Here is a 57,671-nt window from a genome sequence, read left to right as displayed (position 1 = left end):
CAGCTCAACGCCAACTACCCTGCCATCGAAGCGCTGTACCTGGACCTGCACCGCCATCCGGAACTGGCGTTCCAGGAAGTGGAAACGGCGAAAAAGCTGGCCGAGAAAGTCAAAGCCCTGGGTTTTGAAGTGACCACCGGCGTCGGTGGCACCGGAGTGGTGGCGATTTTGCGCAACGGCCCCGGCCCGGTCGTCATGCTGCGCACCGAGATCGACGCCCTGCCGGTGCTGGAAAAAACCGGCCTGCCGTTTGCCAGCAGCGTCGTCACCAAAAACACCGCCGGCGACACCGTGCCGGTGATGCACGCCTGCGGCCACGACGTGCATATGTCGGCCTGGTATGGCTCGGCCAAGCTGATGGCGGACAACCGCCAGAACTGGAGCGGCACCCTGATGCTGGTCGGCCAGCCGGCCGAAGAGCCGCTGCTGGGCGCGGCCGCCATGCTGAAGGACGGCTTGTTTACGCGCTTCCCGAAACCCGACTACGCCCTGTCCTTCCATGATGAAGCGACACTGCCATCGGGCACCGTGGGTTACCACGCCGGTTACTTCCGCGCCGCCGCCGACACCATTTCCATCACGGTGTACGGCCAGGGTGGTCACGGCGCCGCGCCGCACGACACGCGCGACCCGGTCGTGATGGCCGCGCGCATCGTGCTGGCGCTGCAAACGCTGGTGTCGCGCGAAAACAATCCGATGGACCCGGTGGTGATCACCGTGGGCAGCATCCATGGCGGCACGCAGGCGAACATCGTGCCCGATCAGGTCACCATGCAGCTGACCGTGCGCACCTTCAAGGACGCCGTGCGCAAGCGCGTGCTGGCCAGCATCGCGCGTGAAGTCAAGGGCGAGGCGTTTGCCGCCGGCGCACCAAAAGAGCCGCTGGTGGAAGTGCGCCCCGGTACCGACGCCGTGTATAACGACCCCGAACTGACCATGCGCATGGTCGCTACCCTGCAAAAGTCCATGGGCGCGGCGCAGGTGGTGGAAATGCCGGCCAAGATGACGTCGGAAGATTTTGCCAACTATGGCCAGGCCGGCGCCAAGGCCGTGCTGCTGCATATCGGCGCGGTGGAGCCAGGCAAGCTGGCCGCAGCCAAGGCCAGCGGCAAGCCATTGGCCGGCCCGCACTCGCCGCAATGGGCGCCCGAGTACCAGCCGACCATCAAGGCGGCGATCACGGCGGAAACATCGATTCTGCTCGACCTGCTCGGTAAAAAATAAGCCGTTCCGGCGCCGGGGCACTGTGCTGTGCCGGCGCGCCATCTTGCTGTAAAGTGGGCGCGCTGCTTGCCGCCCTCTTGAACCCGGATATGGAATGGATAGTATGACGACCTTCAAACGCCCCGCCCTGACCCTGCTGGCCCTCGGTCTCGCCCTCGCCACCGCTTTTTCCTCCGCCCCCGCCCTCGCGCAGGCCGACCAGGTCGCCGACCGCTGGGACCTGAGCGCGCTGTACCGGGACGACGCCGCTTTCGACGCCGACGCCAGGCAGCTCGACGCGCAACTCAAGCAGCTGGCCTCTTGCCGCGGCCAGCTGGGCGCCTCTGCCGCGCGCCTGAAAAGCTGCCTGGACCTGTATGCCGAAGCGCGCAAGCGCGTCAATCGCCTGACCACCTACGCCTCGCAGTACTACGACCAGGATACGGGCGACGGCAAGGGCAATCAGCTGAACCAGCGCGCCGCCCTGCTGGGCAACGGCTTTGCACAGGCCACCACCTTTATCCAGCCCGAGATCCTGGCGCTGGGCGGCAAGCGCATCGACGCGCTGCTGGCAAAAGACAGGGGCTTGCGGCTGTACCGTTTTCAGTTGAGCGGCATGCTGCGCAATGCGCCGCACACGCTCGACGGCGCCGGCGAGCAGTTGCTGGCGCAGTTCGGCCTGGCGACCGGTTCGGCCGCCAGCGTCTACCGCACCCTGGCCAACTCGGAAGTGCCGTGGCCCACCGTCAAGCTGTCAAATGGCAAGGAAGTGCGCCTCGACCAGGCGGCCTATACCAGGTATCGCGGCGACGACAACCGCGCCGACCGCAAGCTGGTGTTCGACGCCTTTTTCGGCAAGTGGAAAGACTACGAACGCACGTTTGGCGAAACCCTGTACGGCCAGTTGAAGACCGACGCCGCCTATGCGGCAGTGCGCCACTATGCCGACTCGCAAAGCGCCGCGCTCGACGCGGACAATCTGCCGCCGGCCGTCTACCAGACCCTGATCGCCCAGACCAACGCCAACCTGCCGACCCTGCACCGCTACTTCAAGCTGCGCGCGCGCATGCTGGGCGTGAAGGACCTGGCCTATTACGATATCTATGCGCCGCTGCTGAAAAGCGAGCGCAGCTTCCCGCTGGCCGAAGGCAAGCGCATGATGCTCGACTCCGTCGCGCCCCTGGGGCCGGACTACGTGAGCGCCCTGACGGCAGCGGCCAATGCACGCTGGATGGATGTGTATCCGCGCCCGCGCAAGGCGGCCGGCGCCTACATGAATGGCGAAGCGTATGACGTGCACCCGTTCGTGCTGCTCAATTACACCGACAACTACGAAGCCGTCAGCACCCTGACCCACGAATGGGGCCACGCCATGCACTCGGTACTGGCCAACAAGGCGCAGCCGTCAGTCTACGCACCGTACAGCATCTTTGTGGCGGAAATCGCCTCGACCACCAACGAGGCGCTGCTGCTCGAGCACCAGTTGAGCGTGGCGAAGGACGACGACGAGCGATTGCTGTACCTGGGCGCGGCACTGGAAGGCTTGCGCGGCACCTTCTTCCGGCAGGCCATGTTCGCCGAATTCGAGGCCGCCATCCACGGCAAGGTCGACCGGGGCGAGTCGCTGACGGGCGAACAGATGACGGCCATCTATGCCGACATCCTCAGGCGCTACCACGGGCAAGCGCAGGGCGTGATGAAGATCGACCCGGCCTACGCGCTGGAATGGGCCTATGTGCCGCACTTCTACCACGGCTTCTATGTGTTCCAGTACGCCACCTCGATCGCGGCGGCGCAGGACTTTGCGCAGCGCATCCTGGCGAAAGAGCCGGGCGCGCTGCAAGCCTACCTGAAGATGCTCGCCTCCGGTGGCTCGGCCTATCCGTATGAGCTGGTGAAAGCGGCCGGGGTCGACCTGGCTACGCCGAAACCGTACCAGGCGCTGGTGGCGCGCATGAACGGCATCATGGACCGCATCGAGGCGATCGAAAGCCGTCGGGGGAAATAAGCCCCGGCAGCGGTCATTGGCGACGACCGTTTTCTCCCTCCGCAGCCGCGAATGCGGCCGCATCGCTCTCGAACATGTCTTCCAGTTCCTCGCGCGCCTTGCGCGTGAGGGACATGACTTTTTGCTGGTCCTGGAAGTGCGGCGCCACGTCGAGCAGGGTTTTCAGGTTATGCGTGCGGAAGATGGCGGCGGCGCGCTCGGCGCGTTGCGCAGTGAAGCCGGCCTGGCGCAAGGTCTGCTCGCCCAGCAGCAGCGCGGCGGCAAAGGTCTCGCGCTCGATCAGGGTCACGCCCCGGTTCATCAGTTCATAGTAATGCGTGACATTGCGCGCGCGCGCCAGGATGGTCAGGTGCGGCAGGCGCAGGCGCACGGCGTCGACCAGCGCCAGGCTGTCGTCGACGTCATCGATGGCGATCACCAGCGCCTTGGCCTTTTCAATGCCGGCCGCCACCAGCAGGTCGACCCGCGTGGCGTCGCCATAAAACACCTTGAAGCCGAACTTGCGCAGCAGGTCGATCTGGTCCGGGTCGTGGTCGAGCACCGTCACGCCGATCTTGTTGGCGGCCAGCAGGCGGCCGATGATCTGCCCGAAGCGGCCGAAGCCGGCGATCATGATGGGGTTGTCCTGCGCTTGCATGGTGTCGTCGGGACGGCGTTTTTTATCGCTGCGCAGGCGCGGCGCCACCAGCTTGTCGTGCAACAGCAGCAGCAAGGGCGTGGCCACCATCGACACGGTGACCACCACCACCAGCACGGCGCTGGTGTCGGGCGTGAAGACATGGGCGGCCAGCGCGGCGGCGAACACCACGAAGGCAAATTCGCCGCCCTGCGACAGCAGCAGCGCAAAGAACAGCTGCTGGCCGCGCGGAATATCGAACAGCCTGGACAGGCCGTACAGCAACGCGATCTTGATACCCAGCAGGCCCGCCACCAGCGCCAGGATCAGCAGCGGCTGGGCGCGCAGCACGCCAAAGTCGACCGACATGCCCACCGCGATAAAGAACAGGCCCAGCAGCAGCCCCTTGAACGGTTCCAGGTCGCTGATCAGTTCATGGCGGTATTCGGAGTCGGCCAGCAGCACGCCGGCGACAAAGGTGCCCAGCGCCATCGACAGGCCCACCGACTCCATCAGCACGCAGATGGCGATCACCAGCAGCAGCGCAAAGGCGGTGAAAATTTCGCGCAATTCGGTCTTGGCGATAAAGCGCAGAATCGGGTTGACGAGGAAACGCCCGGCCACCACCAGCGCGCCCAGCACGGCCACCAGTTTCAATACCCGCAGCCAGCCCGGCGCATCGCTGTGCGTGGCCAGGCCGCCCAGCAGCGGCACCAGCGCGATCATCGGGATGGCGGCGATATCCTGGAACAGCAAAATGGAAAAGCCGGCCGAGCCGGCCGGCGTCGACATCAGCTTGCGCTCGCCCAGGGTGGCCAGCACGATGGCGGTTGACGACAGCGACAAGCCCAGCGCACCCACCAGCGCCGCGCGCCAGTCGACGCCAAAGGCCATGGCGCCGGCGCACAGGCCGGCGCTCACTACCAGCACCTGCGCGCCGCCCCAGCCGAAGATGGGCCGGCGCAGCAGCCACAGCCGCTTAGGTTCCAGTTCCAGGCCGATCAGGAACATCAGCAGCACCACGCCGAACTCGGAAAAGCCGAGGATCACTTCGACGTTGTTGATCAGGCCAAAGCCCCACGGCCCGATGACGACGCCGGCCACCAGGTAGCCCAGCACGGCGCCCATGCCCAGGCGCTTGGCCAGCGGCACCATGACGATGGCGGCGACCAGGTAAAACAGGATGTTGAGTAAAAAGCTGTGGTGTTCCATGGGAGTAAGGAAAGCGTGATGAGAATCGCAATCATGCCTGATTTGGTCCGGGCATGTTCAAGTCCTGTCCGGCACTGCGGCAGCAAGGATCATCGTCGCGATTGATCTGGCGCAGATGGCACGGACCCCGATGGAGAAAAATCAAATTCTGGAGTACAGATGTAGTCATCACAACAGGAGTAACATCATGAGAGAGAATCCGGATGACACTACCACCGTGGTGACAGCCACGACAGATACAGGCAGCGCAAGGCTCGAACCGGACAGGGAGTTGCTGGCGCTGCTGCGATTGGCCGACGCATTGGGAAAACGGAAGACGCCCCCCTCGCGCTCCGTGACGACCAGTCTGATTTTCTTTTCGCTGGCCAGTATCGACAAGTATCCGCAAGCCATCTACCAGCAGATCTCTGCCGAGGCCATGTGTTTTTGCCAGGCCATCAGGGAACTGGCCGGCGACCATTTCGAGACGGCATGGAGCTCGCACTTTTCCTTCACCAGGGCAGAGATCGATACCGCTTCGCAGGATCACGCCGGCAGCGGCACACTTATATATTCACGCAATGCGGAAACATGGCTACATCGCGCCGCGAGCGTGGCACATGGTGCGGGACGCAACAGCACCACCATCGGTGACCTGATCGGTGCATTGTGGTCACTGGAAAAGGGCAAGTTCAGATCGCTATTGAGCAAGATGGGAATCGACATCAGCCATCTTTACAGCAGCTACGAGCAACGCTTGCACGCATGGCAAGAGCTACAGAAAACCAACGATGTGCGCAAGCATCTGATGCATGACCGGGCGTCCTATCTCGATCAGATGGGATTCGGACAATATGCGATCGCCATTGCCGAATTTCTGACCAGCGACGACACGCATGGCCCCATCAGCATCAGCATCCAGGCACCGTGGGGTGCCGGCAAGTCATCATTGATGCGCCAGATACAGCATCAGCTCGATCCCCATGCTGGCGCCGCCCCGGCCCCGAGTACGCTCACCACACGTGACGTTTTGCGATTCCTCGATCGCAAGGCCGCGCCACCGCCGCCGCGCAGCGCGGACAGCAAACGCTGGACGGTCTGGTTCAATGCCTGGAAATACGAAAGTTCCGAGCAAGTGTGGGCAGGCCTGGTGGACGCCATCGTCAGCCAGGTCAGCGACCGGCTGGGGCCGGTCGAACGCGAGATTTTCCTGCTGCGCTTGAATCTGTCCCGCATTGACGATGGCGTGGTACGCAGGAAAATCTACGATCGCGTGGTCACGTTCTGGTGGGTAAAGGTACGCCGCTGGATATTGGCTGCAGCAGCACTGATCATGAGCCTGCTCAGCGCCTCGGCGATTCCGCTACCCCTCACATGGTTGAGCAACGGCAGCGTGGTTACGATACCCGCAGCGATCGGCACCCAGATCGCGATTGCCGCCTATGCCGTATGGGCCTATTTCAGCACCAGGCAAAAAGTGGGCAAGGAACCTGCCACATTCAGCCTGGCCGAATATGTCCGCGTGCCTGACTATGCCAAGACGGTGGGCATCATGCATCACATTCATCAGGATCTGCGGCGCATACTCGAAGCACTGCCGAAGCGTGAAATACACGATGGCACTGGTGCGACAGTAACGGAGCCACTGGTCATTTTTATCGATGACCTCGACCGTTGTTCACCCAATAAAATTGCCAGCGTGGTCGAGGGACTCAATAGCTTCCTCGCCGGCGATCAGTCCGAGTTTCTATTTGTGATCGGCATGGATCCGCAAGTGGTCGCGGCCGCGCTCGAACATGCACACAGGGATGTCAAAAAGCATCTGCCATCGTATGAACAGCTGGTACCACTGGGTTGGCGCTTCATGGACAAGTTCATTCAACTGGCGTTTACCATTCCGCCCAGTCGTTACCTCAAGAACGGCAAATTCATCGATTGCCTGATCGGTCCGGAAACACAGGCAGAACGGGACGCGGCAGCCGGCCAGAGCGCGCCTGCCGGGTCCGATACGCACCAACAGGCGGCAGGGCCGGATCGGCAAGCGCCAGGAACGGAGTCAGCTGCATCAGCAGCGTCTGAAGAGCGGCAACGCAGGGAAAGCCGCCAATTCATGAACGACGGCCAGGATGTGCAAACTGTCATGCGCGGTATCAGCCGGGATTACGCGTGCGGTCCACGGGAAATCAAGCGTACGCTCAATTTTGTCCGCCTGGTGCTGTTGCTGCGCGTTGCGCGCATAGCCCACCGATTGCCGGTACCGGCACTTGAACAATACCAGCGCTGGATCGTGCTATGCATACGCTGGCCGGACATGGCGCTCTGGCTGCAATGGGGCGGATCGATGCCGCCGCACACCAGTACCACTCCCGTCATGGATGATGTCGCCGCCAAACGCCTGTACTGCCTCGAAGAATGCACTACCTTGCCCGAAAACACGAACGAGAAGTGGGGCCGCAGCGCCGCCGTCAGGCTCGGCCTGCCCATGAATGAAGTCGCATGGCTGGCGGATCCCGAGATCTATCTCTTTTTTGCACATGAAATGACGCTGCCGCAAAGTCAGCGCCTTTCCACCGGATCCGCCATCGGATTTTATTGACCGCCTGCGGATACGCGCACAACCCGCGCACGCAGCGCCTCGAACATCTTCGGAATGCTGTCGCGGCTCATGCTGTCGACGATCCAGCCTAAGCCCATCGGCACCGGCCCCGGGTCGGTGTACACCTGGTATTTGATGGCGGTGGCGCCTGCACCCTGATCTTGTCCACATTCGGCATAAACTGCGGGTAAGCGGCGAAATCCTGGATCGCCGCACAGACGGTGGTCATGCTGGCCGGCATGCTGGTGCTGGCGGCAAAGGTCTTGCCGGGCACGCCGGGTTTGCTGATATCGACCAGGTTGACAGTGGGAGCGGCCAGGGTGGCCAGCGGGAAGCTGGCGACCAGCAGGAACAGCAGGGTCTTCATGGTTGGTCCTGTTCGATCTGCGCGCGGATCGCCTCCACGTCGACGCGCTTGAGATACTTTTCGATATTTTTCCATACCGCGTGGTAGCCATAGCCGCCGTTTTTCAGTTCGTCGATGGCCTTTTCGCGCGGCCAGCCCTGGTACAGCATGCGGTACATGGCGGTCATCATGCCGGTGCGGTCGGCGCCGTGCAGGCAATGCAGCAGCACCGGGCCATGTGTTTCGGCGGCGCGGATGCCGCGCATCGCTTCAATCACATGGCGATCGCGGATGGCCCAGGTATTGACGGCAATGCGCACGGTGCGAATGCCGCTGTCTTTCAGCACCTCGCTATCGGAATGAAACGCGCGCAGGCTGATCACGGTTTTCACGCCCAGTGCCTGCAGTTGCGCCACGTCGGCCCGGTCCAGCATGGCGCTGCGGTACAGCACCGGCGTGACCTGATGCAGGTTCGATACCTGCGGCAGCGGCGTGGCCCAGTCGGGATGGCGCTCTGCAGGCATGGACGTTTGCGCCGCCACCGGTTTGATCACCATGGCCAGCGACAGTGCCAACAGCAAGGCAGTTGAGATGGTCATGCTTTTCTCCTGTATGAAAAGAACAGCAGCACGCCAGCGACCAGCAGCGAAACCCAGTAATCGGTCGGCGCAAACCATAGCCAGTGCTTGTGCCAGGCGATATGCGCGGCGCTGAAATGCATCACGCCATAGGCGGGATTCATGACGAACCACAGATAGTCTTCGATCACCCAGAACAGCATGATGCAGCCGATGACGCGCGCTTCCAGGCGCCACGACCACTGCGCCAGGAACAGCAGCGGAAAATGGAAGAACAGCGCAACAAACGGAAACACCCAGGCGTGGTAACCGGTCATGGGCCGGCCGCCCCAGAAGATATCGAGCAGCCAGTGGTGTTCGATGCGCCAGGTGGGCAGATTGGCAGCCCAGCCGGCCGCGCCTTCGATCTGGATTTCCACCTGCGCGAAAAACAGGCCCAGCAAGGCGACCCAGGCCAGGGTCAGCGCAATCTGCCAAGGTTTTACTGAGGCGCTCTTCATGCAGGCGTTCCCAGTACCTGCCCTAACACTTCCAGCGCCGCGCGCGGACGCCCCAGCGCCAGCGCGCGTTCGCGCATGACCTGCAACTGTTCGGGGTGGTCGAGCAGATGGCGCACGCGGTATTCCAGGCTGGCGCCGTCAAGCGCCTTCAGGGCCACGCCCTGTTCCAGCAGGAAGTCGGCGTTGCGCTCTTCCTGGCCGGGAATCGGCGAATTGACGATCATCGGCAAACCGAGCGCCAGGCATTCGGACGTCGTCAGCCCGCCCGGCTTGGTGATCACCAGGTCGGCGCACGCCATCAGCCGTTCGACTTCGCTGGTAAAGCCCTGCGCCAGCAGGCGGCCCGGGTATTGCGCGGTCAGGGCCGTCAGTTTCTCCAGCGCGGCCGCATTTTTACCGGCCAGCACGATCAGCTGGAAGTCGCCCTCGAGCCGCATCAGGCCTGCGGCAATCGTGTCGAGGCTGCCCAGGCCGGCGCCGCCGCCCATCAATAAAATGGTCTTGCGCTGCGGGTCCAGGCCGAACGCCTGCGCGCACTGCGTGCGGTCCAAAGCCTGCGCAAAGGCCGGCATGATGGGGATGCCCGTCACGTGGATGCGGTCAAAGGCGATGCCCTCATGGCGCATGCGGAACGCCACTTCGTCGGTGGCGGCGAAATAGCCTTGCATATGATCGAGCACCCACATGCGATGCAGGTCGAAATCCGTGACCTGCACCCACACGTGGCAGTCCAGCTGATGCTCGCGCAACGCGCGCGACAGCAGTTCGGCCGGCAGGAAATGGGTGCAGATGATGGCGTCGGGCGCAAAGGCGGCGATCTGCGCCATCAGCGCGCGCGTATTGAGGCGCTCGATGGCGCGGCGCACGCGCTGCATCGAACCGTCTTTCGGCGCCTCATGCGTGGCGTGGTACAGATAGCCCCACAGCGCCGGCGCCTTGTTGACCAGCTTGATGTAAAAGTCCGTGTACAGCTTGCGAAACGCGGGCGTGACGAAGTCCATCACATCGATATGGCGCGCCGTGGCCAGCGGGCCGTTGCCGCCGGCTCGCTCTTGCCCCGCATAGGCCTCGATGGCTTGCGCGGCGCGCAGATGGCCGGCGCCGGCCGAAACGCTGAGGATCAGGATTTTTTTGGACAGGTGCTGCGGCATGTGCGGGCGCTCCAGGTAAGCCTTATCGGGAAAGCAAGCACAATAGCATCAACCGCCGCGCGCACATTACATCTTCTCAACGCTTCGTCGCATGTCAGGCCTTCTCCATGGCAGCGAGCGCAGCACATGCTTGCAAATTCAAGCCGACAAACTCGTCCCATGTACAACGATCTGCATAGTGGGTATCGTAATGCAGCTCCACTCTGCAAATGTCCGGGCGCTGCGCATAAATCGTGCACGCCTTCGCCGCCGCGTCGTAATGCCGGCATACGCCGTCGCCACGGTCGAGAAACCTGGTTTCCGCAGCCAGGTCCACATGCTGGCAGCACAAACCGCACTGGCTGCAGGGGAATGGCTGGCGCGCCAGCCCGGCATCGAGCAGGAGCACATGCGTGGTCATTGCGGCGGCCTTGCTCAAGGCGCCAGTGGGGCGATGTCAGCGATCCGTTTCTCGGTCGACAGCACCAGATTGCCATCCTTGTCCAGGATAGGCGTATCGATCATAGCCTTCAGCAATTGCGCAAACTTGACTGATCGCATGACCACTTCACGCGCATCGGCCGGAAAGAGCTGGAAGTTCTCGCCATGGCTGTCGATGACGCGCCCGAGATCGCCCACGGCACGCCGCAGTTGCGAGCTGACTTTCGAAAACGTCGTATTGGCCAGTGCCGATACGCGCGCAATGGCTTCCAGCTTCTTGAACAGGACCTCGGCCTGGTCGCGCACCGTCCTGGCCATTTCCAGATTGCTGCGCGCATTATTCAACGCTTCTTCGCCCTTGTTGCCAACAATGTGACCGAAGATCGCCAGAGCTGGCCCGATCGCCACGGCACCAAGCACCATGGTGCCGAGCGCCATGCCGCCACCGCCGGCAGCGATGGAGCCGCCGCCCAGCCAAGCCAGCGTTGCATTGGTTGCCGCCACGCCTCCCAGGGAAGAGATGGCCGTACCCGTGCTGGCCGTGGCCAGCAGCATGGTGCCGTTGTACGCACCGAATGCCAATGCCGCACCGCCACCGAGCCCGGAACCCAGGCCCAGACCGGAACTCTTCAGCAGTGCGTAATCGTCTTTCAATCCCTGCAGCCCAACGCTGGAGAAATCGCCAAGATTGAGCTTCTCCAGTTCAGGTGTATTGACTACATCAACATTCTTCAGCCGTCCGAAAGTGGCGATAAAATCGGCGATCACGCCGTTAAAGGCGCGCAGCTTGCGCGTGCCGTAGTCTTCCAGCACTGCGTTGGTATCCTTGCGCTGCCGGTCCACGCGCTCGTTTGCGGCATCAGCCATTGACTTCGCGTCAGTATTAAGGTTACTTGCCTTATTCTGATCCATGACGCCATTGACACTTTTGTAGATGCCATACAGGGCAGTAGCGGCGGCGGGCACAAGAAGAAGTGGAACAGCCATAATGAACTCCTTATTCGAGAATGATAGCGAGGGTTTTCTGTGCTTCGCGGTGCGTAAATTCCGCCCGCTCCAACAGATCGTTGAAGATATGGTTTTCCAACTGATGGTGATGCCTGAACTCGTTGAGCAATTGCCATTCGATACTGGAGATGCTGCCCTTGGTCAAGGCAAACAACATCAGCTCGAACAGCATCAGTTTTGGTACGGATGGCACGGGTGCCTTTCTATCTTTTAGCAACTCACGCAGCACATCAAGCGCGACCGTCGCACGGGCGGCCGGCTCTTCGGCAGTCTCAATGGGAAGTCTGCCGATTCGCTTGACCAAGGACCACTCGATACCCTTGCGGTCCATCCGATCTGGCGTGCCATCCATTTTTCCGTCAGTTTCTTTGCAACACGCAGAGATAAGCTCGGCCATTGCCATCGATTCACGCTCATTGCGCTGAATGCCGGAAATTGTGCCTGCAGGAATTGTTTTTGAAGGCGCTTTCTTCATGAACATGGAAAGAACAGGTCCCATTGCTGCTATACGCAGAGCATCTGACGGGATCGCCAGGCCATGTTTTCCTACCCGTGAAACAGGCTTGTCAGCAATACTCAATAGTTCAGCAATACAGAGAAAATCTCGTCTATCGTCTACGGATAACTGCTTCAGTAACATGTATTACTCCGATCTGAGAAAATAAAAGTGGTAGTAGAGTTGTGTTCACAGCCGCAACGGCTGATCGGACAGCATGAAATCGTCGAACTCGGCCTGCGATGCAAATTGCAGCTGCTTGCCCAGCAAGCCCGCATATTGATTGATGGCCAGCGCCAGGTGATCGACGCTACCAGCGCCGACCACACTGATGGCTAAAAACAGTTGCTGAGTCTCCTGGTGCAACTGCGACATTTCTGTTCGCACAAAGGCATCGAGCGCGGCCTGCTGTTCGGCGATCTGCGCACGCGCGGCCGCTTCGACGGCTTGCACGCGTTCGAGGTTGACGCGTGACGCTTCGGCACCCTTGGCGGCATCAAGCGCACTCTGATAAAAAATCGACGAGAGGGTATAGCCCACCATGCCGCCAATGGCCGCGCCGACAAACGGGATGGGAATCGCAATTTGTCCAATCGCGGCCATCATGCCGCTCGACAGCATGCCAGTACCCTTTTCCCCCACTTCGACCAGCAATTCGCTTTCGCTGATCTCGCCACACACATAGCGTTTGATGGAACTACCGAGCGACAGGCAGATATTGACCACCAGCGTGGGGGCGCTCGTATTGGCCAAACCACGCAGCGTTTGCTGGCCGGATTGCTGCATGCCGGCCTTGATGGTTGCGCCGACGGCAGCCGTACCGTAGCCGATAGCGGCGGACTTGGCGACGTCCTGGCCTACCTGCATCGCTGCATCGCGGCCTTGCATCTCGCCTTGCGCGACAGCGAAGGAATTCTTGAGCAGTGAAATGCATCCGCCGATAACTGCGCCATGCTTGGCCCCTTCCATGCCCGCACGATGACTGGTGGCGGCGATATCGCGCAGCGTGGCAAGCTCTGGGTGCTTCCGATAAAATATAGCCTGCTCGGTGGTCAGGCCGCTATCGCTGACCTGCTCGGCCAACTGCTCGTAATTGGCCGCCTTGCTGCGTAATTCAGCGGCAATGTCAGGCTTGCCGTGCTGCTCCACTTGCTGCGCCTGCTCGCGCAGTTCGCTGGCACGTTGCTGGCAGAATACCTTGGCGCCCTCGTACTGCTCTGACGGCAACTCAAGCTTCACGCCGCGATAACGCGCGAACGGGCCATCTTCGCGGGCAATTTTCTCGAATAGTCCATTACGGTCACCAACGAACTTCATCTGCGCCTGCGACCCCTGGAGGATCTGGCCATCGAGAATCTGCACGCGGTCGACGACATTGTGGTTGGTGCCATACTGCGGCAGGTCGTCGCTGCGCGAGGTGCGGACCTTTGAACCCTCGATGATGGCTTCAGCGTTATCGCGGCTAGTGGCAGCGACCTCGGCGGAGAAACCTGCCTGCTGCTTGATGTTGTTCCTGGCCATTTCGACCGATTCGGTACTGACTTTATATTTCGAGATGTCGGCCAGTCCCTTGGCAAACCGCTGCCCCGTTGCATGATCGATACCGCGATAGCCCTTGATGAATTCAGCATTGGCGCTGCCAAAGCGGCCGACGATTTCCTTGGCGGACAGCGCCACGCCGGTGCGCAGGACATCCTGGCCGATCTCGTCACGGTGCGATGCGTGTCGTTCTTTGTCGTTGTCGTCGGAGGTGGAAGTCAAGGAGGTCATGGCATTCATGCGCTTAATGTAGGTCAATGGAAACGGCTCAGGACAGCGCCGTCATCTTGGCAAGCAGATGCCGTTTGGTCTGCTCGAACTCGGCTTGCGTCAATGCGCCGCTCTGGTACAAGGCGAACAAGGAGCGCAATTCTTCGATCCGGGATTGGTAGCACGCATGAAACTTGGGCAGCGGTGCACAAAGGTCCGTTTCCGCTGGCGCCACTGCCGCTGAATTCGGTGTCACATGGGAGCGGATATGCCCGGCTCCGCGGGCAACGGAACGCGCGCTGGCATACATGCCGTACAGCAGGCAAAGTATCAGGAAAACGCAGATCAACATGAGTATCAGCATGGGTGGGGGAGAGGCAAACGGGTGATCGGAACGGCGCAGAAAGCACGCCGCGCTTGGCATGGCACCATTATCTGTCCGCTTTACGTCAACTTGTGTCGCAGCGCCGCCTGGTCATCGATTTCGCGCCGGATATTCCATACTTTTTCACCAAAGCCACTCAACCACCACGTCAATTGGGCGGTGTCGACCAAGGTCGCATTGACCTCGAAACAATCGTCCCGTATGTCGATCCGCTGGTCGCACGACAGCGGTGATTCGAGCAGGTGCAAGCCAGCTTCTTTATCGATGCAAAAGCGCAAGCGAATGTGGTTGCCATTACCCATGCCAAAATTTCCGTCAGCATCGTACCGCTGCAAGTCGAAATCGGCAGGATAGTCGAAGGCATGGGCTGTCACCTGCGCCATCAAGATACGATGCAGCGCCAGGATGCGTTCTTCATCGTAACCTTCATAGCGGCAGACCAGGTAAAGCCTGACACCCTGCTGTGCCAGTCCGAGCGGCATCACACGGGCGCTTTTGCGCTTGCCCGTTGCATTCCTGTAGTCGATGTCCAGCCAATGATTGGTGTAAAGGGCATTACTGACACTTTCAAAAACGCCAGCCTCGATTTTCGGTGGCAGCAGCGGCTGGGTGGTACTGACAACACGCACCTTCTTTATCCATTGCGTGGCAGGCGTGACTGGATTGCCAGGTCCAAGATCGCTGCGTGCTTGTTGAAAGAAATTGTCCAGCGAGCTCATCAAGCGGCTCGGCAACAAATTGCGTAATTGCTGTTGTGCCAGCAGCAACAGCAACGATTCCTGCTCGCTGAGCAAGGGTAATGTCAGCCCGCCGGAAAGCTTTTTCCAGCGATAGCCGTATGGCCTGCTGCTCTCATCGCGTTCGATGTCGTAATGCTCCGAGAGCATGTCCAGATGGCGCTGGATAGTACGCAGGTCACGATCGATTCCTGCGTTTTTGAGCTGCTTGTGCAAGTCTGGGGCCGTGACGAGGTGGCTGCTCGGAATACGGCGTATCAACTCGGTCAGGGCCACTGCGGTTTCGAGTGCATGGGGGCGCTTGGACATAGGAAGGCATTACGTGAAGCGAAACATGCGCGCGACACGAATTACATCTTTCATGATGAAATTAGTTGCCTTAACTATATCATAAAATTTCCTAATAGAAATTTTATTTAAGCAATGTTTCTATTTGAAATTCACGAGCCATCCCCATGTGTCATGGCTCAACATATTCAACGCGGCGCCACGTCCGTGCGCAGTACTGGATACAGATTGAGCCGCTCATCCCACGAGGCATGGCGGCGTGCAAAAAATGCCAGCCGCGCTTTCGGATTGTTCGCAAAGGCAGGGTCGTTCGCCAGCGTCTGGCGGAACTGCGCCGCCAGCGCGGGGTCCGCCGCCAGTTGCGCACGGGCCACGTCTTCGGCCACATAGTCTTCCATGTATTCCTTCGCTTCGTAAGCCGTGTTGAAGCTGCCCCAGGCCTGCAAGGAATCGGGCGCGCGTGGTTCCAGCAGGGCCAGCACCAGGCGCGCCTTGGGCTGCTTGAGTGGCACATACAGGGCGCCGGCGCCGATGCTGCGTTCCTCAAGCTGCCACTCGCCCGTCACTTGCGCCGTCTGCCGGCCCTCGAACGATTGCGCGCCGAATTTCACGCTGCCGGCGCGGAAGGTCCCGACCATTTGCTTGTTCAACTCTGTGCGCAGCACCTGGTAGCGCACGCCATGCTGGCGCAGTTTATCGGCCACCATGGCGGCGTGGGCGGCAGGCACCAGGTAACCGGCTTTCGGCGCCGTCACCTGCAAGTCGGGCACGATCTCGTCGCGCAGCGGCACCGTCCACAACTGCGGCGTGGTCTCGTCGTAGCGCGTCATCAAGGCGCCCGAGATGTCGGACGGCGTGCGCGTATAGGCGTAGCCGCGAAAGTCGATCAGGCGGCTTTTGTCGGTGGTTTTATAACTGAGCGGCTGCGTGGTGCCGGCCAGCTGCTGCGCGCGCGCGTCTGCCGCCAGGGCCGTGCCGCGCCAGGCGGCGCCGTGCCGCGCCACTTGCTCCAGCAGCGAGACGATGGTGTTGCGCGTGATGCGCACGCGGGTCGGATAGTCCTTCCACGAATGGGTTTCCACCAGCACGCCGAAGCGGTTGCGCAGCTGGAAGTAGCCATGTGAAAAGCGCGGGTTCGGCGCGCCGTCGACAAAGCCCGATTGCGGATTGTCTTCTTCGGCAAACGACATATAAAACGGCTTCGGATCCGAACCTTGTCTGGCCAGGTCGGCCAGCACGCCGTCGCGCAAGGCCAGCCCCGCCTGGCGCAAGTCCATGTCGCCCGTATGCACGGGTTCGACCTGGATCGAGATATCGGGTTCGAACTGGGCGCCGTCGGTCACGTGCAGGTCGACATAGGCCAGCGGGTCCCAGGCGTTGACCAGCGCCAGCATCTGCTGCATCTCGGGCGCATCGGCCTTCATGTAGTCGCGGTTCAGGTTGAAATTTTGCGCCGTGCTGCGCCAGCCCATTTCCACCGGGCCGCGCTGGTTGGGGCGGTTCCACTGGCCGAAGCGCTCGTGGCCGTCGATATTAAACACAGGCACGAACAGCAGCACCTGCTGGTCGAGCGCACCGGGCGCAGCCTTGCCATCCAACACCTCGCGCAGCGCCAGAAAGCCCGCATCCTTGCCATCGATTTCACCGGCATGGATGCCGCCCTGTACCAGCAGCACCGGCAGCTTGCGGCGCGCCGCCTCCTGTGCGCTCAAGGCGCCCGTCTTCGACACCGCCAGCGCCAGCATGGGCCGGCCCTCGGGCGTGCGGCCAAACTCGAAACAGCGCACCTGTTTCGGATAGCGCGCCTGAAACTGCCTGCACAGGGTTTCCACTTCGGCATAGCGGCCCGTGTTCAAAAAGCCCGAGCGTTCGGCGATGGTCGTCAAGGGCGTGGCGGCGTGCGCAGGAAAAGCAAGGGTGGACAGCAAGGCGGCGGACAGCAGGGCGTGGCGTAGCATGGGAAGGGTTCCAGCGGCAGAGGAAAACGGACAATTATAGAGATAGCAGTCACGGAGAGAAGAAAGCCGGAATGCAATACAGCAATCCCGGCTTTTTATCCCGACCTCGCCAATAGTGTTACGTGCGACGAGCCCACGCCGTCATCAAGGCTGGCGGCGGATGGCGATTTCCTTGTATTGCGGGCGCAGCAAACGGGTAGCGACCGTCTCCGGGCTTTCCACCGTACTGAGCAGCCGGTTCATGCCGGTCGGCAAAGCGCAACGGCCGGTGCTGCGGTATTGCAGGGCGGCCGCCAGCATGCCTTCGTTGCTGTCGCCCAGCGCGTGCTGGTAGTCGTCGGCCACGGCGCAGGTGGGCGCCATGCCGTCGGCATAGTCGCCAAAGCCCTTGGCGTTGACGCCCTGGAACTGCACCGCAAAATAGGTGGTGCCGCAGTTGGGCTGCGGATAGAAACCGTAGGGCTTGCCGCAGGTGGTGCCGCCAATCAGATTGACTTCAACATCGACGCCGCGCAAGCCGTTGATGATGGACTCGCTGGCCGAGCAGGTATTGCCCGTGGTCAGCAATGTCACGCGCTTGAGGCCCAGGTAAGGCAGGGCCGTGCCCTTGGCCACCGGGTTGGTGCCGGCCAGGCCTTCGCTTTGCGCAAGGAAACCCAATGGCGCTTCGCGCCGGGTCTTGTCGTTGGCGATGATCTGCTCGAAGGTCTTGCCGGCCGTCGTTTGCGGGCCGGCGATCATGTAGGCCAGTTCGCTGGCGACATCGAGCAGCCCGCCGCCGTTGTAGCGCACATCGAGCACCAGGTCGCTGACGCCGGCCGCCTGGAAGCGGCGCATGGTGTCGACCAGCTGGCGCTCGGCCACATTGTTGTGCGTATTGAAGGTCAGGTAGCCGACCTTGCCGGTGGGCGTGTCGATGATGCGCTCGTTCTGCACGGCGCTGGTATTGACTTCGATAGCCTGCAACGTCGCGTTGATGCTCGCGCCGTTGCGCAGGAAGCCCGCCGTATGCGTGCCTTGCGCGGCCGGAAACAAAGCGGCATTGATGGTGTCGACGCTGGCCTTGCCGGCCGCGTTGACGAAATCGACGCCATCGACGGTTTGCAGCACATCGCCACGCTGCAGGCCGGCCAGCGCCGCCGGCGAACCCGGCTCGACGATCGTGATCACCGCCTTGCGTGGCGGCGTGGTCTGGGTCAGGGCCAGCAGCATGCCGTAACCGAGCTCGACGCCCTTGAGCGAGGCCTCCCATTCGGCCGTCGTATAAGTGAAATGAAACTGGTCCCTGGGCTTGCCCGACGCGGTCACGGCCGTGGTCTTGAGCACATTGAAATAGGCAATCGGCGTGCTGAAGTTCTGCGGCAGGTAGGTGCTCGGCACCTCCTTGTACCAGAGATAGCTTTCATCGATCCAGCTGCGCACCCACGTCAGCTCATTGAGCAAGGTGCCCTGGCGGTCGGTGGCATTGCCGCTGCGCGGTTTTTCGCACAGGTTTTGCACGGTGTTCGAGGCAACAATGGTCGGCGTGACACCCGTGTCCGGCGTCGGCGTGGTGGCCACTGGCGGCGTGGACGTGTCGCTGACGGACTGACTGCCGCCGCCCCCTCCGCCACAGGCACTGAGCAATACCAACAAGGGAGCAGCCAGCAGGGATACATCGCGCAAGGTTTTCACAGTTATTTTCCACAGAGAAACTATTTGAAGATTATAAGCCTTTACAACAACAGTTGATTATTACAATACTGAAATAAACATGTAAAAATGGCGCCCGCAGGCGCCATTCATAAGGTCACGATATCATCACGCCACCGTGGCCGGCAGCGCAGGCGCCAACGGCGCGCCAGCAGGCACGGGTACCTGGGAGTTAAAAGCGATCAGCAGGCTCGCTTCCTTCTCTTTGGCCGCCGTCAAGTGGCGCTCCTTGACATGGCCATAGCCGCGGATATCTTCCGGAATGCTGGCGATGGCCACCGCCTGCGACAATTTCGCCGTGGTCAGTTTCGGCAGCAGGCTGCCCACCGTGCGGCGGTAGTCGTCGATCAGCGCGCGCTCCATCTTGCGCTCGGCCGTGTAGCCGAAGATATCGAAAGCGCTACCGCGCAAGCCTTTCATTTTCGCCAGCAAGCCGAATGCTTTCATCATCCACGGGCCGAACTCCTTTTTCACCAGGTGGCCCTGGGCATCGGTTTTCGCCATGATCGGCGGCGCCAGGTGGAACTTGAGCTTGATGTCGCCTTCGAACATGGCGGCGATCTTGGCCTGGAACGCGCCGTCCGTGTACAGCCGCGCCACTTCATACTCATCCTTGTAGGCCATCAGCTTGTAGAAATAACGGGCCACCGCTTCCGTCAGGCGCAGCTGCGGGCCGTTCAGGGCAGTCTCGGCGGCGCGCACCTGGCCGACGAAGTCCAGGTATTGCTGCGCATAGGCGCGGTCCTGGTACGCCGTCAGCAAGGCCACGCGCTTGTCGATGAGGTCGTCGAGCGTGTCGATGCGCTTCAATTCCACCACCTTGGCCGGCGCCGTCATGCGCTGCAGGCTGGGCGTATCGTGGGCGCCTGCGCGGCCCCAGTTGAAGGCCGCCTTGTTGAAGGCGACCGACACGTTGTTCAGGTCGATCGCCTTCATGATCGCCGCCTCACTCAAAGGCACTTTACCCTTTTGCCAGGCGTAGCCGAGCATGAACATATTGGTGGCGATCGAGTCGCCCATCAATGCCGTGGCGATCTGGCCCGCGTCGATAAAGTCCACATGGTCCTTGCCGCAGGCTTTTTCAATTTCCATGCGCGCGGAAGCGCCCGGGAACTGCCAGTCCGGGTTTTTCACGAACGCCGCCGTCGACGAGCTGGTCGAGTTGATCATGGCCCAGCTGCGGCCCTCGCCCATGCGCGACAGGGCGTCGCGGCTGGCCGTGACGATCAGGTCGCAACCGATCACCAGGTCAGCCGCACCGGTGCCGACGCGGGTCGAATGGATATCTTCCTGCCGGTCCGCCAGGCGCACGTGCGACATCACCGGGCCGCCTTTTTGCGCCAGGCCGCTCATGTCGAGCACGGAACAGCCCTTGCCTTCGACGTGGGCCGCCATCGCCAGGATCTGGCCGACGGTGACCACGCCGGTGCCACCGATGCCGGTCACCAGGATACCGAACGGCTCAGCCGTCGACGGTATCGTCGGCGTCGGCAAGGCCGGCACTTCCGGGCCGCCCTGGTCGGCGGCAGCCGCCTTTTTCGGCTTTTTCAGCCCGCCGCCTTCGACCGTGACAAAGCTCGGGCAAAAGCCCGTGGTGCACGAAAAATCCTTGTTGCAGGACGACTGGTTGATCTGGCGCTTGCGGCCCAGCTCGGTTTCCAGCGGTTCCACCGACAGGCAGTTCGATTGCACGGAACAGTCGCCGCAGCCTTCGCAGACGGCTTCGTTGATCACGGCGCGCTTGGCCGGGTCCGGGTACTCATTGCGTTTGCGGCGGCGGCGTTTTTCCGAGGCGCAGGTCTGGTCATAGATCATGGCCGACACGCCGGGCATGTCGCGCAGTTCGCGCTGCACATCCATCAGCTCGGAACGGTGGCGCACGGTGACGCCCTCGGCCCAGGCGTAGTCGGACGGGTATTTTTCAGGCTCGTCGGTGACGACGATGATCGGGCCCACGCCTTCGGCGGCGATCTGGCGCGAAATGATGGCCGGCGAGAGCGGACCGTCGAATTCCTGGCCGCCCGTCATGGCCACCGCGTCGTTGAACAGAATCTTGTAGGTGATGTTCACCTTGGCCGACACGGCCGCGCGGATCGCCAGGATGCCGGAGTGGAAATACGTGCCGTCACCGAGGTTGGTAAACACGTGCTTTTCATTGGTGAACGGCGCCTGGCCAACCCACGTCACGCCTTCGGCGCCCATATGGGTAAACGTCGACGTCTCGCGGTCCATCCACAGCACCATGTAGTGGCAGCCAATGCCGGCCAGCGCGCGCGAGCCTTCGGGCACCTTGGTCGAACTGTTGTGAGGGCAGCCCGAGCAGAAGAACGGCGTGCGGTCCTTCTGCGGATCGGGCTTGGCGCTGATGGCTTTCAGGACGTTTTCTTTCGCTTCCAGATAGGCGATGCGTTGCTTGACGCGCTGCTCGACCGGATGGTCGGCGTAGTAGCGCGAAATGCGGCTGGCAATCGCGCGCGCGATCATGGCGGGATTAAGTTCATAGGTGGCCGGCAGCAGCCAGTCGCCGTGGCCCGTGCCCTTCTGGTTGCTCCATTCGCCCGTGTCGTCGAACTTGCCGACCACGCGCGGACGCGCGCCATCCTTCAGGTTGTACAGCTCTTCCTTGAGCGCATATTCGAGGATCTGGCGTTTTTCTTCCACCACCAGGATCTCGTCCAGGCCTTTGGCAAACTCATGCACGCCGTCCGCTTCCAGCGGCCAGGTCATGCCGATCTTGTACAGGCGAATGCCGATATCGGACGCGGTCTGCTCGTCGATGCCGAGGTCGGCCAGCGCCTGGCGCGTGTCGAGGTAGGACTTGCCGGCGGTGATGATGCCGATACGCGCTTTCGGGCTGTCCCAGATGATTTTATTGAGCTTGTTGGCGCGCGCATAGGCCAGCGCGGCATACCATTTGTAGCTGTTCATCCGTACTTCCTGATCCAGCACGGTGTCTGGCCAGCGGATGTTCAGGCCACCGGCCGGCAGCTCGAAGTCGGTCGGCAGCACGATCTGCACGCGATCCGGATCGAAATCGACGGCGGCGCCCGACTCGATAATGTCGGTCACGCATTTCATGGATACCCACAGGCCGGTGTAGCGGCTCATGGCCCAGGCATGCAGGCCGTAATCGATATATTCCTGCACCGACGACGGGTACAGCACGGGAATGCCGCAGGCGTTCAGAATATGGTCGGACTGGTGCGCGGTGGACGAGGACTTGGCCGCATGGTCGTCGCCAGCGAGCACCAGCACGCCGCCATGTTTCGCCGAACCGGCATTGTTGGCGTGCTTGAAGACGTCGCCGCAGCGGTCCACGCCGGGACCCTTGCCGTACCACATGCCGAACACGCCGTCGTATTTGGCGTCTTCAAACAGATTGGTCTGCTGCGTGCCCCACACGGCCGTGGCCGCCAGGTCTTCGTTCAGGCCGGGGTGGAATTTGACATGGTGTTCGTCGAGGTATTTCCTGGCTTTCACGGCCGTCATGTCGACCGAGGTGACGGGCGAGCCGCGGTAGCCGGTGATATAGCCGGCCGTATTGAGGCCGGCTTTCAGGTCACGTTCGCGCTGCATCATCGGCAGGCGGATCAGCGCCTGGGTGCCGGTCATGAAGGCGCGGCCGCGCTGCAGCGTGTATTTGTCGTTCAGGGAAATCTCGGACGCGTGCGCGCCCGGCTCAAGATTCGAGCCCTTGACTGGTGCATTCATTACTTGTCTCCATTATTCTCTGTGCTACGCGTGCAAAGTCGGTTGAACTCACACGTACCGCCATGCCTTGTAAGCGCGACGGTGCGGAAAAATGACTTGTTTGTCGTAGACTACCACAGGAATGCGCGCAGTTCTTTTGCTGCACTGCACTCCTGCGCTGGTACTTTTTTAGTGCTTTTTTATGCGGGAATGTCGGATGACGCCGTCAACACGCCGCGCTTGATCTGGTCCAGCTCGATCGATTCGAACAGCGCGCGGAAGTTGCCTTCGCCGAAACCCTGGTCGCCCTTGCGCTCGATGATCTCGAAGAAGATCGGGCCGATCACCGTCTGCGTAAAGATCTGCAGCAGCAGTTCGCGTTCCGTTTCGGTGCTGTGGCCATCGATCAAAATACGCAGGCGGCGCAGTTCTTCGAGCTGCTCGCCGTGGTTCGGCAGGCGGCGGTTGACCAGCTCATAGTAGGTTTCGATGGTGTCCTGGAAATCGATGCCGGTGTCGCGCAAGCCTTGCACGGAAGCATAGATATTGTCGGTGCCCAGCGCGATATGCTGGATGCCTTCGCCGTGATACTGGTCGAGGTACTCGGCGATCTGCGACTTGTCGTCCGACGATTCGTTGATCGGAATGCGGATCTTGCCGCAGGGCGAAGTCATGGCTTTCGACTTGAGACCGGTGTGCTTGCCTTCGATATCGAAGTAGCGCACTTCGCGGAAGTTGAACAGGTTTTCATAAAAACCGGCCCATTCCTTCATGCGGCCACGGTGCACATTGTGCGTCAGGTGGTCGATATAGGTCAGGCCATGGCCGACCGGCCTGGCCACCGCGCCGGGAATGGCGACGAAGTCGACGTCGTAGATGCTGATGTCGCCGATGCCGCCCGGCGCCGGCGCACCTTCCTTGTCGGAACCCTTGCCGCGCCAGCGGTCGACAAAGTACAGCAGCGAATCGCCAACACCCTTGATCGCGGGAATGTTCAGTTCCATCGGACCGGTCCTGTTGTCAAACCCCCAGGCGCCCAGCTCCAGCGCGCGGCGATAGACGAAGGCCGCGTCGTCGACGCGGATGGCGATCGCACACACGGACGGGCCGTGATGGCGGGCAAATCGCTGGGCAAACGAGTCCTGCTCGGCGTTGATGATGAAGTTGATGTCGCCCTGGCGATACAGCGTCACATCCTTGTGCCGGTGGCGCGCGATGGCGGTAAAACCCATGTTCTCGAACAGCTCGCCCAATGCTTTTGGGTCTGGTGCCGCATACTCGACGAACTCGAAACCATCGGTACCCATCGGGTTATCCCAAGGTTGAAATTGCATGATGTCTCCTCCTAGAAGTAGGGCACAGTATAGGCGGGGGTGACCGGCATTAAATGCCAAAGATCTCCCGAACAATCATGATTTGCGCAATAATATTGCGTCAGGATGGCCCACCGGAGGAAAGCATGAACAAAATTACGCTGGATAAAACCGACCGCAAGATCCTCTCGGTGCTGCAGGCCGACGGCCGGCTGTCGAACCAGGACGTGGCCGAACAGGTCAGCCTGTCGCCGTCGCCGTGCTTGCGCAGAGTGAAACGGCTGGAGGAAGCGGGCGTGATCCGCCAGTACGTGGCCCTGCTGGACCCGGAAAAAATCGGCCTGGGCCTATTGGCTTATGTGAATGTGCGGCTGGAAAAGCACAGCGACGCTACCGCCCATGCCCACAGCACGGCGCGCGTATTGGCACCCAACTTGGCGCCCAGCCTGGTGACGACCACCTCGCCACGCGCCGACTTTGCGGTGGCGGTGGCGCAATGGCCGGAAGTGGTGGCCTGCTACGCGATGACGGGCGAAATGGATTATTTGCTGCGCGTACATGTGGAAGACATGGAGCATTTCTCGCGCTTCATGATGGCGACCCTGCTGCGCCATCCGGCCGTGCTGGACGTGAAATCGAGCTTTGCCTTGCAGCGCATCAAGGACACCACCGCCCTGCCCTTATTGTGAGGGCGGCCAGGGCTTCTTGCGTCCTGGCAAGCGGTCCCACAGCTTGGAGGCGGCGCGCGCATTGGCCTTGAACGTATAGTCGAACATGGCAAACTGTTCCTGCACCGCTTCCTGCAGCATGCTGCTCGGGTTCGGCGGCAACAGTTTCAGATAAGCGTCCGCTTCGCCATATTCGCGCTGGATTTCCATGCCCGCCTTCTTGGCGATATGCATCATCGTCTTGTTGGACGACAGGCAGTGCATATACAGGGTATCGACATCGTTGTTGCGGCAATGGATCGCCGCGCGCTCGAACAGCTTCGAACCCACGCCCCTGCCGCGCATCGATGGCGACACCGACACGCCGAACTCGGCCACCTGCTCCTTGCTCGTCGCCACGCTCCTGGCCGGCGACAGGTCTTTCGGCGCAAACGCCAGGTGCCCCACGCCGACCAGCTTGAAACTACGGCTGTAGACGCCGTAGACCATGTCGCGCGAGAAGTCCATCTTCTGCACGTATTGCGCCACCAGCTCATCGGGCAAGGCGCTGCCGAAACGCAGCAGGCGGTCACTTTTTTCCAGAGATAAAAAATGCTTCATCATCCGGCGCCGGTCGCGTTCGTGCAGCTGCTTGACCAGCACCGCAGGACGCGTATCGTTCGCCCTGCCTGAGCCAAACAGGCGTCGCAAGGTATTTTTGAACAGATCGGGGCGGGACACTATCAACTCCTGGCGAACACGAGAAACAGACTTCACCTCCTTATTGTACGGAAAGTTTGATTTCCATGTCCTTGATAATCACGCCGACAATGTTACGCGCCGTCCGCATCTCGCTGCCAAAGACAGCCGCCAGTCCAGGTTGCACCTGGAGCAGACGGTGATTCTCCTCTTCGATTTCATGCAGTACCGCTTGCGCTGCTTTGGGTACGCTCTTCAATTGCACATCGAGCAGGCGCTGCGCCGTTGGCTGGGCCAGGCCCAGCTCTTCACCAGCGGCAATGACTGCGGCACGGCTCAGCTGATCGAATCGCTCCAGATCCTGGAATGGCCAGGACAAGGGGAGGTTCGGCCACGCGTCCTTGCCCATTGCCTTGGTGCTATATACCGCCGTCGATAACATGTCATAGTGCGGTGCAAGACGCATACCTGCATGGTCCACTAGGAAAGACAGATTTTTCAAGTGAGCATCATTGTTACCCACTAACAGATTGAAGACAAACCAGTTGTAAAGCCGCAGACGCGTGGCCGCCGGCACGCTGCAAGCATCGGCCAGTTGCCTCAGGCTCTCCATGCTGGCTGCTCTATATTTGTATTGCCGATCCAGGTTGAGCAGCTGGCAAGCGTCGATCGCATGCAGGCGCTCAACGCCTTGCTGCGCCTGGCGGTCAAAGCGAGCGATCAGGTAGACCGGCGCCGGAACATAGTGACGCCACACTTCCGGCACATCCAGTCCCACGCTGCGCGCAAGGCGCATCGCGAATAATTCGTTCATCACGCTGTCGCGGTAGTCGGTATCGCCATGGTTGGGCTTCAGGATATGTGTCGAAGGCGTGGCAGCCACCGGTTCGAACAAAGCAGGGGGCCGATAGATCACCGCAAGCTTATGCTGCGCACCGGCCATCGACATGCGTTTTGGCGCCTCTGCCACTAACGATATGCCTGGTAAATTGTCTATCCGACGTTGTAGCTCGGTATCGGGCAAAGGCCTTTCTTCGCGCTCGCCACCAAACTCGGGGTCAGCAGCACTGCCGAGCGTCAGGGAGCCCGCCGATTCGGCGCCATAGTAGGTGAGTAATGAGAAGGCATCACTGATATCGATATTGGCATCGCGAGCCAGCAAACCACGGGCATTTTCTTCCGGGAGCAAATTGTCGAAGTACCACTGCACGGGACGCATGGAGCTGGTATCCGTATGTGCTTCTTGCCTCAGGGAAAGAGCTGCGCTCAGGGGAAAAGCGGCTGCATTGTCGAGCCAGGCCGGATCGTAGATAAACGACCAGACACCTTCTACGTCCATGAGCCGGCCAACGGCCAGGCCATTGATGCTGGCCAATAAGGTACGTTCTTGCTGCGAAGATCTGATGCGCACTGGACTACTCATCTTTTTTGCTGAGCAGATCCGCATAGGTGCGTCCAACCTCGTCAGGCACATCCGCGTATAAAGTGATCCCCATGCCTTTTAGTACCTGCAATACCTTGTCCAGCCGGGCGCCGGGCGCTCCATTTTCAAGGCGCATCAGGAAGACATCGGAAACACCAATCGCACCAGCGGCGTCATCCTGACGCATTTTTTGTGTTTTCCTGTTCGCCCGTATCAATGAGCCTAGCTCGATGGGCCTACCGATCTTTATGCGCATGCCACACCTCATTATCCTAATACTACTTAGGATAGCTTAGAGAAATGCAATGTACAAGATAAAAACCAAACACTCATTAGGATTTTTATTTAAAACATCTTCCTCTAAAAATATCCTGACAACCATTTGGATTAATACACCCCAAGTATATTTCAGCGATCATCCATACTTGGCCAGGCGCTTAAAAATCCCTGGAACAGACGCGCTGGACAGCGATCACACGTGCCTGATGGACGGCCCGTGGAATCTCGCTTGGCTGATGGGCAAATTTGCCGGCTACCTCACCAGCATTCACGGAGCGCGCAGCATCCAATACAACCTGCAAGTGAACCGCCTGGGGGAAGGAACCCTTTCCAAAACCGTCACATGCGACCGCCTGCAGCATCTGCACAAAGCGCTGCGGCTTGCGCAGGCCGTCGCAGCGCTCGCACAAGCGCACCAGCTCTTCGGCCGGCAAGGTCAGCGCATTATTGATCACACTTTGTTCGCGCGCGGTCATCACGGCCAGTTCGCGGCAGTCGTTGGGCACGCGCAGGCGCTCGCCCAGCGCATTGATCTGTGCGACGGGCACGGCCAGCATCAGCACCGCAAAGCGCACGCACAGCGCCAGCGCGTCGGCAGCGGCCCGGTCGATCACCTGCAACAGGCGATCATTGATGATGAGTTCGGGCAGGATGCGCGCCAGCGCGCCGCAGTCCTGCAACACCGCCAGCATGCGCGACGGCTGCGCTTCCATCAGGCCCTTGGCCACTTCCTGCCAGACGCGCTCGGCCACCAGAGCGTCGACTTCGCCGTTTTTCACCATCGTGCGCATCAATTCCATGGTGGCGGGCGCCACCGTAAAATCGCCAAAGCGGGCCGCAAAGCGGGCCAGGCGCAGCACGCGCACGGGGTCTTCGCCAAAGGCCTCGGACACGTGCCGAAACACCTTGTCATTGATATCGTCGACGCCGCCAAACGGATCGGTGAGCTGGCCGTCCTCGTCGCGGGCAATCGCGTTGATGGTCAGGTCGCGCCGCACCAGGTCGTCTTCCAGCGTGACGTCGGGCGCCGCATGGAACACGAAACCCCGGTAGCCGGGCGCGGTCTTGCGCTCGGTGCGGGCCAGCGCATATTCTTCCTGCGTGATCGGGTGCAGGAAGACCGGGAAATCCTTGCCGACCGGCCGGTACCCCTTGCGCAGCATGTCGTCCGGCGTGGCGCCCACCACCACATGGTCATGGTCCTTGACCGGCAAGCCCAGCAAGGCGTCGCGCACGGCGCCGCCGACCGTATAAATCTTCATCTCAGGCACGGTCGCGATTAATCCGGCAATTCGGCATCGTGTCTGGCCGCCACTTCCGTCTCGGCCAGCGCTTCGGTGATCCAGCGCGCCACGGCCGGGTGCGCCTGCACGCGCTCGCAATAGGCGTTCAGGGCCGGCGCCAGCGATACGCCATAGGTACGAAAACGCATGACGACGGGCGCGAAATACGCGTCGGCAATCGAGAACTCGCCAAACAGGAACTGGTGGTGGCCAAAGCGCGACAAACACTCTTCCCAGATTTCGCTGATGCGGCCGATATCGGCCTGGGCGCCCGGCGTGCGGCCCCGGCCCGGCAGATGCGCCTTGATATGCATGGACATATCGTTGCGCAAGTCGCTAAAGCCCGAATGCATTTCGGCGCAGATGCAACGCGCCATGGCGCGCGCGGCGACATCCTGCGGCCACAGATGTTTATCCGGGAACTGTTCGGCCAGGTATTCGCAAATGGCCAGGCTGTCCCAGACGGTGATCTCGCCGGCCAGCAGCACCGGCACCCGGCCGCAGGCCGAATATTCGGCGATCTTGCTCGACGTATCTTTCTGGTCGAGCAGCACGCGCACTTCCTGGAACGCAATGCCGAAGGCGGTCAGCGCCACCCACGGGCGCATCGACCACGACGAATAATTCTTGTTGCCGATGATAAGGGTCAGGCCTGGCTCGCGGGCGCTGGCCAGGGCTTGCGTGAGGCTGGGATCGAGGACGGTGGTTTGCATGATCGGCTATCAGTCTAAAAGGTTATGGCAAATCTGCGGCAATCGCGCTGTTCTTCGGCCCGACCGTGCCCAGCCGCGCTTTGAGCGACTGTGGGCTTTTCTCGAACAGGGCCGCATAATACGTGGCGTTGGACATCACGTTTTTCACATAGGTGCGCGTTTCCGTAAAGGGGATGATTTCCGCAAACACAGCCCCTTCCAGCGGGCGCGTCATGGTGGCGCGCCAGGTACGCAGCCGGCCCGGACCGGCGTTATAGGCGGCGCTGGCCAGCACTTGCGAGCCGTCCAGTCCCCCCAATACCATGTTCAGGTAGTTGGTGCCCAGCATGACGTTGGTGCGCACATCGCTCAGGGTTTCGGTGACGAAATCGGTCAAACCGATCTTCTTGGCGACATAGCGCGCGGTCGACGGCATTACCTGCATCAGGCCGGAGGCGCCCACATGCGACTGCGCATCCATGATAAAGCGCGATTCCTGGCGGATCAGGCCATACACCCAGGCCTTGTCCAGTCCCAGGCTCTTGGTGGCCGGATGCATCACGTCATCATGCGGCGTCGGGTAGCGCTGCGTGTAGTCCACCTCCAGGCGCGTGCGGTCCGAGGTGTTGACCATGCGGTCGAGCACATTGTTCTGGCGCGCAAATTCGGCGGCCGCCAGGTGCTGGCGATCCGTCATCGAGCGCAATTCCCAGTTCCATTCGCGCGTGCCTTCGAAGCGCAAGCGCATGTTGAAAAATTTCAATGCCCGCTGCAAGCCGGGATTGGCGGCCATGGCGGCGATTTCCGCCGGACTGACCGGCTGGCCCGGCGGCGGCAGGACCAGATGGTTGCCCAGCTCTTCGTTGGCCAGCAAGCCGTAAAAATTCGACTGCTCATTGATGCTGCGGTACAAGGCGGTGGCCTGGGCGTTGGCACGGCCCGGCGTTTCGGCCTGCAGCGCGCGCGCCAGCCAGTAGACCCAGGTCGGGTCCTGGCGCAGCGAGGCCGGCATGGTCTCGATGGTCGATTTCACCAGCGGCCAGTTGCCTTCACGCAGGGCTATGCGCGTCTTCCATTGCATTTGCTCCAGGGTCAACGGTGCGCCATTCGACTTTTGCCAGTAGTCAAACGCGTCAGGCGACAAGGAATACGAGGCCTGCAAGGCCACGTTGGACCAGCCGATCGCCTGTTCCTGGGCCGTCAGTTGGGACAGGTTCTTTTGCAGCGCCGCCACGCCCAGTTTCAAGGTACTGCGCGCCATGCGACCGACCGCCACCAGGTACATTTCATGGTCGGCGCGGCCCGCGCCCGGCCCCTTGGCCAGCACCAGCGCCGGCAGGTCGATCGCCTGCGCCATCTTCGCGTCCGACGCGCCCAGCAGCAGCGCGACGCGGCGCGCCGGGCCGGTAGCGTTGCTCTGGCCGGCCAGGCGGATCTGCGCCCACAAGTCATTGCTGTCGAACTGGCCGCTTTGCGCCAGCGCCGTGATCAGGCTGCCGCACGCTTCGCCATAGCCGGGCGGCGATACCAGCAGGTTGCGCGCCTCGTCCGCCACTTTCTGGCCCTTGGCCACGCGCGACATCAAGGCATAGCATTTCAACTGGGTATCGTCGTCGAGCGCGAATTGCGGATATTGTTCATCGAAAATCACCCAGTTGCGCTGGCGGCCCAGCTCCAGCAGCCAGTCGTTGCGGAAGCGGTCGGCAATCGCGCTGCCCTTGTAGCGCGCCAGGTAATCGCGAAATTGTGCTTCCGTCAGCTGCCGGATGCGCGGTTTGAGCCGATAATAGTCGACATAGGACGGCACCTGGTAATCGGTAAGGCGGCTGGCATAAAAGTCGACCTTCTCGATATCATCCTTGCGCGCAGCGTCGCGCAGCAGCAGGAAAGCGTCATCTTCGCTGCGCGTATCGGGTGCGGCCGGGTTGATTTGGGTGGCGGCCTGGGCAAAAGCTGCCAAGGGGGAGAAGGCGGATGCAACACACAGCATCGTACCGGCAATCCATTTCAGTGGGGAAATCAATGTACGACTCTCAATAGTGACTTGATGGTGATATGAATAGCGACCCTAGAATAACATGCGATCCGGCTAGCTCGCCAGCCATTGCTCTACAGGAAAAGGCCAGCCTGCGCAAAGCCCTGCTGGCCACCCGGCGCGCCCTGCCAGACGCCACCCGCGCGCAGTGGGACGCGGCCATTGCGCAGCGCCTGCTGGACTGCTGTGCAAATGAACATATTACTGCGCTGGCCGTCTACTGGCCCCTGCATGGCGAACCGGACCTGCAGGCCGCCTATGCGGCGCTGGCCGCGCGCGGCGTGGCGCTGGCCCTGCCGGTGGTGCTGGAAAAACAGGCGCCGCTGGCGTTTGCCAGCTGGGTGCCAGGGGAACCCATGGTCAAGGATGGCATGGGCGTGGCCGTGCCCGCCCAGTTGCGTCTGCTGCCGCCGCCGCCGGTGCTGCTGGTGCCCTGCCTCGGTTTCAATGCCGAACGCTACCGGCTCGGCTATGGCGGCGGTTACTACGACCGCACTTTGGAACATGCGCCGCGCCCGCGCACTGTGGGCGTCGCCTATGGCTGCCTGCAAGCATACTTTGCCAGCGGCCCATACGACATCGCCCTCGATCACATCATGACCGAGGGCGATTTGCTCTGAAAAAATCAGAACCGGACTACTTGACCAGCCGCTGCCACAAGGCGGTGGTGGGCGCCGCCTGGTTCATGCTGTAGAAATGCAGGCCCGGTGCGCCGCCTTCGAGCAGGCGTTCGCACAAGCTGGTGACCACGTCCAGGCCAAAGGCCTTGATGGAAGCGCTGTCGTCGCCAAAGCTGGCCAGCTTCAGGCGTACCCAGCGTGGAATTTCCGCGCCGCACATATCGGAAAAGCGCATCAGCTGCGTATAGTTCGTGATCGGCATGATGCCGGCCACGATGGGCACGTTGATGCCGATCTTCTGGGCCTGCTCGACAAACTGGAAATACGCGTCGGCATTGTAGAAGTACTGGGTAATGGCCGCATCGGCGCCGGCCTGCACCTTGCGCGCAAACGCTTGCAGGTCGTCTTGCGGCGAACGCGCCTGCGGATGCACTTCCGGGTAGGCCGCCACTTCGATATGGAAATGGTCGCCCGTCTCGGCGCGGATGAATTCCACCAGTTCGCTGGCGTAACGGAACTCGCCCGAGGCGCCATAGCCACTCGGCAAGTCGCCGCGCAGGGCAACAATACGATTGACGCCAGCGGCCTGGAATTCGCCCAGCACGGCACGGATCGACGCGCGCGAACCGCCGACGCACGACAGGTGCGGTGCGGCTTGTTCGCCGGCCGCCAGGATCTCGCGCACGGTGTCGAGCGTGCCCTGCTGCGTGGTGCCGCCAGCGCCGAAGGTCACCGAAAAATACTTCGGCTGCAATTCGGACAGCCTGGCGCGCGTGGCGCGCAGCTTTTCCGCCCCTTCCGGGGTTTTCGGCGGGAAAAACTCAATACTGAAGTTATGGGTTGCCATCGCTTTTACTCAAAAGTAAGGTCGACAAGGCCCAGGAAATGATGCTGTACAGAATGGCGCCACCCACGGCCGACCAAAAACTGGCGACATGAAAGCCTGCAACCATCTGCGCGACCAGCCAGAACAGGAAGCCGTTGATGATCAGGATAAACAAGCCCAGCGACAGGAACGTCACGGGCAGGGTCAGCAGGACCAGCAAGGGACGGATCAGGGCGTTGACCAGCCCCAGCAAGGCGGCCGCAAGCAGCGCGGTCCAGCCGCTGCTCATGCTGACCGAGTGCATCAGGTAGGGAACGGCAAACAGGGCTGCCGCGTTGATCAACCAAATCAGGAGCAAGCGCATTTCTCTGGCCTGTCAAAAAGAAGAGTCAGGCCGGCGCCAGGCGCCGGCCCCGGGAGGGTGATGTACAGCCCGCCTATCGATTAATAACGATAATGTTCCGGCTTGTATGGACCCTCTTGGCGCACGCCGATGTAGTCGGCTTGCTCCTGGGTCAGTTCGGTCAGCTGCGCATTCAACTTTTTGAGTTGCAGGCGCGCAACTTTTTCATCGAGGTGTTTCGGCAGCGTATACACGCCGACCGGGTAGCTGGCCGTGTTGGCGTACAGTTCGATCTGGGCGATCGTCTGGTTGGCAAACGACGAGCTCATCACGTACGACGGGTGACCGGTACCGCAACCGAGGTTGACCAGGCGGCCTTCGGCCAGCAGGATGATGCGGCGGCCCGACGGGAAGATGATATGGTCGACTTGCGGCTTGATATTTTCCCACTCATATTGCTTGAGCGAGGCAACGTCGATTTCATTGTCGAAGTGACCAATGTTGCAGACGATGGCCTGGTCTTTCATGCGCGTCAGGTGATCGTGCGTCAGGATATGGTAGTTGCCGGTGCAGGTGACAAAAATGTCGCCATGTTCGCAAGCGTAATCCATGGTCACCACGCGGTAGCCTTCCATTGCCGCCTGCAGCGCGCAGATCGGATCGACTTCCGTCACCCACACTTGCGCCGACAGCGCGCGCATGGCCTGGGCCGAACCCTTGCCGACGTCACCATAACCGGCGATCACGGCAACTTTGCCGGCGATCATCACGTCGGTGGCGCGCTTGATGCCGTCGACCAGCGATTCGCGGCAGCCATACAGGTTGTCGAATTTCGACTTCGTGACGGAATCGTTGACGTTGATGGCAGGGAAAGCCAGCTTGCCTTCCTTGTGCATCTGGTACAGGCGGTGCACGCCGGTGGTGGTTTCTTCGGTCACGCCGAGGATTTCCGGCAGGCGCTTCGAGTACCAGTGTGGATCGACCAGCAGGCGCTGCTTGATCGAGTTGTACAGGCACACTTCTTCGTCCGAAGTCGGCTTGGCCAGCACCGACAGGTCGCTTTCGGCACGCACGCCCAGGTGCAGCAGCAAGGTGGCGTCGCCGCCATCGTCGAGGATCATGTTCGAGTAGACCGCCTTGCCGTCAACCGAAGGCCACTCGAAGATGCGGTGCGTGTATTCCCAGTAGTCGTCCAGCGACTCGCCCTTGACGGCGAACACCGGCGTGCCGGCGGCGGCGATGGCGGCGGCGGCATGGTCTTGCGTGGAATAGATGTTGCACGAAGCCCAGCGCACTTGCGCACCCAGTGCTTCCAGCGTCTGGATCAGCACGGCGGTCTGGATGGTCATGTGGATGGAACCGGTAATGCGCGCGCCTTTCAACGGTTGCGCTTGCGCAAATTCTTCGCGGATGGCCATCAGGCCAGGCATTTCCGTTTCAGCAATCTTGATTTCTTTGTTGCCCCATGCGGCCAAGGTGATATCGGCGATGGTGTAGTCGTGTTGCGATTTGAGTACGGCGTTCATCACGCCCTCCTTTCAGTTGTGAAAAAGGTACGTGAGCGCAGTTGCAGGATATTCCGAGCCTGGCGAATTTCTTCGTCGCAACGCTCCTCGGACGCCGGATTTTAACATTGTCAAGGCCGGCGCGCCAATCAAATTCGCCATGTTTGCCAGCTTTCAAGGTCCAGCGCACCATGAAAAAAGCGCCCGCAGCCTTGCGGCCGGGGCGCTCGTTGATCAGGCTGGCAAGATTACTTCAGGCCGGCCGCATCGCGCAGCAGGGCGACCTTGTCGGTGCGCTCCCAGGTGAATTCCGGCTCTTCGCGGCCGAAGTGGCCGTAGGCGGCGCTCTTCTGGTAGATCGGACGCAACAGGTCCAGCATCTGCACGATGCCTTTCGGACGCAGATCGAAGTGCGCCAGCACCAGCTTGGCGATTTCCGTGTCGGCAATCACGCCCGTGCCTTCGGTGTAGACGGTGATGTTGATCGGCTTGGCCACGCCGATGGCGTAGCTGACCTGCACCTGGCACTGGCGCGCCAGGCCGGCGGCGACGATGTTTTTCGCCACGTAGCGGGCGGCGTAGGCGGCCGAACGGTCGACCTTGGACGGGTCCTTGCCGGAGAACGCGCCGCCGCCGTGCGGCGCTGCGCCACCGTAGGTATCGACGATGATCTTGCGGCCGGTCAGGCCGCAATCGCCTTGCGGGCCGCCGATGACGAAACGGCCGGTCGGGTTGACGAGGAAGATGGTGTCGTTCAGCCATTCGCGTGGCAAGACCGGCTTGATGATCTCTTCGATTACCGCTTCCTTGATTTGCGCATGCGTCATTTCCGGCGCATGCTGGGTCGACAGCACCACCGTGTGCACGCCGACCGGGCGGCCATCGACATAGCGCAAGGTCACTTGCGATTTAGCATCCGGGCGCAGCCATGGCAGGCGGCCATCCTTGCGCAGCTGCGACTGGCGCTCGACCAGGCGGTGCGCGTAGTGGATGGCGGCCGGCATCAGCTCGGCCGTTTCATCGCAGGCGTAGCCGAACATCAGGCCCTGGTCGCCGGCACCCTGATCGAGATCGATGCCCGCGCCTTCATCGACGCCTTGCGCGATGTCGGGCGACTGCTTGTCATAGGCCACCAGGACGGCGCAACCCTTGTAGTCGATGCCGTACTCGGTATTGTCGTAACCGATGCGTTTGATGGTCTCGCGCGCAACTTGAATATAATCCACATTGGCGTGGGTAGTAATTTCACCAGCCAGTACCACCAGGCCGGTGTTGCACAGCGTTTCGGCGGCCACGCGGGCGTTCGGGTCTTCGGTCAGGATGGCGTCGAGAATGGCGTCGGAAATTTGATCGGCAACCTTGTCGGGGTGGCCTTCCGAAACGGATTCGGAGGTGAAGAGATAATCGTTGGACATGCAGGCTCCTGTTTACTAGGTGAATGTTCTGTCGCAGTAAAGAGGATTTGCCTGCGACGCTTTAGCGATATTTATATTCCGCTTCGCAAGTTGTCTATTAACTCAGCGGATACTACACGTGGTATTTTACGCTTCTTAAAAAATTTTGGCAGTGCAACACGCCATACTTTAGAAACAGATCATTCATGCTCGTCCCCATCTTCCGCTTTTTGTCCCGCTTTCCCCTGCCCTTCCTGCATGCGCTTGGCGCTGCGATGGGCTGGGTCATTTATGCCATTTCACCGTCGTATCGGCGCCGCATGCGCGAGAACATGGCAGGTGCGGGGTTTTCGCAACACTTGCATGCGGCCGTGGCCGAAGCGGGCAAGAGCGTGCTGGAATTGCCCTTTATCTGGTGTGCGCCAGCCGAGCGCGTGGCGCGCCATGCGACGGTGGAAAACTGGCAGCTGGTCGAACAAGCGCTGGCGCATGGCCGCGGCATCGTCTTCCTGACGCCGCACCTGGGCTGCTTCGAGATCGTCGCCCAGCAGATCGCGCTGCGCACGGCGCTGACCGTGATGTACCGCCCGCCCAAGCGCGCCGCCCTGAAACCGTTGATCGAAGGCGCGCGCGCGCGTGAAAACCTGATGCTGGCGCCAGCCAATATGTCGGGCGTGCGCATCTTTGCCAAATGCCTGAAAAAGGGCCAGCCGATCGGCCTGCTGCCCGACCAGGTGCCGCAGGAAGGCGAAGGCGTGTGGGCCGAGTTCTTTGGCCGCCCCGCCTACACCATGACCCTGCCGGCCAAGCTGGCGCAGATGGGCGGCGCCGAAGTCATCATCACCTATGCCGAGCGATTGCCGGGCGGACGCGGCTACCGCGTGCATTTCGTGCCGTTTACCGGCTCGCTCGACGGCAGCTCGGCCGAACAGGCGCGCACCATCAATGCCGCCATGGAGCAACTGATCGCGCGCAGCCCGGCGCAATACCTGTGGAGCTACAACCGCTACAAGGTGCCGCGCGGCGCACCGCCGCCGACACCAGCGGCTGCGGCTGCGGATGGAGCGCAAGCATGAAGGTGCTGCTCGGCTTGATGTGGCTGCTGCACTGGCTGCCCCTGCCCGTCCTCGGCCGCTTCGGCGCCGGCATCGGCAATATATTGTTTCTCGTGATGGGGCCGCGGCGCGAAATCGCCCTGACCAACTTGCGCCTGTGCATGCCGGAACTGACGGAACAGCAGCGCCGCACCCTGGCGCGCCAGCATTTCCAGGCCTATTCGCGCAGCGTGTGGGAGCGCAGCATTTTGTGGTGGGCCTCGGAGGCGCGCCTGAACCGGCTCATCAAAAAGGTGCCGGCGTTTCCCGGCCAGCAGATCGCCGACAAACCGACCATTTTGCTGTGTCCGCATTTTGTCTGCCTGGATGTGGCCGGCGCCGCCACAGCGATGGAAATCGAAGCGTCGTCCATGTACGTGCAGCAAAAAAATGCCGTGTTCGACCAGGCGCTGCGCAATGGCCGCTCGCGCTTCAAGCCATCGCGCCTGTTTACACGCCAGGACGGCATCAAGACGATACTGCGCGCGCTGCGCGACGGCCTGCCCTATTTCATGCTGCCGGACATGGATTTCGGCGAGAAAGACGCCGAGTTCGTGCCGTTCTTCGGCGTGCCGGCCGCCACGCTGACGGCCACGGCGCGCCTGGCAATGGCGGCGCGCGCCCAGGTCATTCCCGTGATCGCCACGTTTTTACCCAACTACCAGGGCTGGCAGGTCACCTATTACCCGGCCTGGGATGACTATCCGGGCGATGACGTCACGGCCGCCACGCGCCGCATGAACGAATTCATCGAGGAAAGAGTGCGCGAAGCGCCGGCCGAGTACTTCTGGACACACAAGCGCTTCAAGACGCGCCCGCAAGGCCAAGCCTCGTTCTACAACCAGCCCAAATAAACCAAAGACAGCATGAAACTGAAATTTACCAAGATGCACGGCGCCGGCAATGACTTTATCGTCATCGACGCCATCAGCCAACAGATCGATTTCACGCCGCAACAGTGGCAGCGCCTGGCCGACCGCCGTTTCGGCATCGGCGCCGACCAGATCCTGGTGGTGGAAGCGGCGCGCCTGCCCGGCTGCGATTTCCGCTACCGCATCTATAACAACGATGGCGGCGAAGTCGAGCAGTGCGGCAACGGCGCGCGCGCCTTTGTCAAATTCGTCAGCGAAAAAGGCCTGTCCCAAAAGAGCAGCATCAGCGTCGAAACCATGGCCGGCGTGATCGCGCCGCGCCTGGAGCTCGACGGCAGCATCACGGTTGACATGGGCGCGCCGGTGCTCGAACCGGCGCTGGTGCCGTTCGACGCCAGCGGCATCGAAGGCGTGCACCAGGGCCGCGATACGGTCTGGCCGCTGGACCTTGCCTTGCCGGGGCAAGCGGCGACGGTGCTGGTGTCGGTGGTGTCGATGGGCAACCCGCACGCGGTACAGGTGGTGGCCGATGTGGAGGCGGAAAACCTCGGCCTCTCGGGCCCGCTGATCGAACACCATGCGCGCTTTCCGCGCCGCGTCAACGCCGGCTACATGCAGGTCGTCGACCGCCATCACGTGAAGCTGCGCGTCCATGAGCGGGGCGCCGGCGAAACCCTGGCCTGCGGCACCGGCGCCTGCGCCGCCGCCGTGGCCGGCATCCTGCGCGGCCTGCTCGACTCCCCCGTGCGCATCAGCGCGCGCGGCGGCGAACTGTCGATCGCCTGGCAGGGACCGGGCCAGCCGGTGCTGATGACAGGGCCGGCAGTCACCGTGTTCGAAGGCGAGATCGATATCCCCACCGAGGTTTAAGCGGCCAGGAACGCCTGTTCCTGCGGCGCGTCCAGTTCCGCCAGATAGCACTTCAGGCGGTACAGGCGTTGCCGGTAATTGCCCTCCTGGCCGCCCAGGCCGCAATCGATGCGCTCGAAGGCGCGCAGCACCTGGTCGAGCACCTGGCGTTCCTGCGCCGAACCGATCAGCACCAGGCGCCGCTTGCCGCGGCCATGCGTGGCGCTGATATCGATCAGCAGGCAATGCCCCTGGTCGGCCGCATGCACATCGAGCAGCAGCGCTTCGGCGCGCGTCAGGTGAAAACAGCGCGCCAGCGCCAGCCTTCCTGCCAGCAGGGGCTGGCCCAGCTCGAGTTCACGCTGCAGCGCGGCATTGTGGGCCCTGGCAAACTGGCCCCAGTCGCCGGGCTCGGCGCGCGGCGCGATTTTCGCCAGCACCGCCCCGGCCTCGCCGCTGCCTTGCGCCTGAGCCTGCAGCAGCCAGTAGGCAGCGCGCACGTCGTTGTTGACGCCTTCGCGGCGGTTGCGCCAGGCATGCATGCCGCATTCGAGCTGGGCCGCGCCATGGCCGAGATCGGCAGCACGTTCCAGGCAGCAATGCGCTTCGACCACATTACGCTGGGAAAATTCAGGTTTGGTATAGATACGCGACAGCACGAACCAGGCTTCGGCCAGACCCTGCTCGCCGGCCTGTGTCAGCCAGCGCACGGCGCGCTTGAAATTGGCAGCGCCATTGCGCGCGGCCAGCTTGCGGCCATGCGCATCCATGCGCGCATAACCGAGGCCCAGTTCCAGCTGCGCGGCGCGGTCGCCGCCATGCGCGGCCAGCTCGTAGCACTGCCAGCTCTCGGTGCCGCCGGTGGGCGCCAGTGCCCGGGCGCAGCGCGACAACAGCAGCACCTGCCGCGGCGTCAAGGCGACACTGCCCACGCCGTTGGCGGCGTGGCGCTGTAACAATTCCCGGGCCAGCGGCATCGCATGCGTGAGGAACCCGGCCTGGTCGCCAGACAGCCAGGCCTGCTCCAGCCAGGCATCGCCGCCGCGCTGCGCCACCTGGTCCCGCGCGCCATCCTGATGCGACAACAGCCAGAGCGCGTCAGGCAACCCGGCCCGGGCCGCCGCTTCCAGCCCCAGCCTGGCCTTGGCGCGTACCGCCTCGCCATGGTTGGCGCAGTCGGCCAGCACCAGCTGCGCCAGCACCAGGCCAGCCTGCGCCAGGCCGGCGTCAAACGCCTGTTCATAATAAGGGATCAACGCCTTGGCCGCCGCTTGCGCCAGCTCGAACGGCACATGCGTGCCGATCAGCAAGCACGCTTCCTCGCTGCCTTCCTGCGCCGCGCGCGCCAGCCAGTGCAAGGCCGTCGGCACGCTTTTCGGCACGCCATGGCCAAACAGATACACGCGTCCCAGCGCCAGCTGGCAAGCAATATCGCCCGCCCGCGCTCCCTTGATCAATCCTAAAATTTCGCGATTTGCCATCGATTCTCTATAGTGAGTCAATGATTCTAATAATCTGCCGTCTCCTGTTTGTCACGGCACTCAAAGTGCTCGAAAACACTGTCATACCGTGCAAACTGTTACATAGTGTAACGTCGATACAGACGAAATTCGCCACAGATAAATGGAAAATTGATTAAACGCAATACTTTATTTGCTGACAATGCAAGCGGACGGCGTCCAAGGTGGCGCGGCAAGAGGGAAGCACCGCGCGCACCGACCGTTGCGGGAAAAACCTGGCGTTACGGAAATACAACAACACAAGCTGCTTGTTGGGGTTTTCACCAATCTTTTCATCCACATTTGACCAATCCCACACGTGCGCCGCGCCGAACACTTAAGGTTGACGCATCGAAACGCGACATTCTGCGCCTTTCACTCTGCTCGGATCTCTGACGGAAACTACTTTAACTAGGGAAAAAGACATGAAAAAATCACTCGTTGCCCTCGCACTGTTCGGCGCCTTCGCCGCTACCGCGCAAGCACAATCGTCGGTTCAAATCTACGGCACCATCGATGCCGGCCTGGGCAAGACGACTGGTTCCACCACCGCCGTCACCAAGCGCGACAACAACAAGCTGGGCTTCAAGGGCACGGAAGATCTGGGCAATGGCCTGAAAGCTATTTTCCAACTGGAAATCCGCTATGAATCCGACACCGGCACACTGGAAAATAATGCGCGCCCACTGTTCCAGGGTCAAAGCCGCGTCGGCCTGCAAGGCGATTTCGGTACCGTGCGCCTGGGCCGTGGCCTGACCGCTTTCCAGGAAACGAGCACCGCGTTTGAACCATGGTCCGGCATGCCGACCCGCGCTGGTTTCCAGACCGATATCACGGTCGCCGGCTATACCAGTGATCCGTTGAGCCCGGCAGGCAATTCGCAGAACCGTTTCTCGAACGCCGTGTTCTATAACTCGCCAGTGTTCAGCGGCTTCCAGTTCAACGCCACCGTGGCGGCCAAGGAAGCGAACAGCAACGCTGCCGTAGCTGCCACTGTGCGCAACGCGATCAGCAATCCGAACGGCAACTTTGCTGTGGCAGGCAACGTCGCGCCAGCATCGAACCCTTACTCGATGTCGCTCACCTATAACTACGGCCAGTTCGCCGCCATGGGCGCCTACGAGCGCAATGGCCTGCAAGCCAAGCTGTGGTCGGTTGCAGCATCGTTCAACGTGGCGCCGGAACTGAAATTGATGGCGTCGTACCAGCACCAGGACGACGGCAACTTCAAGATCGTCAATACCGATACCAAGGCATGGCTGTTGGGCATGAACTACGATGTCGGCCCGGGCAAGATCCGCGCCGGTTACGGTCAAAAAACGCCAGACGGCGTGGTCAAGACCAAGCAGGCATCGCTGGGCTATGACTACAATCTGTCGAAACGCACCTACGTCTACGCTGATATTTCAAATAAAAAACTTGCCGACTACTCGGCCGTTGGCGGCGTCTATACAGGCAACTATAATGTTTCGCGCACCGACAATTACATCGGCATCGGCTTGCATCACAACTTCTGATGACCTGAGTCGCCGAGCCTGACCGGCGGCAGGCACATGGAAGACGAAGCGGCATGGGCAACCATGCCGCTTTTTTCATGGCCGCACACGGTTCAATCGTATTACGGCGCGCTGTCGGTTAAAATCAGGCGTTTTTCTTTACACTGATTGCATCCATCAATGACCGTCCCACTCGACTCAAGCACCGTCGCCCAATATCTGAGCGAGCATCCGCACTTTTTCGAAGAACATACCAGCCTGCTCGGTGAAGTCAAGCTGAGCAGCCCGATCACGGGACGCACCATCTCGCTGCAGGAGCGGCAGATGGAAGTGATGCGCGACAAGTACAAGGCGCTCGAGCTGCGCATGTCCAACCTTGGCCGCGTGGCCCAGGAAAACGGCGCCATCGCCAACAAGTTCCATGGCTGGAACCAGGCCATGCTGCAGGTACGCGACGACGGCGCCATGCCGCGCGTGCTGGTCGAGGCCCTGCAAAGCCATTTCGACGTGCCCCATGCCAGCCTGCGGCTGTGGCAGCTGGCGCCCGAATTTGCGGACGCCTGGTATGCCCAGGACGTGACGGCCGATGTGCGCATGTTCGCCAACAGCCTGCAAACCCCGTATTGCGGCAGCAACCGCGATTTCGAAGCCGTGCACTGGCTGCAATCGGAGCAGATCGCGTCGACCGTGATGATCGCCTTGCGTGCGCCCGGCACCAGCAGCACCTTCGGCTTGCTGGTGCTCGGTTCGCCCGACAGCGAACGCTTCACCTCCGGCATGGGCCTGGACTTCCTGGTGCATATCGGCGCCACCGCCAGCGCGGCACTGGCCGCCTTGCGCGCGGCGGCGTAAACCACCATGAGCGTGGCGCGCGCCAAGGCCGAGTCGATAGCCGCCTGGCTGGCGCAACTGGCAACGCAGCGCAAGCTGTCGCCGCACAGCGTGGCCGCCTACGGGCGCGACCTGCATGAATTGCTGGTCCTGAGCGGCGATATCGCCTGGCATGCGCTGGCGCACAATGAGGTGCGCCGCTACACGTCGAAACTGCACGCGGGCGGCCTGGCGCCACGCTCGATCGCCCGCAAGCTGTCGGCCTGGCGCGGCTTTTTCGACTGGCTGGCCGGCGAGACGGCGCTGGCCGCCAACCCCGTCGACGGCATCCGCGCGCCGAAACGCGCGAAAACCTTGCCGAAAGCGCTGTCGGTCGATGATTGCGTGCGCCTGGTGGCGCCGGCGCCGCACCAGGAAGGCAAGACGGAGCTTGACGAACTGTGCAGCCGCGCCATGTTCGAACTGCTGTATTCGAGCGGCTTGCGCGTGTCCGAACTGACCAGCCTGGACACCCATTATCACCAGGCCGACGGCGCCCAGCGCGCCTCGCTGGGCTGGATCGACATGGCCAGCTTCGACGTGGTGGTCACCGGCAAGGGCAACAAGATGCGCAGGGTGCCGGTTGGCAAGGCGGCGCTGGTCGCCCTGTCGGCCTGGCTGGCCGTGCGCCCGCCGCCGCAAGATGGCAGCGCGGCGCTGTTTCTGAGCCGCCGCGGCACGCGCATCTCGCCGCGCGTGCTGCAGCTGCGCCTGAAAGCCCATGCGCTGGCCACCGGCATTCCCGCCAATGTGCATCCGCACATGCTGCGCCACTCGTTTGCCTCGCATGTGCTGCAATCGTCGGGCGACCTGCGCGCGGTGCAGGAAATGCTGGGACACTCCAGCATCACCTCGACCCAGGTATACACGGCGCTCGACTTCCAGCATCTGTCAGCGGTCTACGACAAAACGCATCCGCGCGCCAAGGTCAAATAAGGGCGCCGCCAGTTTGCTGGTGTGATCCATATCAAGCCGATTCCGGCGCATTTGCAAGCATTTGTAAAATTCCGGCATAATCGCCCGGATACGCCCGCTGCTGGCGGCAACACCGACTCACCGCACAGGTACTCTACATGGCAATGATCCCCGCTACCATCCTCACCGGCTTCTTGGGCGCCGGCAAAACCACTTTGTTGAATCGCATCTTGCAGGAAGACCACGGCATGCGCATCGCCGTGATCGAAAATGAATTTGGCCAGGAAAACATCGACAATGAAATCCTGGTGCAGGACAGTCGCGAACAGATCATTGAAATGAACAACGGCTGCATCTGCTGCACCGTGCGCGGCGACCTGATCGTGGCGCTGACGGCGCTGGCGCAAAAGCGCGATGCCGGCACCTTGTCGTTCGACCGCGTCGTCATCGAAACGACGGGCCTGGCCAATCCGGGCCCGGTGGCGCAAACCTTTTTTGTCGACGAAGAAGTGGGCAGCCACTACATGCTCGACGCCATCATCACCGTGGTCGATGCGCGCCATGCCATGCAGCAACTCGACGACTACGAGGAAGCCCAGCGCCAGGTGGGTTTTGCCGACAAGCTGTTGCTGTCGAAGACCGACCTGGTCAGTGAAGACGAGCTGGACACCCTGAGCCGCCGCCTGAAACGCATCAATCCGCGCGCGCCGATCGGTAAAGTCGATTTCGGCCGTGCACCGCTTGCCGAAGTGCTCGACATCCGCGGCTTCAACCTGAACGAAAAGCTGGAACTGGACCCGGATTTCCTGGCCACCGAGAGCGCGCACGTGCATGACCACGACCATCAGCACGACCATGCACACGAGCATGCACACGAGCATGGTGATGCGCACGAGCACAGCGACGCCTGCGCCACCGACTGCGGCCATGCCGACCACCATCACGCCCACCATAGCGACGATATCGCCGCCTTTGTATTCAAAAGCACGCAGCCCTTCGACAGCGCCAAGCTCGACGAGTTTCTCGGTGGCCTGGTACAGGTCTATGGTCCGCGCATGTTGCGCTACAAGGGGGTATTGCTGATGCAGGGCGCCGAGCGCAAGGTGGTATTCCAGGGCGTGCACCAACTGATGGGCAGCGACCTGGGCGCCAAATGGGGCGAGGATGAGGTGCGCGGCAGCAAAATGGTGTTTATTGGTAAAAATCTACCGAAAGACATTTTTATTCGCGGACTCGAACAGTGTTTGGTATACACTAGCCGGGTTTTGTGATTTACCCATTGCAAACAGGAAAGGGAAAGTCAAGCATGCTTTCCCGCCGTCCGCAGGCAAACTTGCCAGAATAAGTCCCGATGAGGCGACAGATGATCGCTCAAGCAACAAATCGGGATGGCAATATACGGCAAAGCGTGCCAAAATCAGCGACGAAAACGGCCCCTGTCGTGAGCCTGTCATGAAAGGCTGGCAAACTGCCGATGGCCGCAGCCAGGCATGCAAGCGATCCACCCAATACGCCCGTCAACGCGCTGAGAGCGAGACTGGCATAAAGCGGTAAAAAATTATCAACATGGCATCGCGAACGGACGGCAGTCCGGGCCTGTGCCGGCAAGCCAAGGTCGCAAGCAGTATATCCGGACAGCAATGCCCAGCGGAACCTGTACAGTTGCTCGGCATCGCCGCGTCAACTGATCAATTTGAAAACTCTGTCGTATCGAAGGTAAGCGAAGTCATGACCAAAACTAATAAATCGACCCCGGCCGCCAATCAGGACATCCCCGTCATCAGCGAAGAAGCGATTCGCGCCATGAGCGAGGATGACTACATGAACCCGGCACAACTGGCATTCTTCAAGGCGCGCTTGCAACAGCTGGAAAAAGAGCTGCTGAAAAACGCCGGCGAAACCACCGAACACCTGCGCGAAACCGTGCTCGTACCCGATCCGGCCGACCGCGCCACCATCGAGGAAGAGCATGCGCTGGAACTGCGCACGCGCGACCGCGAACGCAAACTGCTGAAAAAAGTACAGCAATCGATCGCCAGCATCGACGCCGGCGACTATGGCTGGTGCGAAGAGACGGGCGAGCCGATCGGCATTCCGCGCCTGATCGCGCGTCCGACCGCCACCCTGTCGCTGGAAGCGCAGCAACGGCGCGAACTGAAACAGAAACTGTACGGCGACTGATTTTCGAGGGTCCCGATGCCATAAAAAGCATGTCGCTGCGGCCACATGCTTTTTTTTCGTCCGCAGGCGGGCGTTTTCCGTATCGCTTGCAATTGCCTGTACCGTCCCCACCTCCAAGCCATCACGGCGCAATCGCCGACTCGGCACGACACTTTGAGGGCACTATGGAACAATTTCACGGCACCACCATCCTCTGCGTACGGCGCGGCAAACAAGTGGCCCTCGGCGGCGACGGCCAGGTCACCCTGGGCAATATCGTCATGAAGGGCACGGCCCGCAAGGTGCGCAAGCTGTACCAGGGCAAGGTCCTGGTCGGCTTTGCCGGCGGCACCGCCGACGCCTTCACCCTGCTCGACCGCTTCGAAGGCAAGCTGGAAAAACACCAGGGCAACCTGCTGCGCGCGTCGGTGGAGCTGGCCAAGGACTGGCGCACCGACCGCGTGCTGCGCCGCCTGGAGGCGATGCTGCTGGTGGCCGACAGCGAATCGACCCTGGTCATCACCGGCAATGGCGACGTGCTGGAACCGGAAGACGGCATCGGCGCCATCGGCTCGGGCGGCACCTACGCCCAGTCGGCCGCCAAGGCGCTGCAGGAAAACACCGACCTGTCGCCGGCTGAAGTAGTCAGGAAATCGCTGACCATCGCCGCCGAGCTGTGCATCTATACCAACATGTCGCACATTATCGAAACTTTAGACTAAGCGCGCCTGAGCAAAGAAAGAAAGCCAACTATGATCATGAACATGACCCCGTCGGAAATCGTCACCGAACTCGACAAACACGTGGTGGGCCAGGCCAAGGCCAAGCGCGCCGTCGCCATCGCCTTGCGCAACCGCTGGCGCCGCCAGCAGGTGGCCGAGCCGCTGCGCCATGAAATCACGCCGAAGAACATCCTGATGATCGGCCCCACCGGCGTTGGCAAGACCGAGATCGCGCGCCGCCTGGCCAAGCTGGCCGAGGCGCCCTTCATCAAGATCGAGGCGACCAAATTTACCGAAGTCGGCTATGTGGGCCGCGACGTCGACACCATCATCCGCGACCTGATCGACATCGGCATCAAGCAGACCCGTTCGCTGGAAATGAAAAAAGTGCGTGCGCGCGCCGAAGATGCGGCCGAAGACCGCGTGATCGATATCCTGGTGCCGCCGGCGCGCGACTTCGGCTTTACGCCGAACACGGCGGCGGCGGTCGATTCGGGCAGCGGCGACAGCACGCGCCAGACCTTCCGCAAGCGCCTGCGCCAGGGCGAGCTGGACGACAAGGAAATCGAGATCGACCTGGCCGAGGCCGGTCCGCAGATGGAATTCATGGCGCCGCCTGGCATGGAAGAGATGACCGAACAGATCAAGTCCATGTTTTCCGGCGTCGGCGGCACGCGCAAGAAGGCGCGCAAGGTCAAGATCAAGGAAGCGCTCAAATTGCTGGTCGAGGAAGAAGCGGCCAAGCTGGTCAACGAGGATGAACTGAAGCAGAAGGCGATCCAGAACGTCGAGCAGAACGGCATCGTGTTTCTCGATGAGATCGACAAGATCGCCTCGCGCTCGGAGTCCGGCGGCGCCGATATCTCGCGCGCCGGCGTGCAGCGCGACCTGCTGCCGCTGGTCGAAGGCACCACCGTCAATACCAAGTACGGCATGATACGCACCGACCATATCCTGTTCATCGCCTCGGGCGCGTTTCATCTGTCGAAACCGTCGGACCTGATCCCGGAACTGCAGGGCCGCTTCCCGATCCGGGTCGAACTCGAATCGCTGTCGATCTCGGACTTCGAACGCATTTTGACCAGCACCGACGCCTGCCTGACGATGCAGTACGAAGCGTTGCTGGCGACCGAAAACCTGACATTGCAGTTCGCGCCCGAAGGCATCACGCGCCTGGCCGAAATCGCCTATTCGGTTAACGAGCGCACGGAAAACATCGGCGCGCGCCGCCTGCATACGGTGATGGAAAAGCTGCTCGAAGAAGTGTCGTTTACGGCCAGCGAAGGCAGCGGCACCGGCGAAAACCTGCTGGTGATCGACGCCGCCTATGTGAACGAGCGCCTCGAAGCGCTGTCGGTCAACGAAGACCTGTCGCGCTACGTGCTGTAAGCAACAAGCCAGGCCGCCTGAGGACGCCCCCGGTGGGGCGTCCCCGATCAGGCCATCGGATGCCGCCAGGCTGTTCGGTGCCACGCGCCTGGTTCGGCACGCACAATGACAGTGTCGGCGCTTTTTCCCCGAAGTACCATAACCTTGTGCAAAGTGGCATAAACAGCTACATTCGGTATCGCCATACGCGACCAAACTTGCACAAAGGATAAATCATGAGCTCACCCGAACTGGTGCTGCGCGTGCTGCGCACCGAGCTGCGCGCCGTCGGCATGACCTACAAGGTGCTGGCCGAACGCATCGGCATGAGCGAATCGAGCGTCAAGCGCATGTTCGGCCAGCACGACATGTCGCTGTCGCGCCTGGCCCTGATCTGCAAGGCGGCCGGCATCGCCATGGAAGACGTGCTGCGCGGCGCGGCCGACATCACGCCGCATGCCGATACGCTCACCCTGGTGCAGGAAAAGTCCCTGGTGACACAGCCGCGCCTGCTGCTGGTGGCAATCTGCTGCCTCGGGCACTGGAATCTGGAACAGGTGGTGGAAACGTATGCGCTGACGCAGGCCGAATGCATCGTCTACCTGGCCGAACTGGACCGCCTGGGCCTGATCGAACTCAAACCGCTGAACCGCTACAGCCTGCGCGTGTCGAACGCCTTTCACTGGCTGGCCGACGGCCCGGTGCAGCAGTATTTTCGCGAGCACGTGGTGGCCGATTATTTCGGCGGCCATTTCGACGGCGCCGGCGAAACACTGATGTGCATCCCGGCCCGGCTGAGCCTGCCCAGCGCCCAGGAGATGGTGCAAAAGATCCGCCAGCTGGCCGAGGAACTGGCGCGGCTGCACCAGAACGACCGGCGGCGCGCTGCCGAAGAGCGCGATGGTTTTACCTTGCTGCTCGGCTTTCGCTCATGGGAGTTTGCCGCGTTTACGGCCTTGCGCCGCCCCAAGGCGGCGCCAGGCAATACGCCACTTCACCAGGCCGGCCCGAGGAACAAGTAAAGCGTGCTGTCGCCGCCCCTGGTCGCGCCGCCGGCCACATACACCGGCCCGAAGCGCGTGTCGACCGAGACAAAGGCGCTGCCGGCCTGGGTGAATTTGCTGGCCTTCCAGCGTTCGCTCTGGTCGAAGCCGCCGCCCATCTCCAGCGAAAAGCCGGCCCGCACGGCGCCGCCGAAGGTGGCCGGCAGCGCACCGATGCGGCGCGCCATCACCACCCTGGCCAGCGCCACGCTGCGCCCCGTCACCGATTCAAACTGCGTGCCCGACAGGCGCAAAAAGCCGCCCAGGCTCAAAGGCGCCTCGCCACGCTGGGCGCGCGCCCATTCGCCATACACGTGGCCGGCCCAGTTGCCGCGGCCGAAGGCTTTCAAGGCCGTCACGGCCGAGCGGCCCAGGCCCGCCTCCCCCGCGCCCGGCGACGGCGAGTGCATCCAGGTGGCGTCGAGCAGCGCGCCGCGCGTGGGGAAACCGGTGCCGTCGAGCGTATCGATGCGGAACTGCACGAACTGATTGGTGCCCAGCGCGCGCTCTTGCGGCGCGTTCGGGTCTGCGGGAATCACCACGCGGCCCTTGAGCTCGCTGTGCGTGACGCCGATCTGCAGGTCGCCCCAGTAGCCGAACTGGCGCCCCAGCACCAGCGTGGCGCCATGGCCGCGATAGGCCATGCGGGCGCTACGCCGGCCCTTGTCGAACAGGTCGACCGACGACGAGGTGTATTGCAAGGTGGGCGCGATATACCACGGGTTGCCGGCGCCCAGCGGCTGCCAGAACTGCACCCCGAAGTTGCGCGTGGTGCCGATCTGCGCCATGCTGCGCAACTCGCCGCCCCAACTGTTCAGGTTCGAGGCCACATGCAGCAGCTTGAGGGCAAAGGTATTGCTGTCCTTGAAGTCGCTGCCCAGCTCCAGCCCCACCCGCAGGCGGTTGCTGGCCCACGGCGCCTCGACCGCATTGATGGTCACCGTGCGCTGCTCGCCGGCATCGACCACCCCGGTTTCCACGCGGGCGATATCGCCGCGGCCATACAGGCGCGCGGCCGCCTGCTGCACATCGGCCTGGCTCACCAGCTGGCCTTCGACCAGGCCAGCTTGCGCCTGCAGGGTGCGCGGATTGATGTCGCCTTCGCTCTCGATCGCCAGGCGCGTGAGCGGCAGGGCGACGTCGAGCAAGGCCGGCGCGGCCAGGCGCAACTGCTCGCGCGCCGCGTATTGCTCCGGCGGCAGCGCCAGCGGCGCCAGGCGCGCAGCCAATGCCTGCGCCGCCTGCTCGCCGGCGCGCATGGCGCGCGCGTAGTTGGCAAAATCGAGGAAACTGACGCCCGAGAGGTCGGGCGCCACCAGGATATCGTCCGGGCGCAGTTCCTTGAGCGAGCGCTGCACATTCTGCTCGGTAAGAATCTGCAGCATCTGCTGCGCCACGCCGATCGCGCTGCCCAGCTCTTTTTCAGGCGCCAGCGGCGTGCCGACGTTGACGGCGATAATGATGTCGGCGCCCATGGCGCGCGCCATGTCCACCGGCAAATTGCGCACCAGGCCGCCGTCAACCACCAGCCGGTTGTTCACCCGCACCGGGGCAAACACGCCGGGCACGGCCAGCGAGGCGCGCATCGACAGGAACAGCGGCGTGTCGACCAGCTCCACCAGTTCGCCATTGACCAGATCCGAGGCCACCGAGCGGAACGGCAACGGCAAGGCGCTGGCAGGTCGGTCGCGCATGCCAGGCGGCAGCAAACGGTTCAAGGCCCTTTCCAGCGCCGCGTTGCTGGCGGCGGCCGGCGGCGTCGAAATGCCGTCGCGGCTGACGCCGAACTCGATGCGCGAAGACAGCAGCAAGTCTTCCTCGCGGCGCCGGAACGCCAGTTCCTCGCGCGGCGGACGGTCGGCCACCACCCGCTGCCAATCGGTTTCGCGCGCCATTTTTTCCAGGTCCGCCACCGAGGCGCCGGCCGCATACGCGCCGCCGACCACGCCGCCCATGCTGGTGCCGACCACGAGGTCGACCGGCACATGCAGCTCCTGCAGCACTTTCAGCACGCCGATATGGGCAAAGCCGCGCGCGCCGCCGCCCGACAGCACCAGCGCCACTTTTGGCCGCGCGGGTTTGGCTGCGCCAGTTGCGGCCTCGGCTTGGGGCGCGGCATGGACCGCAGCGAACGGCAGGCAGCACAGCGCTGCCACGCAGGCGGCAAGGACGGCACGCAGTGACAACATGGGGACTCCCGGGGTAAGGGCGCGCGAACTCAATTCGTCGGCGAGTTCGGCGGCGCTTGATTGGTGGTGACCTGCCCGGCCGGCGCCACCGTCACGGGCGCACGCTGGCCTTCCATCGGCAGCGGCGGCGGCACCAGCGAGTTCGCCGCAGGCTGGGGCTGGGCCACCGGTGCCGGCATGACGGCGGGCAGCGGCGTCACCGACGGCAGCGCCAGCGCCTTGTCGTCGGCCACCAGTTCGATGCGTTTGCGCACGCCGCCGTCCTGCAGCAGCACGTAGCGCGCCTGCACTTCGCCGACCGTCACGCCGGGCGCCACTTCGCTACCTGTCGGGTAGGCCTTGGCCGGCTGGCCGTCGGTGGCGATGATGGCCACGCTGCCGCGGCCATTGGCGGCGGCCACCACGCCGCGCAACTGGTAGTTGCTGGCGGTGGCCACGCTGACCTGGCCGCCGAACAGCGCGGCGCCGGCCTCCACGCTGGCGTCCTGCACGATGGGCACCGGCGGCGGGTTGATCGGCCTTTGCTCCGCCTTGAACAGCTGCATGGCCCAATAGGCCAGCGACACGGACAGCGCCACCAGGGCGAGCAAAGTTGTAAATTGCGGCAGACGCTTCATGATTTCCTAGATGTGTTCTGTTAACGTACCAGCTGGTTGATTTCAATAATCGGCATCAGCACGGCCAGCACGATCAGCAGCACCACCACGCCCATTGCCAGGATCAGGGCCGGCTCGAGCAGGCCGGCGATGGTCAGGGTGCGGCGTTCCAGATCCTGCTCCTGGGCGCTGGCGGCGCGCTCCAGCATGGCCGGCAATTCACCGGTGATTTCGCCGGCCCGTATCATGTGGATCAGCATCGGCGGAAAATGCTTTTGCGCCGACAGCGCGCGCGCCAGGCTGACGCCCTCGCGCACGGCGCCGCTGGCCTCCCGCACCAGCTCCTGCATCGCCACATTGGTCAGCGTGTCGCGGCTGGTGTCGAGCGCGCGCAGGATCGGCACGCCCGAACCGGTGGTAATGGCCAGCGTGCTGGCAAAGCGCGCCGTGTTCAGGCTGCGCTCGAACTTGCCGTACAGGGGGGCCGTCAGCAGCCAGGTATGCCAGCGCCGTTTCAGGGCCGGCTGCTGCAAGGCGCGGCGCCAGACCAGCCAGGCAGCGACCAGCGCAACGCCCACCACCAGGCCATAGTGGCGCACGAAGTCCGACAGCGCCAGCATGATCACGGTCAGCACCGGCAGCTTCTGCTTGGTATTGGCAAACACCGAGACGATCTGCGGCACCACGTAGGTGAGCAGGAAGATCACGATCGAAAACGCCACCACCGTGACGATGGCCGGGTAGGTAAACGCCAGCTTGACCTTCTGCACCAGCGCATTGCGCCGCTCGATATAGTCGGCCAGGCGCGACAGCACGCGCGACAGATGGCCGATCTGTTCGCCCGAGGCCACCAGCGCGCGGTAGATCTCGGCAAAGTCGCGCGGATGGCGCGCCAGCACGTCGGAAAACGCGGCGCCGCCGATCACCTCGGAGCGGATCGAGGCGATCAGGTCGCGCAGGTAAGGCCGCTCGGCCTGTTCCAGCAGCGCGGAAAACGCCTGTTCCAGCGGCAGCCCCGCTTCGAGCAGGCTGGCCAGCTGGCGCGTGAACAGCGCCAGCTCGGTACTCGACAGGCGCTCGCCGAAGCCGCGCCGGCGGGTGACGCCGGCCGCATCGACCTGCGCCGCGATCAGGTCGACGGCCAGCGGCACCAGGCCTTGCAGGCGCAGTTCGGCGCGCGCGGCGCGCGCACTGTCGGCATTGAGCACGCCCTTGCGGGTGGCGCCGACGGCGTCGACGGCTTCATAACGGAATGCGGGCATGGTGGCGGGCCTAGTCTTTGGTCACGCGCAGCAGCTCGGCTTGCGTGGTGGTGCCGTCGCGCAGCCAGCGTTCGCCGTCTTCGCGCATGCCGCTCATGCCGTCGTGCAAAGCCACGGCGCGCACATCGGCTTCCGAAGCGCGGTTATGAATCTGCGCGCGTATCTGTTCGGTGGTGCGCAGCAGCTCGTAGACGCCGACGCGGCCCTGGTAGCCGGTGTGGCCGCACTGCTCGCAGCCGACCGCCTGCCAATATCCGCTTTGGCCATCGAAGCTCTTGCAGGCGCCGCAGAGCTTGCGCACCAGCCGCTGCGCCAGCACGCCCAAGAGCGACGACGACAGCAAAAACGGTTCGATACCCATGTCGAGCAGGCGCGTCACCGCCGCCGAAGCGTCGTTGGTGTGCAGGGTGGCCAGCACCAGGTGACCGGTCAGCGAGGCCTGCACCGCAATCTGCGCCGTTTCCAGGTCGCGGATCTCGCCGATCATGATCACGTCCGGGTCCTGGCGCAATATGGCGCGCAGCGCCTTGGCGAACGTCATGTCGATGCGTGAATTGACCTGCGTCTGGCCCACGCCCGCCAGGTCGTATTCGATCGGGTCTTCCACCGTCAGGATATTGGTGGTGGTGGCGTTGAGCATCGACAGCGCCGCATACAGGGTGGTGGTCTTGCCCGAACCGGTCGGCCCGGTGACCAGCACGATGCCGTGCGGCTGGGTGATCAGGCCGTCGAACTGGCTCAACATGGGCGCGCTCATGCCCAGGTGCTGCAGATCGAGCCGCCCCGCCTCCTTGTCGAGCAGGCGCAGGACGGCCCGTTCGCCGTGGCCGGTGGGCAGGGTCGAGACGCGCACGTCGACCGGTTTGCCGCCCACGCGCAGGGTGATGCGGCCATCCTGCGGCAGGCGTTTTTCGGCGATGTCGAGCTGCGCCATGATCTTGATACGCGAAATGAGCGAGCCGTGGATGGCTTTCCTCGGGCGCACTACGTCGCGCAGGCTGCCGTCGATGCGAAAACGCACCACCGAGGTCTGCTCGAACGGCTCGATATGGATGTCGGACGCGCCTTCGCGCAGCGCTTGCGTGAGCAGCGCATTGATCATGCGGATCACCGGCGCGTCGTCGGACGACTCGAGCAAATCCTCGATCGCCGGCACGTCCTGCAACAGCTTGGTCAGATCGAGGTCGGCGTCGAATTCGTCGGCCATCTGGGTGGCGTTGCCGCCACCGCCGGCATACGCGCCGGCAATCGCCGCGTCGAGTTCTTCGCGCGCCAGCACCTTCAATTGAATCTGGCCGAAACGGCGCGACACTTCGGCGATCGCCGACGGCGCCGTCGACACGGCCACCAGCACTTCGACCGCGCCACCGTCCTGCGCGCCGGGCCGCGCCAAGAGGCCAAAATCGCGCGCGTAGGCGTAAGGAAGTAGATTGCTCATGGCTGGCCGATCACTGTTGCGGGGGGTTTTGCAAATTCTGCTGCTGGTACTGCTGCAGCATGGTCGGCGGCGTGGCGGCGTTGGCCGGCGCGCCTGGCGGCGGCAGCGGCGCCGCCGGTACCGGGCGCGTCACCATATTGCCGCCCACCGGCTGGCCGTCCTGCAGGGCCGGCAACACCGGCGTGCCCAGGTCTTTCAGCATCAGGTTGCCGGTGGCCGGCACGGCGGCCGATTCGGCCGAGCGCATGTAGTCGTAGCGGTCCGACGCCAGGGTGCCGCTCTGCTCCTTGTTGCGCACGATGACAGGACGCAGAAAGATCATCAGATTGGTTTTCTTGCGCTCGCGCGTCTGGTATTTGAACAGATTGCCGAACAGGGGAATGTCACCGAGGCCGCGCACTTTTTCCGCATTGTCGCCGGTGCTGTCCTCGATCAGGCCACCCAGCACGATGATCTGGCCATCGTCGGCCAGCACGTTGTTTTCGATCACGCGGTTGTTGATGGTGATGCCGCTGGGGGCCGACGCCGTCGATTTGTCCACGCTCGAGGTCTCGTGATAGATGCCCAGCTTGATGGTGCCGCCCTCGGAAATCTGCGGGCGCACCTTCAGCGTCAGGCCCACTTCCTTGCGGTCGATGGTCTGGAACGGGTTGCTATTGTTGCCGGACGAATTGGTGAACTGCCCGGTCAGGACAGGCACGTTCTGGCCCACCTTGATGGTGGCCAGCTCGTTGTCCAGGGTGATCAGGTTCGGCGTCGACAGGATATTGGCGTTGCCGTCGGACTCCAGCGCATGGGCCAGCGCGCCCAGGCCCAGCGCGCCGTTGATCTGCTTGAAGATGCCCAGCGTCAGGCCGCCCGTCGGCAGCACGGCGCCCTTGCCGGTGGCCAGCGCGCCAATATTGTTGGTGGTGCCGCCGGCGAACGACTGCAAGGCGCCGACGCGGTAGTTGCTGGTGCTGTCGCCGGACAGGCCCAGCCACTGCACGCCGAATTCCGAGGCCTTGGCCGACGTCACTTCGACGATCAGCGCCTCGATATACACCTGGGCGCGGCGCACGTCGAGCTGGTCGATCACGGCGCGCAGATTGCGGTAGACCGCTTCGTTACAAGTGAGGATCAAGGTATTGGTCGAGGCGTCGGCCTGGATGAAGCCGGCCGCGCCGCCCGAGGACAGCTGCTGCGGACCGTTGTTGAGCGAGGCGCCGCCGGTGGTGCCGCTTTGCGTGCCGCCACCGAGGCCCGAGCTGTTCATGCCGCTGTTGTTGACGCCCTGGTTGCTGTTGTTATTGAGCGAATTGCTATTGGTGTTCGTGCCCTGCTGTGCGGTAGCGGCCGAGCCGTCCGAGGTCACCACCGAGCGCAGGGTCTGCGCCAGCCTGGTGGCATCGGCGTTCTTCAGATACACCACGTGCACATTGCCCAGCTGCGTGGTCGGCTGGTCGAGCTTGGAGATCAGCGACTTGGCCAGGTTGGCGCGCGCCGCCGACGGCGCGCGCAGCACCAGCGAATTGGTGCGCGGGTCAGCCAGCACCGACACCTTGCCCGCCTCGGCGGCCGTACCGGCGCCGGCACTGCCGCCTTCCATCAGCTTGTTGACCATCGCCGCCAGATCCGAGGCGATCGCATAGCGCACCGGGATCACGTCCATGTCGGTCGACGCCGGCACGTCGAGCGCGGCGATGATCTTCGCCATGCGCTTGAGGTTGTCGGCGTAGTCGGTGATCACCAGCGAGTTGTTGCCCGGATTCGCGTTGATCGTGTTGTTCGGCGAAATCAACGGGCGCAGCACGGCCAGCAGGTTGGCCGACGATTCGTAGTTCAGGTAAAACACCTGGGTGGCGATCTGGTCGCCCTTGACCTGGCTGCTGCCGTTGCCCACCTGGGTCGGCACCGACTGCAGCTTGGCGTCCGCTTCCGGCACCACCTTGGCGTAGCCGTCGCCCGACACCACCGCATAGCCTTGCAGGCGCAGGGCCGAGGCCAGCAGCGCAAAGGCCTGCGTCTTGCTGATCGATTTTTCCGACACCAGGGTAATGGTGCCCTTGACGCGCGGGTCGATCACGAAATTGATGTTGGTGTAATGGCCCACCGCCTTGATCACCGACTCGATGTCGGCGCCGACGAAGTTGAGCGCCGCTTCATCGCCGGGCGCGGACCAGGCGGGCGCAGGCATGCCGGCCACCGAACAGCACAGCAAGGCGGCGGCGGCAAGGCGGCGCAGCGAGAAGGGAGGTTTGATTGGGCTCACGGATGATTTTTTCATTGTCTAAACTCTAGGGCGATGATGTTTTTTTCGCTATTGCTACGGCGCTGTCCCAGCAAATTCAACAAACTCGCCAAGGTCTCTTCATATCCTGCTGCGGCCTGGGCCTGGCCGGAAAACTGCATGCGCCCCTGATGCAAACTGCCGCTGCCGTCGAGCAGCAAGGGGCCCTTCATCGAGCGCAGGGTCAAGCTCGCGTTCTGCCCCTGCCAGTCGAAATCGAGTTCATAACTGCCCAGCGGACGCAGCGACGACAGGCGCGAGGCCATGTCCGTCATCTGCAAGGTGGTGCGGCCAACGGCGGAAAACTGCCGCTGTTCCAGGGCCAGCTGCAAGGTGCTCCACGACAGCCGCATGCTGCCGGTCGGCGCCACCGTGTTCAGGGGCGCGCCCAGGCCCCCCAGACCATCGGCCGGCAGCAACAGCGCCGCCGGGCTGACCTGCCAATGCGACCAGGAGCCACGCAGGTTGACCGGCTGCGACAGCGCCTCGGTGTTTTGCAGTTCGATGTCGACCGCCCCCCACAGCACCGACGGCGCAATGCGCCAGTTGAAGCGGCCGGGCAACAGCGGCGTGACGGCGCCGCCGGCACTGGCCGCGCCGCCGATAAAGGCCGAGCCGCGCCACAGGGTACCTTGCGCGTCGCCCAAGGTCAAACGCCCTCCCGTCTGCTTTTCGACAATGCCGGCCACCCAGGCAGCCGGAAAGAAGACCAGCAGGGTCAGGCACACGCTGACGACGATCGCCAGCAGCCAGAGCACCATCCGCTTCATCGTGTCACACCCGGGCTCTGGTGCAGCGACAAGGTGGCGTCAACCATGCCGGGCTTGCCTTGCGCCGTGATCTTCGCGTCCTGCACCGCGATGCGCCCTTCGCGGCGCAAGCCGTCGAGCCACAGCATGACGCTGGCAAACGGCACGCCGTTCAACTGCACGCGCGCATATTCACCGGTCAGTGACAGCGATTGCGGCGCCAGGCCGCGCGCCCTGAGCGAGGCGTCGAGGCCCTCGCGGTTCATGGGCGCCACCTGCACCGGCGCCTGGCGCGACAATTCGCCCGCTTCGCGCGCCAGCGATTGCAGCACGGCCGCCTTCTGGCGCAGCTCGGGCAGGCTCTTTTGCAGCGCGATGCGGCCATTCCAGGCCGGCTCGAAACACACCGCGTACACCAGCGCCACGCCGGCCACCACCGCGCCGATGGAAAGCAACTTGCGCTCCTGCGCCGTGCGTTCGGCCCAGAAGGCCTGCAGCGCCTGCTGGCGCGCGGCCAGTGCCGCCCTGCCCTTGTTCAATGCGATGCTCATGCTGCGGCTCCCGTGGCGACCGTAATTTTCCAGACGCCCGGCTCGGTCTCGTTCAAGG

At 62.4% G+C, this 57,671-nt stretch carries 50 protein-coding genes and 1 riboswitch (2 of these 51 cut by a window edge); of the genes, 16 read left to right on the top strand and 34 right to left on the bottom strand.

Annotated features, from left to right (window positions below):
• Together CD932_RS12390 and pepF are read left to right on the top strand one after the other, a co-directional pair.
• Positions 1-1,224: the 3' portion of an amidohydrolase gene (locus CD932_RS12390; protein ID WP_094442916.1), read on the top strand. Its footprint begins 102 nt before the window's first position; the window shows 1,224 of its 1,326 coding nt (coding positions 103-1,326); its start codon lies beyond the left edge, outside the window; its stop codon occupies positions 1,222-1,224.
• 103 nt (positions 1,225-1,327) lie between these two features.
• Entirely contained in the window at positions 1,328-3,211 is a 1,884-nt protein-coding gene (pepF, locus tag CD932_RS12385; RefSeq protein ID WP_094442915.1) for an oligoendopeptidase F, read from the top strand.
• 13 nt (positions 3,212-3,224) lie between these two features.
• Here the strand turns inward: pepF and kefC are convergent, their stop codons facing one another.
• Positions 3,225-5,039 carry a glutathione-regulated potassium-efflux system protein KefC gene (gene kefC / locus CD932_RS12380; protein WP_094442914.1) on the bottom strand — a complete coding sequence of 605 codons (1,815 nt, stop codon included), beginning with the start codon at positions 5,037-5,039 and terminating at the stop codon, positions 3,225-3,227.
• A 187-nt stretch (positions 5,040-5,226) separates the two neighbouring features.
• Here kefC and CD932_RS12375 point away from each other — a divergent pair, with 187 nt between their 5' ends.
• Positions 5,227-7,614: a P-loop NTPase fold protein gene (locus tag CD932_RS12375; protein WP_176460943.1), complete on the top strand. Its 2,388-nt coding sequence runs from the start codon at positions 5,227-5,229 to the stop codon at positions 7,612-7,614.
• 88 nt (positions 7,615-7,702) lie between these two features.
• Here CD932_RS12375 and CD932_RS12370 read toward each other — a convergent pair whose 3' ends face one another.
• The 14 genes from CD932_RS12370 to hppD all read right to left on the bottom strand — a co-directional run bounded on the left by CD932_RS12370 (position 7,703) and on the right by hppD (position 23,946).
• On the bottom strand, positions 7,703-7,981 hold the full coding sequence (locus CD932_RS12370; RefSeq protein ID WP_094442912.1) for a hypothetical protein: 279 nt from the start codon (positions 7,979-7,981) through the stop codon (positions 7,703-7,705).
• On the bottom strand, positions 7,978-8,559 hold the full coding sequence (locus CD932_RS12365) for a dual specificity protein phosphatase family protein (protein WP_094442911.1): 582 nt from the start codon (positions 8,557-8,559) through the stop codon (positions 7,978-7,980). Before CD932_RS12365 ends, CD932_RS12370 begins: the two co-directional genes overlap by 4 nt.
• Positions 8,556-9,038: a hypothetical protein gene (locus tag CD932_RS12360; protein WP_094442910.1), complete on the bottom strand. Its 483-nt coding sequence runs from the start codon at positions 9,036-9,038 to the stop codon at positions 8,556-8,558. The genes CD932_RS12365 and CD932_RS12360 overlap by 4 nt, the downstream gene beginning before the upstream one ends.
• Positions 9,035-10,189 carry a glycosyltransferase gene (locus tag CD932_RS12355; RefSeq protein ID WP_094442909.1) on the bottom strand — a complete coding sequence of 385 codons (1,155 nt, stop codon included), beginning with the start codon at positions 10,187-10,189 and terminating at the stop codon, positions 9,035-9,037. The genes CD932_RS12360 and CD932_RS12355 overlap by 4 nt, the downstream gene beginning before the upstream one ends.
• 94 nt (positions 10,190-10,283) lie before the next feature.
• A complete protein-coding gene (locus tag CD932_RS12350; protein ID WP_094442908.1) occupies positions 10,284-10,589 on the bottom strand; it encodes a YkgJ family cysteine cluster protein in 306 nt (101 codons plus the stop codon).
• 14 nt (positions 10,590-10,603) lie between these two features.
• On the bottom strand, positions 10,604-11,596 hold the full coding sequence (locus tag CD932_RS12345) for a hypothetical protein (protein ID WP_094442907.1): 993 nt from the start codon (positions 11,594-11,596) through the stop codon (positions 10,604-10,606).
• Positions 11,597-11,606: 10 nt separating this feature from the next.
• Positions 11,607-12,257 carry a hypothetical protein gene (locus CD932_RS28205; RefSeq protein ID WP_141213236.1) on the bottom strand — a complete coding sequence of 217 codons (651 nt, stop codon included), beginning with the start codon at positions 12,255-12,257 and terminating at the stop codon, positions 11,607-11,609.
• A gap of 45 nt (positions 12,258-12,302) precedes the next feature.
• The gene (locus tag CD932_RS12335) at positions 12,303-13,883 is read right to left on the bottom strand and encodes a hypothetical protein (RefSeq protein ID WP_094443609.1); all 1,581 of its coding nucleotides are present in this window, start codon (positions 13,881-13,883) and stop codon (positions 12,303-12,305) included.
• Positions 13,884-13,920: 37 nt separating this feature from the next.
• Entirely contained in the window at positions 13,921-14,022 is a 102-nt protein-coding gene (locus CD932_RS28810) for an SHOCT domain-containing protein (RefSeq protein ID WP_176460942.1), read from the bottom strand.
• A 284-nt stretch (positions 14,023-14,306) separates the two neighbouring features.
• Entirely contained in the window at positions 14,307-15,293 is a 987-nt protein-coding gene (locus CD932_RS12325; protein WP_094442904.1) for a YafY family protein, read from the bottom strand.
• Positions 15,294-15,460: 167 nt separating this feature from the next.
• Positions 15,461-17,230 carry a M14 family zinc carboxypeptidase gene (locus tag CD932_RS12320; RefSeq protein ID WP_094442903.1) on the bottom strand — a complete coding sequence of 590 codons (1,770 nt, stop codon included), beginning with the start codon at positions 17,228-17,230 and terminating at the stop codon, positions 15,461-15,463.
• Between the two features lie 144 nt (positions 17,231-17,374).
• A complete protein-coding gene (locus CD932_RS12315) occupies positions 17,375-18,904 on the bottom strand; it encodes a S41 family peptidase (protein WP_094442902.1) in 1,530 nt (509 codons plus the stop codon).
• 126 nt (positions 18,905-19,030) lie between these two features.
• Positions 19,031-22,633, bottom strand: coding sequence for an indolepyruvate ferredoxin oxidoreductase family protein (locus CD932_RS12310; RefSeq protein WP_094442901.1), 3,603 nt, complete (start codon positions 22,631-22,633; stop codon positions 19,031-19,033).
• A gap of 179 nt (positions 22,634-22,812) precedes the next feature.
• Positions 22,813-23,946 (bottom strand): 4-hydroxyphenylpyruvate dioxygenase, encoded by a 1,134-nt coding sequence (hppD, locus tag CD932_RS12305; RefSeq protein WP_094442900.1) that lies wholly within the window; start codon positions 23,944-23,946, stop codon positions 22,813-22,815.
• A 125-nt stretch (positions 23,947-24,071) separates the two neighbouring features.
• Between hppD and CD932_RS12300 the strand changes: the two genes are divergently transcribed.
• Positions 24,072-24,614, top strand: a complete 543-nt coding sequence (locus CD932_RS12300) for an Lrp/AsnC family transcriptional regulator (protein ID WP_094442899.1) — start codon at positions 24,072-24,074, stop codon at positions 24,612-24,614.
• Here CD932_RS12300 and CD932_RS12295 read toward each other — a convergent pair.
• The 6 genes from CD932_RS12295 to CD932_RS12270 form a co-directional block, all read right to left on the bottom strand.
• Positions 24,606-25,283, bottom strand: a complete 678-nt coding sequence (locus tag CD932_RS12295) for a GNAT family N-acetyltransferase (protein ID WP_254926614.1) — start codon at positions 25,281-25,283, stop codon at positions 24,606-24,608. The two genes, CD932_RS12300 and CD932_RS12295, sit on opposite strands and share 9 nt — an antisense overlap.
• Before the next feature lie 70 nt (positions 25,284-25,353).
• Positions 25,354-26,694, bottom strand: coding sequence for a HipA domain-containing protein (locus CD932_RS12290; RefSeq protein ID WP_094442898.1), 1,341 nt, complete (start codon positions 26,692-26,694; stop codon positions 25,354-25,356).
• The gene (locus CD932_RS12285) at positions 26,687-26,881 is read right to left on the bottom strand and encodes a hypothetical protein (protein ID WP_254926564.1); all 195 of its coding nucleotides are present in this window, start codon (positions 26,879-26,881) and stop codon (positions 26,687-26,689) included. Before CD932_RS12285 ends, CD932_RS12290 begins: the two co-directional genes overlap by 8 nt.
• A gap of 250 nt (positions 26,882-27,131) precedes the next feature.
• Positions 27,132-28,235, bottom strand: coding sequence for a multifunctional CCA tRNA nucleotidyl transferase/2'3'-cyclic phosphodiesterase/2'nucleotidase/phosphatase (locus tag CD932_RS12280; protein ID WP_094442896.1), 1,104 nt, complete (start codon positions 28,233-28,235; stop codon positions 27,132-27,134).
• A 17-nt stretch (positions 28,236-28,252) separates the two neighbouring features.
• The gene (locus CD932_RS12275) at positions 28,253-28,969 is read right to left on the bottom strand and encodes a glutathione S-transferase family protein (protein ID WP_094442895.1); all 717 of its coding nucleotides are present in this window, start codon (positions 28,967-28,969) and stop codon (positions 28,253-28,255) included.
• A 22-nt stretch (positions 28,970-28,991) separates the two neighbouring features.
• Positions 28,992-30,938, bottom strand: a complete 1,947-nt coding sequence (locus tag CD932_RS12270) for a lytic transglycosylase domain-containing protein (protein ID WP_176460940.1) — start codon at positions 30,936-30,938, stop codon at positions 28,992-28,994.
• Between the two features lie 65 nt (positions 30,939-31,003).
• On the opposite strand from CD932_RS12270, the gene CD932_RS12265 reads away from it, so the two are divergent.
• Positions 31,004-31,603: a 5-formyltetrahydrofolate cyclo-ligase gene (locus CD932_RS12265; protein ID WP_176460939.1), complete on the top strand. Its 600-nt coding sequence runs from the start codon at positions 31,004-31,006 to the stop codon at positions 31,601-31,603.
• A gap of 16 nt (positions 31,604-31,619) precedes the next feature.
• Here CD932_RS12265 and metF read toward each other — a convergent pair whose 3' ends face one another.
• The 4 genes from metF to metK all read right to left on the bottom strand — a co-directional run bounded on the left by metF (position 31,620) and on the right by metK (position 35,692).
• Positions 31,620-32,450, bottom strand: coding sequence for a methylenetetrahydrofolate reductase [NAD(P)H] (metF, locus tag CD932_RS12260; RefSeq protein WP_094442893.1), 831 nt, complete (start codon positions 32,448-32,450; stop codon positions 31,620-31,622).
• On the bottom strand, positions 32,437-32,793 hold the full coding sequence (locus CD932_RS12255; RefSeq protein WP_094442892.1) for a phage holin family protein: 357 nt from the start codon (positions 32,791-32,793) through the stop codon (positions 32,437-32,439). The genes metF and CD932_RS12255 overlap by 14 nt, the downstream gene beginning before the upstream one ends.
• Positions 32,794-32,873: 80 nt before the next feature.
• Positions 32,874-34,298 carry an adenosylhomocysteinase gene (ahcY, locus tag CD932_RS12250; protein ID WP_094442891.1) on the bottom strand — a complete coding sequence of 475 codons (1,425 nt, stop codon included), beginning with the start codon at positions 34,296-34,298 and terminating at the stop codon, positions 32,874-32,876.
• 26 nt (positions 34,299-34,324) lie between these two features.
• Positions 34,325-34,392, bottom strand: a riboswitch (S-adenosyl-L-homocysteine riboswitch).
• Positions 34,393-34,525: 133 nt separating this feature from the next.
• On the bottom strand, positions 34,526-35,692 hold the full coding sequence (metK, locus tag CD932_RS12245; protein ID WP_094442890.1) for a methionine adenosyltransferase: 1,167 nt from the start codon (positions 35,690-35,692) through the stop codon (positions 34,526-34,528).
• Between the two features lie 185 nt (positions 35,693-35,877).
• Between metK and CD932_RS12240 the strand changes: the two genes are divergently transcribed.
• The 3 genes from CD932_RS12240 to dapF are packed head-to-tail and all read left to right on the top strand — an operon-like array spanning position 35,878 to position 38,507.
• A complete protein-coding gene (locus CD932_RS12240; protein ID WP_094442889.1) occupies positions 35,878-36,747 on the top strand; it encodes a lysophospholipid acyltransferase family protein in 870 nt (289 codons plus the stop codon).
• On the top strand, positions 36,744-37,619 hold the full coding sequence (locus CD932_RS12235) for a lipid A biosynthesis acyltransferase (protein ID WP_094442888.1): 876 nt from the start codon (positions 36,744-36,746) through the stop codon (positions 37,617-37,619). The genes CD932_RS12240 and CD932_RS12235 overlap by 4 nt, the downstream gene beginning before the upstream one ends.
• A 12-nt stretch (positions 37,620-37,631) precedes the next feature.
• Positions 37,632-38,507 (top strand): diaminopimelate epimerase, encoded by an 876-nt coding sequence (gene dapF / locus CD932_RS12230; protein ID WP_094442887.1) that lies wholly within the window; start codon positions 37,632-37,634, stop codon positions 38,505-38,507.
• Here dapF and CD932_RS12225 read toward each other — a convergent pair.
• Positions 38,504-39,967 carry an SEL1-like repeat protein gene (locus tag CD932_RS12225; RefSeq protein ID WP_094442886.1) on the bottom strand — a complete coding sequence of 488 codons (1,464 nt, stop codon included), beginning with the start codon at positions 39,965-39,967 and terminating at the stop codon, positions 38,504-38,506. The genes dapF and CD932_RS12225 overlap by 4 nt on opposite strands.
• A 443-nt stretch (positions 39,968-40,410) precedes the next feature.
• Here CD932_RS12225 and CD932_RS12220 point away from each other — a divergent pair, with 443 nt between their 5' ends.
• From CD932_RS12220 to CD932_RS12185, 8 genes are all read left to right on the top strand, one after another.
• Positions 40,411-41,502 (top strand): porin, encoded by a 1,092-nt coding sequence (locus tag CD932_RS12220; RefSeq protein ID WP_094442885.1) that lies wholly within the window; start codon positions 40,411-40,413, stop codon positions 41,500-41,502.
• Between the two features lie 159 nt (positions 41,503-41,661).
• Positions 41,662-42,333 (top strand): DUF484 family protein, encoded by a 672-nt coding sequence (locus tag CD932_RS12215; RefSeq protein ID WP_094442884.1) that lies wholly within the window; start codon positions 41,662-41,664, stop codon positions 42,331-42,333.
• A gap of 6 nt (positions 42,334-42,339) precedes the next feature.
• Positions 42,340-43,287 (top strand): tyrosine recombinase XerC, encoded by a 948-nt coding sequence (locus CD932_RS12210; RefSeq protein ID WP_094442883.1) that lies wholly within the window; start codon positions 42,340-42,342, stop codon positions 43,285-43,287.
• Between the two features lie 137 nt (positions 43,288-43,424).
• A complete protein-coding gene (locus tag CD932_RS12205) occupies positions 43,425-44,537 on the top strand; it encodes a GTP-binding protein (protein WP_094442882.1) in 1,113 nt (370 codons plus the stop codon).
• Between the two features lie 457 nt (positions 44,538-44,994).
• Positions 44,995-45,447: an RNA polymerase-binding protein DksA gene (gene dksA / locus CD932_RS12200; RefSeq protein WP_065310217.1), complete on the top strand. Its 453-nt coding sequence runs from the start codon at positions 44,995-44,997 to the stop codon at positions 45,445-45,447.
• 164 nt (positions 45,448-45,611) lie between these two features.
• A complete protein-coding gene (gene hslV, locus CD932_RS12195; RefSeq protein WP_076565072.1) occupies positions 45,612-46,148 on the top strand; it encodes an ATP-dependent protease subunit HslV in 537 nt (178 codons plus the stop codon).
• Between the two features lie 36 nt (positions 46,149-46,184).
• Positions 46,185-47,537: an ATP-dependent protease ATPase subunit HslU gene (gene hslU / locus CD932_RS12190; protein WP_094443606.1), complete on the top strand. Its 1,353-nt coding sequence runs from the start codon at positions 46,185-46,187 to the stop codon at positions 47,535-47,537.
• Positions 47,538-47,752: 215 nt separating this feature from the next.
• Positions 47,753-48,538 carry a helix-turn-helix transcriptional regulator gene (locus tag CD932_RS12185; RefSeq protein WP_094442881.1) on the top strand — a complete coding sequence of 262 codons (786 nt, stop codon included), beginning with the start codon at positions 47,753-47,755 and terminating at the stop codon, positions 48,536-48,538.
• Here CD932_RS12185 and CD932_RS12180 read toward each other — a convergent pair.
• The 8 genes in view from CD932_RS12180 to gspL are tightly spaced (at most 29 nt apart) and all read right to left on the bottom strand, a layout consistent with a single transcriptional unit that may run on beyond the window.
• A complete protein-coding gene (locus tag CD932_RS12180) occupies positions 48,511-50,748 on the bottom strand; it encodes a patatin-like phospholipase family protein (RefSeq protein WP_094442880.1) in 2,238 nt (745 codons plus the stop codon). The two genes, CD932_RS12185 and CD932_RS12180, sit on opposite strands and share 28 nt — an antisense overlap.
• A gap of 29 nt (positions 50,749-50,777) precedes the next feature.
• Positions 50,778-51,365: a type II secretion system protein N gene (locus CD932_RS12175; protein ID WP_254926563.1), complete on the bottom strand. Its 588-nt coding sequence runs from the start codon at positions 51,363-51,365 to the stop codon at positions 50,778-50,780.
• 20 nt (positions 51,366-51,385) lie between these two features.
• On the bottom strand, positions 51,386-52,606 hold the full coding sequence (gene gspF / locus CD932_RS12170) for a type II secretion system inner membrane protein GspF (protein WP_094442879.1): 1,221 nt from the start codon (positions 52,604-52,606) through the stop codon (positions 51,386-51,388).
• Between the two features lie 10 nt (positions 52,607-52,616).
• Positions 52,617-54,044: a type II secretion system ATPase GspE gene (gene gspE / locus CD932_RS12165; protein WP_094442878.1), complete on the bottom strand. Its 1,428-nt coding sequence runs from the start codon at positions 54,042-54,044 to the stop codon at positions 52,617-52,619.
• A 10-nt stretch (positions 54,045-54,054) separates the two neighbouring features.
• A complete protein-coding gene (gene gspD / locus CD932_RS12160) occupies positions 54,055-56,310 on the bottom strand; it encodes a type II secretion system secretin GspD (RefSeq protein ID WP_094442877.1) in 2,256 nt (751 codons plus the stop codon).
• Complete coding sequence (locus tag CD932_RS12155) at positions 56,307-57,083, bottom strand: type II secretion system protein N (RefSeq protein ID WP_094442876.1); 777 nt, start codon at positions 57,081-57,083, stop codon at positions 56,307-56,309. Before CD932_RS12155 ends, gspD begins: the two co-directional genes overlap by 4 nt.
• The gene (gene gspM / locus CD932_RS12150) at positions 57,080-57,613 is read right to left on the bottom strand and encodes a type II secretion system protein GspM (protein WP_094442875.1); all 534 of its coding nucleotides are present in this window, start codon (positions 57,611-57,613) and stop codon (positions 57,080-57,082) included. Before gspM ends, CD932_RS12155 begins: the two co-directional genes overlap by 4 nt.
• Positions 57,610-57,671: the 3' portion of a type II secretion system protein GspL gene (gspL, locus tag CD932_RS12145; protein ID WP_176460937.1), read on the bottom strand. Its footprint extends 1,168 nt past the window's final position; 62 of the gene's 1,230 nt are visible here — the last part of the coding sequence; its start codon lies beyond the right edge, outside the window; it ends in the stop codon at positions 57,610-57,612. The genes gspM and gspL overlap by 4 nt, the downstream gene beginning before the upstream one ends.

Source organism: Janthinobacterium sp. PC23-8, from assembly GCF_002250505.1.
Taxonomy (GTDB): Bacteria; Pseudomonadota; Gammaproteobacteria; order Burkholderiales; family Burkholderiaceae_D; genus Janthinobacterium.
The sequence above is the reverse complement of the archived record's forward strand: the minus strand, read 5'-3'. Positions and strand labels throughout refer to the sequence as shown.

What these genes read in the sequence shown, in the direction of transcription:
- pepF (WP_094442915.1), top strand. Translation starts at nt 1,328, where the DNA reads ATGACGACCTTCAAACGCCCCGCCCTGACCCTGCTGGCCCTCGGTCTC.
- kefC (WP_094442914.1), bottom strand. Translation starts at nt 5,039, where the DNA reads ATGGAACACCACAGCTTTTTACTCAACATCCTGTTTTACCTGGTCGCC.
- CD932_RS12375 (WP_176460943.1), top strand. Translation starts at nt 5,227, where the DNA reads ATGAGAGAGAATCCGGATGACACTACCACCGTGGTGACAGCCACGACA.
- CD932_RS12370 (WP_094442912.1), bottom strand. Translation starts at nt 7,981, where the DNA reads ATGAAGACCCTGCTGTTCCTGCTGGTCGCCAGCTTCCCGCTGGCCACC.
- CD932_RS12365 (WP_094442911.1), bottom strand. Translation starts at nt 8,559, where the DNA reads ATGACCATCTCAACTGCCTTGCTGTTGGCACTGTCGCTGGCCATGGTG.
- CD932_RS12360 (WP_094442910.1), bottom strand. Translation starts at nt 9,038, where the DNA reads ATGAAGAGCGCCTCAGTAAAACCTTGGCAGATTGCGCTGACCCTGGCC.
- CD932_RS12355 (WP_094442909.1), bottom strand. Translation starts at nt 10,189, where the DNA reads ATGCCGCAGCACCTGTCCAAAAAAATCCTGATCCTCAGCGTTTCGGCC.
- CD932_RS12350 (WP_094442908.1), bottom strand. Translation starts at nt 10,589, where the DNA reads ATGACCACGCATGTGCTCCTGCTCGATGCCGGGCTGGCGCGCCAGCCA.
- CD932_RS12345 (WP_094442907.1), bottom strand. Translation starts at nt 11,596, where the DNA reads ATGGCTGTTCCACTTCTTCTTGTGCCCGCCGCCGCTACTGCCCTGTAT.
- CD932_RS28205 (WP_141213236.1), bottom strand. Translation starts at nt 12,257, where the DNA reads ATGTTACTGAAGCAGTTATCCGTAGACGATAGACGAGATTTTCTCTGT.
- CD932_RS12335 (WP_094443609.1), bottom strand. Translation starts at nt 13,883, where the DNA reads ATGACCTCCTTGACTTCCACCTCCGACGACAACGACAAAGAACGACAC.
- CD932_RS12325 (WP_094442904.1), bottom strand. Translation starts at nt 15,293, where the DNA reads ATGTCCAAGCGCCCCCATGCACTCGAAACCGCAGTGGCCCTGACCGAG.
- CD932_RS12320 (WP_094442903.1), bottom strand. Translation starts at nt 17,230, where the DNA reads ATGCTACGCCACGCCCTGCTGTCCGCCGCCTTGCTGTCCACCCTTGCT.
- CD932_RS12310 (WP_094442901.1), bottom strand. Translation starts at nt 22,633, where the DNA reads ATGAATGCACCAGTCAAGGGCTCGAATCTTGAGCCGGGCGCGCACGCG.
- hppD (WP_094442900.1), bottom strand. Translation starts at nt 23,946, where the DNA reads ATGCAATTTCAACCTTGGGATAACCCGATGGGTACCGATGGTTTCGAG.
- CD932_RS12300 (WP_094442899.1), top strand. Translation starts at nt 24,072, where the DNA reads ATGAACAAAATTACGCTGGATAAAACCGACCGCAAGATCCTCTCGGTG.
- CD932_RS12290 (WP_094442898.1), bottom strand. Translation starts at nt 26,694, where the DNA reads ATGAGTAGTCCAGTGCGCATCAGATCTTCGCAGCAAGAACGTACCTTA.
- CD932_RS12285 (WP_254926564.1), bottom strand. Translation starts at nt 26,881, where the DNA reads ATGCGTCAGGATGACGCCGCTGGTGCGATTGGTGTTTCCGATGTCTTC.
- CD932_RS12280 (WP_094442896.1), bottom strand. Translation starts at nt 28,235, where the DNA reads ATGAAGATTTATACGGTCGGCGGCGCCGTGCGCGACGCCTTGCTGGGC.
- CD932_RS12275 (WP_094442895.1), bottom strand. Translation starts at nt 28,969, where the DNA reads ATGCAAACCACCGTCCTCGATCCCAGCCTCACGCAAGCCCTGGCCAGC.
- CD932_RS12270 (WP_176460940.1), bottom strand. Translation starts at nt 30,938, where the DNA reads ATGCTGTGTGTTGCATCCGCCTTCTCCCCCTTGGCAGCTTTTGCCCAG.
- CD932_RS12265 (WP_176460939.1), top strand. Translation starts at nt 31,004, where the DNA reads ATGAATAGCGACCCTAGAATAACATGCGATCCGGCTAGCTCGCCAGCC.
- metF (WP_094442893.1), bottom strand. Translation starts at nt 32,450, where the DNA reads ATGGCAACCCATAACTTCAGTATTGAGTTTTTCCCGCCGAAAACCCCG.
- CD932_RS12255 (WP_094442892.1), bottom strand. Translation starts at nt 32,793, where the DNA reads ATGCGCTTGCTCCTGATTTGGTTGATCAACGCGGCAGCCCTGTTTGCC.
- ahcY (WP_094442891.1), bottom strand. Translation starts at nt 34,298, where the DNA reads ATGAACGCCGTACTCAAATCGCAACACGACTACACCATCGCCGATATC.
- metK (WP_094442890.1), bottom strand. Translation starts at nt 35,692, where the DNA reads ATGTCCAACGATTATCTCTTCACCTCCGAATCCGTTTCGGAAGGCCAC.
- CD932_RS12240 (WP_094442889.1), top strand. Translation starts at nt 35,878, where the DNA reads ATGCTCGTCCCCATCTTCCGCTTTTTGTCCCGCTTTCCCCTGCCCTTC.
- CD932_RS12235 (WP_094442888.1), top strand. Translation starts at nt 36,744, where the DNA reads ATGAAGGTGCTGCTCGGCTTGATGTGGCTGCTGCACTGGCTGCCCCTG.
- dapF (WP_094442887.1), top strand. Translation starts at nt 37,632, where the DNA reads ATGAAACTGAAATTTACCAAGATGCACGGCGCCGGCAATGACTTTATC.
- CD932_RS12225 (WP_094442886.1), bottom strand. Translation starts at nt 39,967, where the DNA reads ATGGCAAATCGCGAAATTTTAGGATTGATCAAGGGAGCGCGGGCGGGC.
- CD932_RS12220 (WP_094442885.1), top strand. Translation starts at nt 40,411, where the DNA reads ATGAAAAAATCACTCGTTGCCCTCGCACTGTTCGGCGCCTTCGCCGCT.
- CD932_RS12215 (WP_094442884.1), top strand. Translation starts at nt 41,662, where the DNA reads ATGACCGTCCCACTCGACTCAAGCACCGTCGCCCAATATCTGAGCGAG.
- CD932_RS12210 (WP_094442883.1), top strand. Translation starts at nt 42,340, where the DNA reads ATGAGCGTGGCGCGCGCCAAGGCCGAGTCGATAGCCGCCTGGCTGGCG.
- CD932_RS12205 (WP_094442882.1), top strand. Translation starts at nt 43,425, where the DNA reads ATGGCAATGATCCCCGCTACCATCCTCACCGGCTTCTTGGGCGCCGGC.
- dksA (WP_065310217.1), top strand. Translation starts at nt 44,995, where the DNA reads ATGACCAAAACTAATAAATCGACCCCGGCCGCCAATCAGGACATCCCC.
- hslV (WP_076565072.1), top strand. Translation starts at nt 45,612, where the DNA reads ATGGAACAATTTCACGGCACCACCATCCTCTGCGTACGGCGCGGCAAA.
- hslU (WP_094443606.1), top strand. Translation starts at nt 46,185, where the DNA reads ATGAACATGACCCCGTCGGAAATCGTCACCGAACTCGACAAACACGTG.
- CD932_RS12185 (WP_094442881.1), top strand. Translation starts at nt 47,753, where the DNA reads ATGAGCTCACCCGAACTGGTGCTGCGCGTGCTGCGCACCGAGCTGCGC.
- CD932_RS12180 (WP_094442880.1), bottom strand. Translation starts at nt 50,748, where the DNA reads ATGTTGTCACTGCGTGCCGTCCTTGCCGCCTGCGTGGCAGCGCTGTGC.
- CD932_RS12175 (WP_254926563.1), bottom strand. Translation starts at nt 51,365, where the DNA reads ATGAAGCGTCTGCCGCAATTTACAACTTTGCTCGCCCTGGTGGCGCTG.
- gspF (WP_094442879.1), bottom strand. Translation starts at nt 52,606, where the DNA reads ATGCCCGCATTCCGTTATGAAGCCGTCGACGCCGTCGGCGCCACCCGC.
- gspE (WP_094442878.1), bottom strand. Translation starts at nt 54,044, where the DNA reads ATGAGCAATCTACTTCCTTACGCCTACGCGCGCGATTTTGGCCTCTTG.
- gspD (WP_094442877.1), bottom strand. Translation starts at nt 56,310, where the DNA reads ATGAAAAAATCATCCGTGAGCCCAATCAAACCTCCCTTCTCGCTGCGC.
- CD932_RS12155 (WP_094442876.1), bottom strand. Translation starts at nt 57,083, where the DNA reads ATGAAGCGGATGGTGCTCTGGCTGCTGGCGATCGTCGTCAGCGTGTGC.
- gspM (WP_094442875.1), bottom strand. Translation starts at nt 57,613, where the DNA reads ATGAGCATCGCATTGAACAAGGGCAGGGCGGCACTGGCCGCGCGCCAG.